The sequence below is a fragment of the Rubripirellula lacrimiformis genome (assembly GCF_007741535.1).
Lineage (GTDB): Bacteria > Planctomycetota > Planctomycetia > Pirellulales > Pirellulaceae > Rubripirellula > Rubripirellula lacrimiformis.
In genome coordinates, this window is record NZ_CP036525.1 from 288358 (window position 1) to 346028 (window position 57671).

A 57671-nucleotide genomic window follows, 5' to 3' on the forward strand; every position below is an offset into this window, starting at 1 on the left:
GGATGGTTGGGTCATCGTGCGATTGCTTCTTGGTGTGACTCGAACGCAATGCTCGGGTCTGGGGCGGCATCGATACTGTCGACGCTGTGTAGTTCAATGGTCAGTGTGGTGCCGGATCCGATTCCGTCGCTGTGCGCGGTAATCGTTCCGCCAAATTGCTTGATCGTGTTGGCACAGAAATGCAGCCCCAGTCCGGTGCCCCCTTCGCGACGGGTAAAATAGGGCTCGAACGCGCGATCCATCGTTTCGGCAGTCATCCCGCAACCGTTGTCACGAACGGAGATGCGAATTTTGTCGTTAGCGCGAATCTCAGTAGCCGTTAGTGTGATCGTGCGATCCGCTTGGTTGGACCGTTTCATCGCTGGCACGCAATTGCCGATCAGATTGATGATCGTTTGCAATAGCAGGGAATGGTCTGCGATCACCGACAGTTCTGAATCGGCGTCGATATGAACCTGAATGGATTCTTCGTGAAAGGTTGCCTGGCAGCACGAGATTGCATCCACCAACACTTTCCAGACATTGGTCGGGGTGTGTTCAATCGCGTGGTCGGCGAATCTTTGTTGGTCGCGAATGATGTCGTGGATATGCCGGACATTGTCATCGAGTGTGTGCAGCATGCGGCTGATCGCGTGCTGGTCGGACTTCCATTGGTTGGCAAGGCTGGAAAGGTAACCGGGGGTTTCCGAAAACAGTTCATCGGAATCTTCGGTTTCCTGTAGTCGTATCGCCAATCGGTGCAGTGGGTCGACATGCAGTTGTTCGACTCGGTCGCCCGCGGCATCCAGCAAACTGTTGACGTTGGTTAGGACATTGCCGACGTTGTGAATCACCGAAGCGGCGACTTCGCAACGACCCGCGGCTTGTGATGCGCTGGCCAATTCACGCTGGGTTTCGCCTAGCCGTTTGACCATGGCGTCAAACGCCAGTGCCAAGTCGCCGATCTCGTCACCGGTTTCCAGACGAAGCGGCGCGGACGGCGATCCGTTGACTCCGATCGTGTCCAAGTGTTCGCGGACCGAATCCAATGGACCAATCACGATTCGTTGCAGCAACAACAGCAGCAGCAACAGGGCCGCGATGATTCCCAAAATGAATACGTTGCGGGCCGTTCCAAAGGTCCGGTCGGCACGGTGGATGATGTTGCGAGGCGTCCGGATCAACAGGGTTCCAAGATTGGATTGGATCGGACCATAGATCGTCAATTCGGCCAGCAGTTGGTCGCCTTGTTCGCGGTATAGGATCTCGCCATCAACGGTGGCCGTTCTGGCCGGCAGGATTTCAAAGTCCACCAGAGTTTGGACACGCAGCCGCTGGATGACGGATTCGTTCACTTCGCGGCCAAGGACCAAATACTGCTGTGGCGGATCGCTGTCGACGCCGTTGTTGGGGATCGCAGACGCCGCGTAGATGCAGACCGATTCATCTGCCAAGCGAACGATGCCGCGTGGAAGATCAACGGAGTGCTGCGGATCGGTTGTCGTTCCGTCGTTTGTGATTGGAAGCGTCGCGACCAATGGGGCGAAAGCAGCGTCCTTTTGAAAGTCGGCGCCCAGCAACCACTGGGTTTGCATCGAGGCGTCAACGATAAACGCCCATCGGATGTCGTCGTTTGGTGAAACCGACTCGATTGGTTGGTCGCCGTCCGTGATCCAATGTTGGGTCAGTTCACGGAGGTGATTGATTTCGGTGTCGATCGCTTCGATCACACGAACGGCTTCGCGAGCTGCCTCGTTGCGTTCAAATGCCAGGAATTCGGGCCCAACCACGCGGCGGCCAACGGTTTCGTTGACCAACAGGACGGCCATGAACATGACAGCCAGTGACAGCACGATCTTGCTGCGTATGGAACCCCGGGGCGCAGCTTGTGGCATCGATTGCGATGGTTTGGCCGCCGATGATTCAGACGAAGCGCGCTCGACCAGCCGCGAAACACTGTTTCGGATCGTCGAGACTAGGCGGCCAGGTGAATCGAACATTCGGCATCAAACGCGGGGGAAAATCCGTGGTAATGCTGAAACCTAGGTTCTGACTTGTTGCAGTCACCGATAACGGCGCACTCATTTTGATTCGTTGGCCTGGAACCGGTCCGCCGGATTGGGTTGTTCAGGATGATCCGGTTGTGCGGTTGCCTACTGGTTCGTGGGGATGCGATTGAGTGTGTAATGGGCTTGCGAATGAAGCAGCGGTTGACCGTCGACGTTTCGAATTCCCGCCGCGTTGATCTCATGAACGAACAGCGGTCGCAGCCCATCGACGTACAGACGAACCTTCCGCCCATCGTCCGACACTACGGCCCGTTGGATGGGCAGCGAACGCTGCTGGACTTCATCACTGCCATAGGTGCTTTGATACAAATAGGTGTGGCTGGACATCTGGTAGGAACTTGGGTTGACCGCCGACGCGGGGTCGACCGGGCTGGTGAATTCCAGTTCGAAGCCATCCGGTTTGGCGCGCATCGCCAAGATTTCAAACGGAGTTTTGCCGGTCCAAACCAGTCGTTGCAGCCCATAGGATGCTGTCCCCAGACTGCTCCAGCCACGGTTGGTCATGCCAACGAACAGGCTGCCGTCGTTGCCCTGGGCCAGACGCAGTACAGCCGATGCCATGCCGCGACGGAACGGGAAACAGACGCCTTGGTATTCGCCATCGACCTTTTCAAGGAACACGCGGTTGATCGACGCTTGCGTGAATTCGCCCACAAACAGCTGCCCGGCAAACGGCCCGAACGATCCGCCGCTTTCGTCCAGGACAATATCGGTGGCCGATTGACCCATCTTCTTGTACGGAAACCAAACCGCCGGGGGCCGCATTTGAGGGAATTGCTGCAACGCCTCGGGAAGCGGTAGTCCGTCGGGGACACTCTCGATCCCCGACAACGGCGATCCCGGTTGGTTCATCGATGCCAGCGATTCGGGATGATGAAAGAACACGCCCGGACGCATGTGATGCAGCGAATTGGTGGCGACCCAGTTGCCTTGTTGATCGGTATAGAACATGTCGCCGGCTGCGTTGGCCCCGATACCGCTGGGCGACCGCATGCCCGCACAGACGGGAATCGCTTCCCCGTCGGCCCCAATCTGCAGCCCCCAACCACGCCACTTTGCTTGCCGGTAGCCCAACGCGGCGTCGGGCAGGATTCGGGTCAGCTGCTGACCTTTCAGCCCCATGCCAATGTTCAGCGTGAACCATAGATTGCCTTGACCGTCACGTTTGGGCCCGTAGGCATATTCGTGATAACAGCCCGTGACACCCCAGTCGTTGGTTAGCGTTTCGTAGTCATCGGCAACCAGATCACCGTCCAGATCACGAATTGCGGTGATCTCGGTTCGCTGTGCGGTGATCAGCGCATCGTCTTGTTTCAGCAGCCCCAATGGTTCGTGCAGCGCCGATGCAAACCGGTGGTACGTCACTTTGGAATCTGGGTCGTCATCGTAAACGCCGTCCAGAATCCAAATTTCTCCCTTGCGGATCGAGACGGCGATTCGCGTATCGTCCAGCGGGGCGATCCCGCTGACTTCCAACGCGACTCCGTCGTCCGACGGTTTCCAGTGTTGCGACCGTGAATCGGTCACCGCAGCCGGCGCGGCGATCGAAAGCAACCGGTAGGAATCCTCTTCTTTGCCACCGTCGTCACCGCGGGCGGATGAGTTTGATCCGGTCAGAGGCAAACCGATCAACGCGATCCCAAAGGCCAGGATCGCGACAGTCGTCTTCACTGGACGTTGCGTTACCATCGGTAGGTGATCTCCAAAGGTTGGTTGCCTGGAATCGGGATCTGCCATTGTCCGATCGGGCCTTCCGTCACGATGGCGGGCTCGGATCCCGAATCGCTGGTCGAGGTCCAATGAATGGTCAGGCTGTTGCCGGTCTGGCGATCGCCGGTTTGAATCGTGTGGCGATCGATTCGGCGGATCGACTTGCCTTCGTAGGCAACCAGGACCAACGCGGTGTCGGCGTGGTGATCCGTGCCAGCATCGTCGGCTTGGTTGGCGTCGGCATCGTCGTCTGCGGCAGCAAGGGCATCCGTCACGTCGCGGACAACGCGGCGAAGTCCACCGTCGATCGGTTCGATCCGGTCCTCAATCATGCGTTGGTTGACCTGGTAGCGGAACGTTGGGGTCTTTGATTCGTCGATCGTGTACCCGCGAAACCGGTACTTGGGCGGGGTGACCGGTTGGTTGGGATCCACGGCGCGGATGATCACCGACGCACCTTGTCCCAGTGGCATCGGGTGGTCGCCAAGCGGATCCACATCCGGTGCAAACCGTTCGAACCAGGTCGTCCGGGCGTCTAGGAATGGCCCCTTCCACAGCATCGCGACACGAGGATGAAGCGTGTCGAACGCGAAATGGTGTCCGTTGGGAAATCCAACGGCGATTGCATGCGTCCCCACGCCACCCATGAAGGTTCGCAGGATCTGCGGTTGGTCCGTTGGTTTCAGTTCGTAGTTTTTGCCACGACTTTCGGCAATCTTCGCGGGCAGTCCGATCCGTTCGGGCTGTTTCAAATACGCCCACATGGCCGCGATTTGATGCTGGGTGTTGCCATGCAAGATCGCTGGGTTCTGGCTTTTGCCGTCGGGAAAGAATGTCGGCATCCGAGTTCGATTCTTCAGGCTTCCCGGATCGAGGATGAACTTCGCAAACCAACTCGGGTGCATTCGTTTGTGCATGCCGGCAATGTCGATGCCAATCACGCTGTCCAGCACCTCGCCCTGAAACGCGTGGCATTGAACGCAGCCACCATCCATCAGTGACCGGCCGGCTTCGGCTAGTTCGGATGCGGTCGGCAGGGTTTGCGGGGGGCTGGTCTGTGATTTAGCCGATGGATCACGAAAGACGTCTGCTTCGTTTCTGGTGTCGACTTCGTCTGCATCCGCCAATTGCTGGGGCAGTTGGGACACCATGGCGTGCCGAAATCCTGGCATGCGAACCGTCATGTGAGGCCGCAGACGCGTGCCCTTGTCGCCTCGCAGGACCGAGCCGATCCATTCGGATTTCAGTTTGCGTCCCACCCCATGCAGCGGTGGCGGTAGACGTCCTTCGTCGCCCAAATCGACCTGACGGACGGTTTCAAAATAGGGTTTGCGGAACCTTCCGACCCCACCGATTCCATCGCGTTGATGGCACCCATAGCAGTTCATCGTCAACAGCACCCGATCGACCGACTGGTGGGACGATTCATCACGATCCTGTGTTTCGGCCGCGGCATCGGTACCGGTGTTGGCTGCGATCGCATGGATGATCGCATCGCGTTGTTGATCGTCTAATTGGTATCTTGGCGTAGAAGAATCGTTTGGATTCAGGCACGATTGGTCGGCGGCGACGTCCCAGTTGTCACCGATCGGTTTGGCGAACGGAAGTTCGGGCAGCGGAAGCTTGTCGGCGGTGCCGGATGGTTGATTGGATGTGCGTTCTGTTTTGGGGCGGTTTTGAACGGGTTGGCCTTGGTCAGCCCGGCCAGCGTCGTGGCACTCCGTACAGCGAAGCGATGCAAACCACTGGCGTCCGCGTTGGATCGCGGCCGAATCGTCGACAGAACCAGGCGCATCCACCGGCGGCCGATCACCCATCAGGTAGGTCGCGATGTCGGCTGATTCTTGTGGAGTCAGGTTCAGACTAGGCATCCGGCCGGCCGGCCGAACGGTGTCGGGTGAATGCAGGAAATGAGAAAGTGATTGGTAGGTGTATTTTTGGGGCAGCTTCGGAAGCGGGATCGATTCGACCCGCCGGGCATCGTTGGACAAACCTAGATCCGCCAATTCTTCGGGGTCCAGTTCTTCCAGCATGCGATCGATCGCGGACGTTGCGATGGATTCGACTTCGTAGTCGGCATCCGCGTCGTGACAGGCGACGCAGCCGACTTGGTGGTAAAGTTCGCGGCCCGTTGATGGATCGCCCTTGTTCCAAAATTCGTGTTCCACGGGAACCGCTCCGGTGGCTTTGATGACGGGGAAGTCCTGGCGAAGGCTGGACAAATAGGCGGCCAACGCATCGGTCGCTCGTCGCTTGGTTTCGATATCCAAGCTAGCCATCACGTCCGGCATGGTGGTGCCCGGCTTGGATTCGTGCGGTGACAACAAATATTCTTTCAGCCAATCCAGTTGGACTCGCCGACCGACGCCGGCCAAGTTCGGACCCCGTTTGGGTTGCCACGTCGGGACGGAAGATGCATGACAGGCTGTGCAGCTAAGTTCGCTGATTAGCAACGCCCCGCTGGTCACGTCATCGATTTCGCCGTGTCGGGCGAACCGATCGAACCCGGCCACCATCGGTGAATCCGCCGCAGATCCAAGCGTGCCGGTGACGATCACCACGCACAATGCGGCCCATGCCAGCACCATCGGCAATCGCACCGGATGCCTTGTGGATGTCAGGCGTTGGTCCGTGCTGCGCACCGGATCATCGTCGTCGCTGGAAGAGGCCGAACTGAGCACGTGATTCGTTCTGGTACTTGCCATCGGTTACACCAACGTTTGCAGATGTCGTCTTGCTCGATTGATTTCCGCCGAAACGGCATCCGTCGAAACCAAGATCGGGACACCGCGGGGAACCGGGTGCATGAAGATTTCGGTCCAGCCGCGATACTGGATCTGACGCAGTGCACCCACCAGCGGTCTGAAATCCAGGTCGCCACGGCCAGGCATCTGAAGCAGTTCTTGATCCTTGGGAAGCTTTTTCGTGCAGCCCATCCCGTGTTGCCATGCGTAGAACATCGCGATCGACGGTCCCAGGTCTGTGATCAGTTTGGCCAGGAAATCAGCATCCTGGTCCAGGTGATAGGGGGCAAATGCGATCGCTAGGTTGGGGGACGGCAGCAGTTCGGCTAGCCACTTCATCCCGTCGGCAGATTCAAGCATTTGGTTGCCATGGTTTTCGATCGCGATCGTGACTCCGGTTTCCTCAGCCACGGCGAGATGCGGTTTCATCTTTTCAACAAAGCCAGCCATCGCGGATTTCAGTTCCGATCCTGATAGCCCACTGGGGCCGCTGGATCCGGTCACGATCAACTTGCATCCGAGCCGTTTGGCCAGCCGCATTTCATCGGCCAGTCCAAATGGTCCCAATTTGTACTGGGTGATGCACCCGAGTGAAGTGTTGTGCTGGGCTAGCAGCGATTCAAAGGCTGGTTCACCGATTTGATCCAGCTGTTCGCGTTGGTTCCCATGGACTTTGGGCCATAGGTCGATCGCCACGCTGCCGGTGCGTTTGACTTCGGCAAGGATGGCATCCAGGTCGCTGTAGCCATACATGCAGCTGGCCAGGATGTATTTCAGCGAAAACGATTTCGATGATTCGTTCTCGTCGGCACAGGCAAGGTCGGTAAAGGCGGATGCGGCGAACAGTCCGGTCGCCGTGGCCACGAACTGGCGACGTGATGGGGATGTGGGCATGACGATCTCAGTTGGCGGCGGCGATGTGTTGTTCAATCAGTTTGATCCACGGTCCGACGTAGTGCCCGTTGTCGTGGTAGGTGCGTCCGCTGATCAGATTGCCGTCGATCACGCAGGCTTCGTCGACGTAGATGCCGCCACAGGATTCGAGGTCGAATTTGCATTTTGCCACCGTGGCCATGCGTCGACCGCGAACGCAATCGGCATAGGCCGGGATTTCGACACCATGACAAACGCTGGCGATCGGTTTGTTTTCGGCAAAGAAGTGTTTGGTGATTCGAACCAAGTCTTCGTCGTATCGGATGTACTCCGGTGCCCGACCGCCCGAGTACATGATCGCCACGTATTCGCTGGGATCGATATCGGCGAACGCGATGTCGGCGTCGATGCTGTAGCCTTCCCATTCCTTGGTGATGGTCCAGCCCGGTTTGACCTCGTGCATCACCATCTGGTACTTGCGCTTCTCAGGAGCCGCCACCACCGGTTGGATCCCCGCTTCGATCAGACGATAGAAGGGATACAGCGTGTCCACGGTCTCGGTGGCATCGCCAACGATGATCAAGGCTTTGGAGGGAAACATTTTAGGCGGGGGGGGGAGGATGGTCGGGGGGGGAAGGGTGGATGGCGGGGGCGGCCGCTTGATTGGTCGGTTTCGACGAAACCCCGATCGTCGGATGATGGATCGATCAGCCAGTTGTTCGGTTCTTCGGATCGGTCTGCGAGCGCCACCGAAACATTGTAATGACTCGGTAGCGGTGGATGGGAACGGATTCGATCAAGTCCCCCAGGTTTTCGGATTCGCACATCCCGTCTCGGTTCTGCCTGCGGTGGCTGCCGCGGATCGATCTACAGAACGGGGCCAAGAGTGGCGATGACGTTGTTCCAAATCCGCAGCATGGGTGACCAAGATTGGACGTCGTCGATGGTGACCGATTCTGAATCGGCGATGTAAATCTGTTGCCGGTTGCGTACCGCTTTTGTCAGTTCCGCATCGTGCAACAGAACATCGTTTTCGTAGTTCAAGTCGAAGCTCCGCAAATCCATATTGGATGATCCGATGAACGTGATCACGCCGTCGACCGTCAACGTTTTGGCATGCAACAGGCCGCTGCGGAATTCGTAGATGATGACGCCCGAATCCAGCAGTCGCCGGTAATAGCTGCGGCTAGCGGCCGCGACGATCCAGGAATCATTTCGCTTGGGGAAAATCATGGTCACTTGGACGCCGCGGTGAGCGGCCGCACAGATCGCATCCAGCACGGTTTGATCCGGCACGAAGTAGGGCGTCGAAATCGTCAGCTCTGTTTGTGCTTGCCCCATCAACAACGAGAACAGTTGCGGTGTGGATCCATGCCGCTCGGTCGGCCCATCGCCAAACACCTGCGCAACGATTCCGTCGGGAAACTCATCCGCCACTGGTGAAGCCGGTTCGATCCAATCGTCGGATGCGTGCAGCAACCAATCGCTAGAAAACAGCATCTGGGTTTGCGAAACGATGGGTCCCTGCAGTCGGACTAGAATATCGACCCAAGGGGCGTACTTGGCTTTGACGCGAAATTCAGGGTCCGCGCAGTTCTGGCTGCCGCAGTAACACACCGATCCGTCGATGACGGTGATCTTGCGGTGGTTGCGCAGGTCCAGTCGGCTGAACAGAATCGTTTGGATGATTTTTCGGAATGGCAAGGCGACCGCGACTCGGACACCCGCATCGCTCATTTCCTGCCAGCGTTTTGAACGGATCATGGCTCGTGAACCCAGCCCATCGGCCATTGCTCGGCACTTGACTCCCCGTCGGGCCGCGCGGATCAGTGCATCGGAAACATTGCGGCCTGTTTCATCGTTCAGCCAGATGTAATACAGCACGTCAACACGCTCGGTTGCCCGGTCGATGTCTTCGATCAATCGGGATCTTGCTGTCTTTGCATCCGCCATCAGTTCGGCGCGATTCCCCGCGGTCGTCGCAAACCCTTCGACCGACGCCGCATACCGAAACGCCGCTTGGTACTCTTTTGCCACTGTTCCGTTCAGTTTGGCCAACGCGCCCAATGCATCGCCGCCTTCCCGGCGGACTTTGGACATCACCTCGGCATGCCGCCGGTGGATGGTGCGGCCCAGACTGGCTTCGCCAAACAAACCGAATGCGATCACACCAAAATAGGGGACGGTGAAGATCACGAAAATCCACGCCAACCGCGCCGGTGATGAAAGGTCGTCACGCCACAGGATTCGCAGCGTGATGGCCACGACCAACACCATGTGAATCACTACGAAGAAGATCATGACCGTTGTTCCTAAAGCGGGCGGCAGGAGTCAGATTTGGACGAAACGCTGGCGGAATGTCTGTTGGCTGTTTTGCCAGGATTCCGATCGCCGAAGGGTCAGTTCAATGCGTTCCATGCCATCTGAACCGCTCCCGATACCGGGTGGCTGATCAGCTGAGTGTTTCGGAACACAACCGATTGCTTGGCCAGATGTGCTGTGATCTGAACCAATAAATCGGGTTGGTTCAGTAGCACACCGCCGGTGGCTGCCAGGGTTAGTTGGATGGCGGGGGTTCCTTGCTTGCGAACCACCGCAGCCACCATGGCGGCCAAGTCGGCCGCGGCGCTGGCGATGATCGACGTGGCGATCGCGTCCCCGTCGGCCGCCGCACCAAAGACGACTGACGCCAAAGACGCGATCTTGGCGCGATCGTACTGCCCCCCGTAAATCACGGGGATCATCTGCTGTGGCGCGGAGACTCCCAACGCTTCACAAAAACGTTCCAGCAGTTTGGTGGCGTTGCCGCGTCCATCGGCGGCCTGGGTGGCGGCTCGCAATCCGTTGACCGCGATCGCGTACCCACTGCCTTCGTCGCCCATCAGCGGTCCCCAACCGCCACATCGCGTTGGGCTGCCGGACGGGCATCGCCCCAGCGCCAACGAACCGGTGCCCGAAATCAATGCGATCCCATTTCCATCCGGAGCGGCCGCAAAGATCACCGGCACTGCGTCATTGGTGACCAGGACACGGTCGCTAGCGATCCGGTGTGCATGGGCCCAATCTTCCCACTGCGTCAGTTCGTGGGCTCGGTCGCAACCGGCGATTCCCAGACACAGCGACCGGACTTGGTGGCTTTCGATTTGCGCCGATGCAAGGGCTTGTTGGATCGACTGGGCAACGTTTTGTGACGCCGTTTCAAAACCCACCACGCGCGGGTTGGACGGTCCGGATTGTCCTGTGCCAACAGGTTCCGGCGACGTCGTTTGACCGCATCTGGCCAACCATGTGTTCGTGGTCGATCCGCCACCATCGACCCCCAAGACGTATCCGGCATTCGCCGCATCGCCACCACCCGCCGCATCGACACCTGCTGACTGGCCCTGCGTGTTCATGAACCGGTGCTCGTATCGTCACCCAGTGCCGCGCGCAAATGGCCGTCGTGTTCAGACAGGATGTTCCTGGCCTGGTCAGCGGTCACGTTTCGGCGTTGCATCACGATGGCGGTTTTCAGTTCACCGCCCGCTGAATCCAGCAGAGTCTGGGCTTCGTCCAGATCAAGGTCGGTGAACTGGGTCACCAGCCGCCGCGAACGGTGCTTCAGTTTTTCGTTGGTCGCGCGAAGGTCAACCATTAAGTTGCCGTAGGTTTTTCCCAGCCGGATCATGGCGCCGGTGGTCAGCATGTTCAACACCATCTTGGTCGCCGTGCCGGCCTTCATGCGAGTCGATCCGGTGACCACTTCTGGTCCGACGACGGGAGCGATCATGACGTCGCAGTGCGCCGAAAGTTCGCAAGTTTGGTTGCAGCTGAACCCGACGGTGCCCGCACCGATCTCGCGTGCGTATTGCAGGGCACCGATGACGTAGGGGGTTCGGCCGCTGGTGGCAATTCCGACCACAGTATCTTTGGCATTTAGATCGATCGATTGCAGATCTTGTTGGCCGACTTCGGGATGGTCTTCGGCACCCTCGATCGCTCGCGTCAGCGCGGTGGGGCCGCCTGCGATCAGACCGACCACCCACTCCGGTGGCGTGTTGAAGGTGGGGGGGCACTCACTGGCATCCAGGACTCCCAGACGTCCCGAGGTACCGGCCCCGATGTAGATCAGCCGACCACCGGATCGCAGCGAACCGGCGACCAATTCGATCGCGGCGGCAATCGATTGGCGTTCTTTGGCCACCGCATCGGCAATCATGGCGTCTTGCCGGTTGATCACGTCAACGATGTCGATGGCTTCCAGCGTGTCGATGTTGGCCGACGCGGGGTTGGACGACTCGGTGGTTAGATTGTCCAAACTGGTTGGTTGTTGTCGGTTCATGCATCAACCACAATTGGGGCTTCGAGCTTTGCGTTGCAATCAGCCGAGTCACCGTGACCGGCATCGAATTCAATTACCGCGAGGAATCTGTTTTGGCGATCCACCCGATCGATGCCACTATCGTTGTTGTGTACGTCGCAGCAATGATTGCTTTCGGCGTATGGCTTGGTCGCGGTCAAAAAAACTTGTCGGGTTACTTGTTGGGCAATCGAGACTTGCCTTGGTGGGCCATTTTAGGTTCGATCGTTGCCACGGAAACTAGCACAGCAACTTTCTTGAGTGTACCTGGGATCGCGTTCGCCCAAGACGGCGACATGCGGTTTTTGCAACTGGCGATCGGCTTTTTATTGGGCCGCGTCATCGTTTCGTACGTCTTCTTGCCTCGATATTTCGAGGGCAATCTGTACACGGCCTACGAAGTCTTGGATCGACGATTCGGCGGGGCCACCAAGCAAACAGCGTCGCTGTTGTTCTTGGTCACTCGGAACCTGGGCGATGGCCTGCGGCTGTTTTTGGCCGGGATCGCGCTGGAAAAGGTCCTTGGCATCGACCTGGTTCCCTGTATCGTCGTGATCGGGGTTGCCACGATCGTCTACACCTTTGTCGGCGGCATGAAGGCGGTGATCTGGAGCGACTGTATCCAGTTCGTTGTCTACATGATCGGCGGCATTTTGGCGTTTTGGATTTTGGTTGGATCGTTCGATGGTGGTTGGGATCGGTATCTGGAATTTGGCAGCCAGACGGGGCGATTCGACGTCCTGGATTTTCGGTGGCGAACCACGGATACGTTTTTCCTGCTGAATGATCCCTATACGTTTTGGGCTGGATTGGTCGGCGGGATCGTGTTGACTTTGGGGACCCATGGCACCGACCAAATGATGGTGCAGCGGTATTTGTGTGCACGCAACCAACGGGATGCTTCGCGAGCGTTGATCGCCAGCGGATTTGTCGTGCTATGCCAGTTCGCTTTGTTTTTGGCGTTGGGTGTCGCGCTTGCGTTGTTCTACACCGACGTTCAACCACAAACCTTTGAACGCGGCGACGAAGTCTTTGCTGCCTTTATCGTCGATCATCTGCCGATGGGGCTGCTGGGACTGACGCTGGCGGCTGTTTTCTCCGCTGCGATGTCGACCCTGTCCAGTTCGCTGAACTCGTCGGCAACCGCAGCGGTCAACGACTTCTATGTTCCCTGGACCCGGAAAGGTCAGGGGAATGTGGATGATTCCGATTCCAGTGGATTGTTGAAAGTCAGTCGCCGGATGACGGTGTTCTTTGGTGTGCTTCAGATTATCATCGGCATCGGTGCCAGTTACCTTTCGACCAGTGTGGTTGGGGATGCGTTGGCCATCGCCGGGTTTACCGCAGGGATCCTATTGGGCATTTTTGCGTTGGGGATCTTCACGACGCGGGCCAACCAACGCGGTGCTTTGTTTGGCATGCTGGCAGGGATTCTGGTGCTGACGTCGATCAAGTTTGGTACTTCCGTTGCGTGGCCTTGGTTTGCTGTCGCAGGATCGTTCACTACGTTCACGGTTGGCTACGCGGCGAGTTGCTTGTTGCCTGTGTCACCTATCAAGGACCCCCGATGAATTTCATTTTCTTGCGTATCGTTCCTGCCGTTTGCTTGCTGGTTCTTGGGGGATCCGTCGGACGGTCCCAAGAACAGGGCAGGGGCGTGGGCGAATCGTCATCCGCAGCGGCCGAAACCAAATTGGCCAATCGGTCCAACGTGTTGGCCGGGATCGATGTGCTGCAGCGAGATGACTTTGACGTTTTGGCGGGCCAGAAAGTTGCGTTGATCACCAACCAGACCGGCATCACTCGCACGGGCGATTCGACCGTTTCGATTTTGTTCGAATCCGATAACGTCGATCTGGTCGCGCTGTTCAGCCCCGAGCATGGGTTCGCCGGTACTCTGGATCAAGCGAACATTGATGATGGCCGTGATGCAACCACCGGGTTGAAGGTCCACAGTCTGTACGGCAAGACTCGCGTGCCGACCCCCGAGATGCTGGCAGGTGTCGACACGCTGGTGTTTGACATCCAGGACATCGGTACCCGGTTCTATACCTACATCTCGACGATGGGCAGCGCGATGAAGGCCGCCGGACAGCAGGGAGTGCGATTCGTCGTCTTGGATCGGCCCAACCCGATTGGCGGGATCGATGTTCAAGGTCCCGTGTTGGATGCTGGCAGTGAATCCTTCGTCGGGTTCCATCCGATTGCCGTGCGGCATGGGATGACCGTGGGCGAATTGGCACGCATGTTCCAAGCCGAGATGAAGATCGATGTCGACTTGGTGGTCGTGCCAGTGGAACGTTGGGATCGCGGTCAAATGCTGGACGATACCGGGCGTTTGTGGGTCAACCCGTCGCCGAATATGCGGAACCTGAACCAAGCCCTGCTGTATCCCGGTGTTGGGTTATGGGAGATGACCAACGTTTCCGTCGGACGCGGAACGGACATCCCGTTCGAGATCATCGGTGCCTCGTGGATCGATCCGATCGCGTTTGCCGATCGATTGAATTTGGCTGGATTGGCGGGCGTGCGTTTCATGCCGTTGATGTTCGTTCCCGAATCCAGTCAGTACGCAGACCAGCGATGTGGTGGCGTTCAAATTTTGATCACCAATCGATCCCAAGTCGATCCGCTGCGGCTAGGCATGACCTTGGCGACGTCGCTGCACGCGATGTATCCCGAACAGTGGGATACGTCGAAACTGAATCGTTTGCTGTCTGATCAGAAAACCGCCGACGGAATCTTGGCCGGCGCCAGCGCCGATGAATTGATTGCAGGCTATCAAGAAGAACTGGGATCGTTTCTGCAACGCCGCGCCAAATACCTGATCTATCCCGATGTGGACGCCGAATGAACCCTGTGATTGGTAGCCCTACGGAATCGAACTCGGTTCCCATCGAAATGGGAATTGATCGATGGGTTCACCAGCGGCCGGATTGTCTCCGCAAGGCTGATCTTGGATTGCTGATGAACCGCGCGTCGGTGGATCGTGAACTGCGATTCAGTTGCGATGTGGTTGCCCAGTCGATGCCGGGGCAATTGAAGGCCTTGTTCACTCCACAGCACGGGTTGTGGGGTGACGCGCAGGCGAACATGGTGGAAACGGATCATGGTTGGCACCACGGGTTGGGCGTTCCCATCTATAGCTTGTACAGCGAAACGCGGCGGCCCACGGCCGAAATGTTGGCTGGCATCGATTGTCTGATCGTCGATCTGCAGGATGTGGGGACCCGAGTCTATACCTACTTTTGGACTCTGTTGGAATGCTTGCGTGCCTGTGCCGATGCGGGGGTGTCGATCGTGGTTTTGGATCGTCCCAATCCAATCGGTGGCGTTGTCGTCGAAGGACCGCTGCTTGATGAATCGTGTTTCAGTTTTGTCGGTGGCGCGACGATCCCGATGCGTCATGGTTTGACCATTGGCGAGGCGGCTGTCTGGTTTCGATCGGAGTTTGCGATCGACGTCGAACTGCATGTGGTGACGATGGAAGGGTGGTCACCCAATGCGTTCTACCAAGACCTTGGTCGTCACTGGATTCCGCCATCGCCCAACTTGCCAACAGCAGAATCGGCGTTGGTGTATCCCGGTCAAGTCTTGTTGGAAGGCACCAACTTGTCGGAAGGTCGCGGAACCACGACGCCCTTTGAAATCATCGGGGCACCGTTCGTGGATCCGGAAGTGTTGCTTGCCGCGATTCCTACGGATGCGTTGCCCGGTGTGCGGTTTCTGCCGCTGTATTTCCGACCGACGTTCGATAAATGGGCAGGGCAAACCTGCGGTGGGGTGTCGATGCATGTCACTGACCGACAACGGTTTCGTTCGTATCGAACAAGCGTCCAGTTGATCCTAGCGATCCAGCGACTTTGGCCAGGTGACTTTCGATGGCTGCCGCCGCCCTACGAATACGAAACACGGCTGCCGCCGATCGATATCATCAGTGGTGGTGACCAACTGCGGCTTGCCACGGCATCCGCCGAATCGATCGATGCATTGTGTCAGGTGGACGAACAGGCCTGGAATGATCGCGTGCAGGGTTTTTATCTGTACAGCCGCAGCTAATTGGCGAATCAGGCCTTCGCCGATGGGCTCTGGTGGTCAGAGGCTTTGCATCACTTGTGTCGAAAAGGGACGAGGAATTCAAATGAACCGCTCCAGCAATCTAAAAACGCCGTTTCTGTACGGGTTGATCGGATCTGTCCTGCTGGGGGCCGTGCTGGGGATCATCGCGGTGCTCCGCAATACCTGGCACTGGTTCGAAGTCCAGGTGATGCTGACCACGGTTATCGTTGCGGTTTCAAGCCTGTGTGGATTGGCCTGTGATTCGTTTCGGACACCGAAGGGAATGAACCTGATGCCCAAGGCGGGACTCGCCTTCGTTGGCATGGCAGCGGCGCTGCTGTTGACCGGTGTGTGGGGCGAAGTCGATTCGGAAGAGTATTGGAAAGCAACCATTTGTGTTTGCATCATCGCCGTCGCCATCGTGCATGTTGGACTACTGTCGATCGCCAAGTTGGCGTCACGGTTTCAGTGGGTCTATCTGGTCGGCAGCCAGATTATCTTCGGGTTTGCGTTGCTGCTTTGCGCGACGGTGATCGGTCAGATTGAATCATCCGAAGTTTGGCGATTGATCGCGGCATTGTCGATCGTTGTTGCTGCAATCAGTTTGGTGATCCCCATCCTGCATCGGATCAGTCGCATGGGATCCCGTGGAGATACGCTGCAGAGTCCCGTTGTGGATCGGAACTTGGCATCGATTGACGACGAGATCGGTCGGCTGCAGATTCGGATTGCCGAGTTGCAGCGATTGAAAGAAACCATGACAAGCTGAGGCTTGCCATCCCCCGTCAGGGCCCGTTGTCGTCGATTCCACGGTCCGCTCGGATCGCTGAAACAAGCTGGTCGGACGGACTGATCGGGGCTAAAATCAATCGCCGTTTCGTGAGCTGTGATCGCGTGAGCGGCCGGGCATTTTCTGTTGCCTGTTCTTCGTTGCCTGATGGTCAGCGGCTCACGATCGCCGTAGAGGTTTCGGCTCAATCAGCAGACCGCAAACGCCAAACGGCTAAACGCCAGATGGTTAAACGTATGAACGAATCCTGGCTATCTGCTTCCTTCGATAACCCCCCTTGGATCGCTGATGAATCCTCCACTGTCCTGGATCGTTTTCGTATTGTTGTTTGCCAGCGTCGTTGGGACACGCCATGTTTCGGGGGCCGATAAACCCAACGTGGTTCTGATTCTTGCAGACGATATGGGGTTGGGAGATTTTGCAAGCCACAACGGTGGCCTCAATCGCACGCCTTCGCTGGACCGGCTAGCGGACCAAAGCGTTTGGTTCCAGCACGCTTACTCTGCTGCTCCCGTCTGTGCTCCGGCCCGGGCCAGTTTGTTGACCGGACGCTATCCTCATCGGACCGGGGTGGTGACTTTGAACCAGAGTCTGTATCCCCAATTGACTCAGATGCGAAGCGACGAGATCACGCTGGCCAATCTGTTTCAGGATAGCGGCTATGTGACGGGGCTGATCGGGAAGTGGCACTGCGGGATCGCAAAGGAATATCAGCCCCTGTCTCGCGGCTTCGATGAATTCGAGGGCTTTTTCGACTACAAGGATGTACCTAGCTATTTCGATTACAAGCTGCGAATTCAGGACCAACAACAGCCGGCAAGCGACCAGTACCTGACCCGGGATCTATCGGCGCGAGCGATTCAGTTCGTTCGCCGGCATCAACAGCATCCGTTCTTTCTGCACTTGGCTCACTACGCGCCCCATCGTCCATTGGGGGCCCCCAAGGATCGCGTTGCCCCGTACTTGGACAAAGGGTTTGATCGCGACACGGCCACGGTGTACGCCATGATCGAAATCATGGACGAAGGCATTGGCCAGTTGCTTGATGAACTGGATCGGTTGAATCTCAGCGAGAACACCATTGTCATCTTTGCCAGTGATAACGGTCCCGATCCGGTCGTGGCCCCGCGGTTCAACCACGAACTGCGAGGGACGAAGTACACGGTGTACGAAGGAGGCATTCGAGTACCGTTTTTGGTCCGATGGCCGGGCCAGTTCGCTGCGGGCAAACGCAGCGAGTTGATTCACTTTGTGGACGTGCTGCCGACGTTGGTGGATCTGTGTCGCTTAGAAAGACCGTCGGGTCTGCAGTTGGACGGCACCAGTTTGGCCGGACTGTTGAAGGGGGATGCAGACGACGGGGCGTTCCCCAAGCAACGGTTCTGGCAATGGAATCGCAAAGAACCGCTGTTCACGCACAACGCGGCCGTGCGTGAAGGTGAATGGAAATTGGTGCGTCCCTTTGTGACACGCGGAATCCCCAAGGGGCCGTCCAAACAGTCGCCCGCTCTGTACCGGATATCGACGGATCCGACCGAGTCCCAGGATGTATCCGATCAGCATCCCGATCGGACCGCGCGGATGAATGCCGCTCTGGACGCGTGGGGAACCGAAGTGGAACGAGATCGCACTCGGCCGCTGTTGAACCCCGCATCTGATTCCGCGGATTGAACGCCGATGGTGAATCGTGATCGGCTGCGGTCCCGTTGATCACGGCGCCCGTTGATCGCGGCGTCCATTGAACCAGCTTGGTCGGGATCGCATCGCCGACGTGGTAACCGACACCCCACAGGCTGCCTTGATTCACCGAGGACTTTGCGATTGCAACATCGTTTTGTCCGCCGGGACGTTGGGGGTTACAGTTGGTTGGTCGCATAGAAGTGCATCATGCTGTAATACATGACCGCGGCGGTGGTGGCGCTCAACAGGATCACGATGCCGCCCACTCGGCGTGTCCGTTTGATTTGCCACCACATCAGCAGTCCGGTCACGCCCCAGGTGACCATTGCGATCGCCATGGCATCGATGAACAGCGACCAGAATCGGCGTCCGTTCCAATGGGGAGGTTGTCCGTGAGATGTGTGCAGTCGCACAAAGAAGGCTCGCGGCGAGTACCCGTCGTCACCGGTGAACCGAGTGATGTCGACGTGTCCATCCCGCAGCACGTAGGTCACTCGCACCGGTTCGCCATCGACGCTGGCCAGAAAGTTCAGCTTGGTCCATCCCAGCGGTTCCGGCTTGCCGCTCGCCGTGATCCCCGCACGTTCCAAAACAGCGGACGCCGACTGCTGGGCAAGCTGAAATGGATCGGGAGTGATGTCGATGTTTTTGACATCACGGAGCAGCGGTTCCAGGGGTTCCGAGGTTTTGTAATGCGTGGCCACCCACGCGGACTTGTCGCCCGGATCGAAATGGACCGCGTGTTTGGCACCCGACCCGTTGAACTGCAGAACCAATTCGTTGCTGTACTGGGGCGTATGGCTGGTGTCCAGTTCGATCTTTGCGTCGGGGGATGCTTGTTGTATCGCGTCGACGACCTGCTGAGCCATTTCGGTTTGCGATGGAAGATTCGCCCAGGCCGTATCGGTCAACTGATCCGCTGGCACCGGCGCGATACCCATTTCGGGCAGCAGACCATTGTGGTTCAGCATCGCTCCGGTAATTCCGTACAAGAAGACCCAGGGCAGCAGGAACAGGCCGATATACAGGTGAATTCGGCGCAGCAGCATCAGGATCCGTCCACGGGCTTTGCGTGGGCGGCGAGTCGCGGGGGTGGGGTTCGTGTTCATTCGTGTTTCGATCGATAGCGTCGTCTGGATCGCGTGGCGGCAGACTCAAGTTGCCACTTCCGTATGTTGTATCCCGGTTGGACGTTCGGGTTTGTCACTGCGTTCGTAGTACCGGCTTTAGCCGGATTTTTTTGGCGACGCGGCGCTGCTAGGCGGGCCCGCTTCCGCTTGAAGAGAGCGTTCCGTTTAGCCGTGGAGCGGCGGCAGCTTTTTGCCGCGGGGCGTGCCCCACGGTTCACGATCACAGACGCAATCTTGACCTTCTCGGCCGGGCCGCCTGAGGGCGGCCCGGCCGAGAAGATCATTGGGGGATGCCACGTCCGGTGGCCAGAGGCCACCGTCATGATGCTTTCGCCTCTCCGAGGCTTTCATAAACTGGACGCTCTCTCCAGCCGGTGTTTCTCGGCGACGCGGTGCCGCTAGGCGGGCCCGCTTCCGCTTGAAGAGAGCGTTCCGTTTAGCCGCGGAGCGGCGGCAGCTTTTTGCCGTGGGGCGTGCCCCACGGTTCACGATGACAGACGCAATCTTGCTCTTCTCGGCCGGGCCGCTTGAGGGCGGCCCGGCCGAGAAGATCATTGGGGGACGCCATATCCGGTGGCCAGAGGCCACCGTCATGATGCTTTCGCCTCTCCGAGGCTGTCGCAAACTGGACGCTCTCTTCAGCCGGCGTTTCTCGGCGACGCGGCACTGCTAGGCGGGCCCGCTTCCGCCTGAAGAGAGCGTTCCGTTTAGCCGCGGAGCGGCGGCAGCTTTTTGCCGTGGGGCGTGCCCCGCGGTTCACGATGACAGACGCAATCTTGATCTTCTCGGCCGGGCCGCCTGAGGGCGGCCCGGCCGAGAAGAGCATTGGAGGACGCCATGTCCGGTGGCCAGAGGCCACCGTCATGATGCTTTCGCCTCTCCGAGGCTGTCGCAAACTGGACGCTCTCTTCAGCCGGCGTTTCCTTCGCTACGCGGTGCAGATATCAGGCCCCGTTTCTGCCTGAAGGCGGTACTACGAACAGAGCCAGTGCATTGCGTTGCGACTGACGACTATCTGCACAGGTGCGGCCAAATCCAACTTCGGTTCCCTGGCAAGACGCCTGGCCACCGTCTTACCCACCCAGTGTGCCGCCACCGCCCAGAGCCTGATAGGCTTTGACCGTTGCTGCCAATTGCTCCTGTTTGGTTTCAATCAGGATCATCTTGGATTCCATCATGTCACGCTGGGACAGCAGCACGTCCAGGTATTCGCCGCGAGCATTTTGGAACAGCTTGGTGGCGCTGTCGACGGAACCTTCCAATGACGCCAATTGTTGCTTCTTGATCTCGATGCTCTTGCCGTAGTTGTCCACTTTGGCCATGTAGTTGATGACTTCGGTGAACGCGTTCAGGACCGTGCGTTGGTAGTTGTAGACGACCTGAATCTGTTTGGCGTTCGCGCTGCGGTAGTCGGCCTTGATCGCTTTCTTGTTGATCAGCGGTGCCACTAGGTCACCGGCAACGTTGTAGATCAACGATTCCGGTGTCGAGAACAGATACTTGGCATCAAAGGCTCGGTAGCCGACGCCAGCGTTCAACGCCAGCGATGGATAGAAGCGGGCGCGTGCGACCTTGATGTCCAAGCCAGCGGCCCCCAGTTCACGTTCGGCTTGCCGGATATCCGATCGATTCTGAAGCAGTTGGGATGGCACGCCGATGCTAAGTGCGTGCAGGTTCAGATCGATGTACTCCACATTGGTCCGGTCCACGCGTTGAGGATAACGACCAAGCAAAAAGTTGATTCGGTTTTCGGCTTCGACGATTTGCTGTTGGATGATCAGCTTCTCGCTCTCGTTCTTGTGAACCTCGGCTTGGAAACGTTGAACGGCCAGTTCGGTTCCGCGAGCCTGTTCCTTCATCGCCTTGGCGGTTTCCAAGCTCTTCTGCTGAAGTTCGATCGTCGTATCGAGCGTTGCCAATTGGTTGTCCAGTGCCAACAGTTCGTAGTAGTTCTCGGCAACTTCGGCGACCATGCGAGTGACGACATAGTTTTGTCCGTCACGTGTGCCGAGGTAGCGCAAGCATGCAGCGTCTTTGGCGTTGCGCAGCTTTCGCCAGATGTCGAGTTCCCACCGCAGATTGGTGGCGACCAAGAAATCCGGCAGCGGTTCGGGGAAGGCCTGGCCAGGGCGAACTTCCAGTTGGTCTTCGACCGCACCTTCACGCGTGTATTGACCTGGCTTTTCGATTCCCGCGCCAGCTCCGAACGTCACGAACGGGAGGTATTCCCCGCTGCGAGCCTGAACTTCGTTGTTGGCGATCTGGATCTCTTGAGCCAAGATCCGCAGCTCTTGGTTGCCGACGATGGCTTGATCGATCAGACCCGCCAACATCGGATCTTCAAAGAATTCGTACCAGCCCATGTGAGCCGAGTTCTCTAGACTGTCGAACTCATTGGAATCCTCGGCGGTCGTCGCCTCGCCTTCCAGGTTGGTGGTCCCGTGGAAACTCTCCGGCCGCGCGGCCGCCGGTGAAGCACGACGTAGCTGGGGAATGGAGCACGCCGGCAGAATCAACAGCAAGCTCGAAACGATTGCACTCGATAGAAGGCGATGGAGTCGCGCTCCGTTTGGGCGATTCACTAATGGGGACATGCGTCTATTCCTTGACGTCCTGGTCCAGGATCTACAGCTCCTGGTGCCGACCACTTCCGTGTGGGTCAAACCTGTCACTACCGGTCGTTCGTAACCAGGCTGCCCATGATCCGACAAGTCATCCTGACTGGTCGTGTGGAGTGATCGACGGTGGTTGCACTGGTCTCGTATCGCTGGCGGTCGGTGAACCGGTGAAATGAACTTCACCACGCCACTTTCGTCACGCAAACGATCGATTCTGTTCCTCCCATCGTCGGTTCAGCTGGCTAGCCTTTATCCCTAGCGGCAATAAATATCGCAAAATGCGCATCGCCCGCAGACTGTGCATTTTGACTATTGCGCATGCGGAAACTTGGCGGAAAACTCCGTCAAATGTAGCCGTGGAGGCGAGGACGACCGGGGAATGCTAGCATTGCTGGTCGATTGGGCGCCGCAGGTTCAGGCTTCGTGCGGGGGCTGGGATCCGTGTGGGAGTGGGGATCCGTGTGGGAGTGGGGATTCGTGGGGAAGTTGGGCGTGGTGTTCGAGTCGCTCGCTGAGCGGTTGGTCGGTGTGGTCTTTCAGCAGTTTCTTGCCGTCGGCTAGCTTCGCGAACATGTAATAGAGTCCCGGAATCACCAGGACGCCGATCAGGGTACCGACCAGCATCCCGCCGGCTGCGGTCGTGCCGATCGTGCGGTTGCCGATCGCGCCGGCGCCGGTAGCACGGACCAGGGGAATCATTCCCACGATGAACGCGAACGAGGTCATCAGAATCGGACGGAATCGCAATCGTCCGCCCTCGATGGCCGCATCCATGATCGATAGCCCGTCATGGTGTCGCTGGACGGCAAACTCGATGATCAAAATCGCGTTCTTGCCGAGCAGACCGACCAGCATGACCAGCCCGATTTGGCAATAAACATCGTTCGACAATCCCATCAACTTCAGCATCCCAAAGGCGCCAAAGATCCCAACCGGCAAGGACGTGATCACAGCCAGTGGCAACAGGAAACTTTCGTACTGGCCCACCAAAACCATGTACACAAAGATCACCACGATCAAAAAGATATAGACCGCCGTATTCCCCGCGTTGGCTTCGTCATAAGCCAGTCCTCGCCAATCGATGTCGAACCCGTTGGGCAACGTTTCGGCAGCAACTTCTTTGATCGCCGCAATGGCTTCGCCGCTGCTGTAACCTTTGGCCGGTGCGCCTTGGATGGGTGCGGTCGGGTAAAGGTTGTAGCGACTGATTTCGTTCAGCCCCTGCTTCTTGACGATCTTCATGAACGCCGAGTACGGAACCATTTCGCCGTCTTCGTTCTTGACGAACATATTGTCCAAGTCCTCGGGATACCTCCGGAACTCGGGTGCCGCTTGAACATAGACTTTATAGAACTGGCCAAACCGAACGAATCCTTGTTCCCAGGTGCTGCCGACAACGATGGAAAGGTTGTCCATCGCATCGCGAATCGAGACACCTTTCTGCATGGCAACATCGTTGTCGATAACGATTTCGTATTGCGGATAGTTGGCGGCAAAAAACGTAAACAGACCTTTCAGTTCTTTGCGTTTCCCCAAGGCTGCCATGAACTTGTCGGTTTCTTCGCCCAGCGCGACGTAGTCGCCACTGTTGGTCTTGTCCAACAAGTTCACCGAGAATCCGCCGGCCGCACCGAACCCCGGAACCGCGGGTGGTTCAAAAAATTCCAGCTTCACGTTGGCGATGTCGGTTCCGCGCTGCTCCAGTTCTTCGATGATCTGTTTCGACGTCAGATCACGATCCGCCCAACTCTTCAGGTTGATGATGCAGGTTCCGGCATTGGATCCCCGGCCTTCGGTCAACACTTCGTAGCCAGCGATCGATGACACCGACGTGATCTCGTCCATCTCTTCGCAGATCGCCTGCAGTTCGTGACACTTGGCGTTGGTGTATTCCAGGGTCGATCCCGGAGGCGTCTGTACGATCCCATAGATCATGCCCTGGTCCTCCAGCGGAATGAATCCAGTGGGAAGCACTTTCGTGACGGCCAGGATGCCATAGACAAATCCGCCGATGACCAACATGGTCAGCAGGCGCCGCGGGACGATCCGCTTTAGCATCGCTGCGTAACCGCCTGTTACTTTTTCAACCCCGATGTCGAACTGGTGCAGAAACATTCTCAGTGGCCCGCGTTTCTTAGGACCGCCATCGCTACCCGAGAAGGTTGCTCGCAGTGTCAGAATCGCCATCAACGTGACAGAGCCGACCATTGCCCACATTCTGTTTTTCGTCAGTTCAAATTGCTCGGACACCAATTCGTCAACGAATTCATTGTGCAGCAGATAGTAGGCACCGGCGCCGACGCAAAGACCTAGGACCACCGTCAACAGCCCATGCAGGATGAATGCGGACTTGCCGGCGTACTTGTCCAGAAATCGATTGACGAATCCGACCAACCCACGCTGTGGGGCATGGTCGTCGTGCGGCTTTAGAATCATCGCGCACAACACGGGTGTCAGCGTCAGTGCGACCACGCCCGAGATGACGATGGACATCGCCATGGTCAACGCAAACTGGCGATAGAACACGCCGACCGGACCGGTCATGAACGTCACCGGGATGAACACGGCTGTCATCACCAAGGTGATCGCAATGATCGCCCCGCTGATTTCGTGCATGACCTCTTGGGTCGCCTTGTACGGGCTTCGATGTTTGGTGTGCATCTTTTCGTGGACCGCTTCGACCACCACGATCGCGTCGTCGACCACCACCCCGATCGCCAACACCAATGCGAACAGAGTGATCAGGTTGATCGACATGCCGAACATCAGCATGAAAAAGAATGTCCCGATCAGCGACACCGGAACCGCTAGTGTGGGGATCAAAGTACTGCGGACGTCACCGAGGAACAGAAAGACGACCAAGGAAACCAGGATGAAGGCTTCGAACAATGTATGCAGCACTTTCTCGATCGACGCGTCCAGGAAGTTCGAAACGTCGTAGGTGACGGCGTAGTCCATCCCCGGTGGGAAGGACTCTTCTTTGATGTCTTGGATCTTTTCTTTGACCCGTTCGATCACGTCCGCGGCGTTGGATCCGGGGGTCTGTTTCAGCACGATCGCAGCCGATGGCAATCCGTCGATGTCCGAGTACAGGTCATAAAAAGATGAACCGAGTGAAACGTTCGCGACATCGCCGAGACGCAGGATCTGGCCTTCGGAATTGGCCCGCAAGATGATCTTGCTGTATTCTTCCGGCGTCTTGTAGCGTCCCACCCAAGTCAGCACGTATTCCAGCGTTTGGGAAGTGGTGCCGGTTGCCTGGCCCAAGCGTCCGGGCGATCCGATCATGCTCTGGTCGTTCAAGGCTTCCATGACGTCTTCTGCGTCCAGTTCGTAGGCACGCATGCGGTCCAGTTTCAGTTCGACTCGCATGGCGTACGAACGGTTGCCCAAAATGCTGGCTCGACCGACGCCGGGAATCCGTTTGATCTCGTTCAGCACGTTGACGGTGGCGTAGTTGTATAAAAAGTTTTGATCCATCTCGGGATCGTTGCTGAAGATGTTCACGTACATCAGCATGCTGGTCATGTTCTGCATCACGATGATGCCCTCCCGCTCGACGATCGGCGGCAGGTTGTTCTTGACCATCTGGACTCGGTTGTTGACGTTCATCACGGCAACGTTGGGGTCCGTGCCGGGTTCGAAAACGATTTGGATCGTTCCTTCACCTGCACTGGTCGCGTCGCCCATCATGTATCGCATGTTGGGGACACCGTTGATGGCTTGTTCCAGAATCACCATCGTCGAATCGATCAAGATTTTGGCACTGGCTCCCGGATACGAAACCGAGACACGCACGCTGGGCGGTGCGACGGTGGGGAACTGTGAAATGGGCAGCGTGCTGATCGCCAATCCGCCCATGAACAGGATCAGCAGCGACAGAACGATGGCCAGTGCTGGCCGGTGCAGGATTTTCGCGAACATGGATCAGATCGACGCTTGGGCGGGTACGGATTTTGATGGGTCGAACGACACCTGGATGATGTGGTTCGCGTATGCCAGCGGTGCTGGCCGCAGGTTTTGCTGCGGAATCGCGGTCGCTTCGATCAGCGTTATTCCGCGTGGTACTTCAGGTGGGCAAGCACGTCCTGGGGCGCTTCGTATTCGTATTCCACTTTCTCGCCGTCACGTACCTGACGAATACCTTCGAGCACGATTTTGTCGCTCGGATGAAGACCTTCTTTGATCAGGAAAATGTCGTCCTGTTCGCTCTGGATGACGATCTCGCGTTGATGCACGATGTTGTCATCGTCGACGACGTAAGCGTATTTCTTGGCCAGGATTTCGAAGGTCGCTCGCTGCGGAATCACCACGGCGCCTTTCGCGACGCGGCTAAGCAGCACGGTGCCGGTCTGGCCATGTCGCAGCAGACGCTGCGGGTTTGGGAAGTCGCCGCGAAATGCGATGTTCCCGGTTTCGTTATTGAAATCTGCTTCGACCGCACCGATCTTGCCGGCATAGGGAAACTTGTTCCCGTCGGCCAGCATCAGTTCGACTTTGACATCGTCCTTGTTCGGGTCCGCTTCGTAGGCCAGGTATCGGGCTTCGGGGACATTGAAATAGACCCACATCGTGCTGTTGTCCGACAACGTCGTCAGCACGTCACCTTCGGCGATCAGGCTTCCCAGTTGTTCGTGTTGTTTGTCGACAATGCCACCGAACGGTGCTTTGATGGTGGCAAAGTCCAGTTCGGCCTGGGTCAGTTTGACTTGGGCTAGAACCTTCGCAAGTTTCGCGTTGGCTAGGGCGACTTCGGGTTGCGAAACGATGTTCTGCTGAAACAGTTTTTGAGTGTTTTGAAGTTCGATTTGTGCCAACTGCGCCTCGGCCAACTCCGCATCCAGCCTGGCTTGATAGAGCGTGGGTAGGATCTGGAAGATCACATCGCCCTTGTTGACCGTTTGTCCTTCCTGGACCGCGATTTTTTCGAGGTATCCGCCCTCCAACGCACGAACTTCGATGTGTCGCCATGAATGGATTTGGCTGACGTAGGGTTGGGTGGTGACAACATCCTTGGCCAACGGGTTGGTGACGACAATCTTGTGCAACGCGTGTTCGCCACTCTCGTGCGCTGCGCCTTCATGTTGGCTACCGGCATGCTCACCACCGTCATGACCGTGGTCGCCGTGCGCCTCGGCACTGTGTTCGCCATCGCCATGCTTTGGATCGCCGTGTTGTGCAATCTCATGTGCTTCGGCGGTGCTGCTGAAATACTGTTCTTTCAGCACGGACGCCTGATCACATGCGGGCAACAGAACGGAACCGATCAGAACGATGACCAGCGTTGGTAGCGGTAGGGGTTTCATGATGTGACTGCTTCTCTATTGGGACTGTGGCAACCGTGGCGTGGCCGCAGTGATGGTTGACTCGAAAGTGCTTGCTGATTTCCGTGGCACCGTTTACCGCCGCGGAAGATGGAGTGGATGCTAGGCCTGCAAGGAATTGCGTGGTCGGCAAAAATTTGCGTGCTCCGGTTTCCGTTGTTTCTGAAACGAAGACGCCCTGGGAATCGCTGCTGGGCCGGGGAATCAAAAGGAAAACTCGCTGATTTCGCTTGGCGGATCGTGGATACGCCAAGCGAAATCTCCATTGCGTTGGGTGCAAACGCAAAACGCGGGCCAAGCACGTTTGCACAGCCGCGATAGGACGCGACACAACGACGTCACAACGACGTCGGGCAGCAGTTGGTTGGGCACGCGTAAACCCAGTTCAGGGCTATGGTTGGCGGCGCTGTCCGGCCGCCATCCAGCGGCGGCAATAGAGGCCTACAAAGAATTTTTAGCCGCAGCGTTTCTGTTCGCGGCGGGCCCGACCGAAGTCTGCAGACTTTGGCCGCCCCCCCCCCCCGGCCCCCGACCCCCGGCCCCGGTCACCGGACCCCGGCCCCGGTCACCGACCATCGGTATGGATTGATGGAACCTGACTCTGGCCCCTCGGCTCCGATCGCTGCCCAATGGCACCGGTCGGCCAAGGCTACCGTCAGTAGGCCATCGACGCTTTGCGGCTAGAAAACGGGAAGTTGATCGACCGATCGACCGATCGACCGATCGGCTGATCGGCTGATCGTGGCGATGACCTGTTAGAGCTACCCCGTCGATGGCATCAGTATTCCGGCACCCGGTACCTGCCGTCGCCCGGCACGAATCGTTTCCGAGGGAACGTTAGGGCGATGGATCGACTTCGGTGGTGCCGTAAAACTTTCTTGCCGCGGGGTGGAAGGCTAGGCCTTGCCATTCGGCGGCGCGTCGTCGGGGGATCAGACCCAAGCACGGTTCGGGCGGAAGGTACAACGCATGCAGAACCTCGGTCACCAATTCGGACGGCGTGTCGTGCCGGGCGGCAAGGAATGCGGTGGTGCCCAATGTCGGGACGCCGGTCGGGGGGAGTTGGATCCCGGGATGGTCGCTGGTTTCGATCGTCATGGGCCGCAGCGTCGGGTGCTGCAACGCGATTTGAATCCCCTGCGGGACCGGGATCAAACGCCATCGTCCACTGTCAAGCAACTGTGTCACGATGGGGCTGCCACGGCCGATGCAGATCATTGCCACATCGGGTGCTTGCGGGTCGTCCAATTTTTCCCACGCCATCACAACCCGACGAACCGTTTCGTTGTTTAGGTTCAGTGAATCGAACACCAGTTCTGCGGTCGCGCGCGAACCACTGCCTTGCGCACCCACCGCGACGGGGTGCCCCGCGATGTCGTCTAGCGAGACGATGACGGATTCGGTTTTTGCTAGGACGTATAGGACTTCATAGAACAGCGGAGCGACAACACACAGCTGGTCTCCGTTGATGGCAGTGGCTTGCAGCGGAGCCAGGTCGACCTGGTAATTCAAGAGTTGCGTCCGATTGTCCAGCGAGCCGTTGCTGGACACGATCTCGGTCTGGACCGCGTGTTTGGCCATGATCCGCTGGGCCAATTCGGTGGAAAGATTCGAATAGATGCCATTGGTCAATCCGCCGGCGATGCGAATCGATGGTGGCATCGCTTGTTTGTGCTGATTCCAAAGGGTGGCCAGTCCGGCGGCGAAGATAGGCGAGATCAGCAACAGCAACAGCATCCCGGCTTGGAACCGCCGATGTTGATCCGAGGAATGAAGCATGCGACGTCCGCTAAGCGCAGCGACCAGGGGCACGCCTTCGAGCCAATGCCAAGCCTTGATCGCGATCGATCTTGGACGGGCCATGATCGGGCGTCCGTCCAGGAACGCATCCAGTTCATCCGCTAGGGCCGCTGCCGACTCGTATCGTTTGCTGGGTTGCTTTTCCAAGCACTTCGCAATGATCGTTTGCAGGTCGTACGGAGCATCGGGACGTAGCGAGCGGACGGGCGGTGCAGGTTCATGAATGACTTTGACCAAAGTTTGCATGATCGTGTCGGCCACGATCGGCGGTCGTCCGGTCAGTGCTGCGAACAGGATCGCACCGAGCGCGTACACATCGCTTTGTTGATCCGCATGCTCGCTTTCGCCCTGGGCCTGTTCGGGGGCCATGTAGTGCGGCGTACCAATCGCATCGCCGCTGCCGGTAACACTGCTGTCGTTGTCCATGTGTTTGGCCAGGCCAAAGTCGGTCACTAGGACTTGGTCCGATTCGTTGATCAACACGTTGGCCGGTTTCAGGTCGCGGTGCAGGACTCCTTTTTCGTGCGCATGGTGAATCGCGCGAGCGACATCTCGCACGTATCGGGCCGCGTCGCGAATCGACAGTGTTTCGCCGTTGATCTTCTTTTGTAGGTCGGTTCCGCGAACGAACTCCATCGAAAAAAAGTGGTGTCCCGCTCGTTGTCCGAACTGGTGAACCGAAACGATGCCGGGGTGGTGAAGTCGGGCGGCGGCTTGGGCTTCGGTGTAGAACCGTTTGACCTCGCCTTCACCGGCAAGGATCCCACTGCGGATCATTTTGACCGCGACCAATCGATCGAGTTCACGTTGTTTGGCTCGGTAGACGATCCCCATCCCGCCGCGACCGATGACTTCCAGCAACAGGTAATCGCCCAGGTCAAAGGGCAGGGTGGGGCCGGGGTCGCCTTTTTGCCGGTTGGACATCGGCAGAGTGACGGCCGGGTCGTCGCCCGATTCGCCGGGGCCGGGGGTGTGCAACGCGACCGTTTCGTCGTCGCCCGCGAATCCTTGCGGCGGCAGATCCAGGGTGGGCCGGGTCTGAGTCGGCTGGCGATGGGGCGTGGCCGTGCCGACAGAAAAATCGTACGACGGGTCGTGGACCGACTTGGGGGATTGGATATTGCCCATCGTCATCTGGCCGATCAGGTCGGCCGCATCGATCAGTTCTTTCAGCTGTGCCGAAATCTCGGGGTATTGGGCCAAGAAGTCTTCGCGGCTGTCCAGTTGGCCTTCGTCACATCCACGCAGGTACGCGGCAAAGGCCGTGTCGACGGGATCGGCAGCCACGGCGTCCGCGCCCTGGGAATCGGGCACCGCGGCGTTGGACGCAGCATCGGGATTCGGCGGTTTGTCGGATTTCGGCTGATCAGCCATCGGTTTGGGCTTTGCGGCAATCGGGGTGGTTCAAAGCAATAGGCCAAAGACGGGGGCGGACGAGGCGCGGGCCGTGGTGAATCGGTCGTTGGGTTTCCTGGAAACCTAAAACCATGGGCAGTCATCAGCGGTCAAAAGGGTCCGCAGTTTCTGGAGTCCTCGTTTCAGCAGACCCGCGACAGCCGTGTCGGATTTGCCCATGCGTTCGACGATTTCCGCTAGCGGCAGTCCTTCCATGTACCGCAGCCGGATCGCTTCGGCCTGCGTTTCGGGCAGCTGGTGCAGGGCTTCGACCAGGGCCAAGACAGCTTCGCTGCGGATGGCGACGCCGCTGGGGCTGGTCGTGCTGCCGGGTAGTTGTCCTAGCCAACCGGCGCCCGAGTCCTGGTTGGGCGAAGCGGGAGCAACATGCACCTCTCGTTTCAGCGACCGTTTCTGAGTCGTCACGTGCCGGGTCACGGCGGTGGCGACGTTGTTCTTCAACATTCCTCGTAACCAGCCCGCGAACTCGGCTGGCGTTTCGCCGCGAAATCCAGGCAGGTCCCGTTTCGCTTCCAGAAAAGTCAGCTGCACGATGTCGGACGGATCGACACGCCGGCGAAGTCGCTCGGACAGGTATCGATGCGCAAGCATGATCAGATACCCGCGGTACTGTTCCAGCAGCCGACCGAGGGCTTCGTTGTCACCTCGTTTGGAGGCGATGACCAATTGTGTCGTTGACAGATTGCCGTCCACGATCGCGATTCTTACCAGAGAGAAAACGGGGCAGGCTGACGGTGACACGCTTTCCGTTGGCCGCCGAGGCCGGTCCATGCCTACAATGATCGATGTTTCGAATCATTGCCGGTGATTCAAGCCTGCGCAAACGCAGGGACAGCCTACAATCTAGTCGATCACGCTGGCCGGTGACGGCCCGGAACATCGATCGGGCAGGAATACAGGACAGTCCGGCATGGATTCCCGGCGGCCGCTATATTCATTCCTCGATGCGAGTCAATGGAAATGTCTCCAAGCTGCTTCAAAGGAAAACGGATGCTCACGCACTCAAACACACGGAATTTTCACACTTTGGTACTCAGGATTCAGATGGGGGGCGCCAAATCGGTCGCCCTGGCAGTCACCGTGCTTGCATTGAGCGTCTGCGCCGGCTGCGGCGGCAGCAGCAGTTCGGGCAGCGGTTCCGATGCTCCACCCCCAGCGGGCGATTTGGCAGGATCCACGACCCCAGCTCCCGCCGCCGATCCCGGTGACGGTGCCGAGGTGGCGGAGATTGTCGAAGCGCCCGGTGGAATTGAATTTCCAGCGGACGTCAGCCCGGCCGGCCAACCGGAATCGTCCAATTCAGCACCCGCCCCGGGCGGCTTCGAAATGCCCGCCGACGTCAGCCCCAATAGCCAATCATCGACCGGCCCTGCGTCACCGGCAGGTGGATCGCCCGAAGTGCAATATGCGACTTGGGACGAAGTCCGATCGCGAGTATCGACCAGCGGCAAGATCACCGTGGTCGATCTGTGGTCGCTGTCTTGTGAACCTTGCTTGAAAGAGTTCCCTGAACTGGTGCGACTGCATCAGGAGACCGGCGGGAAAATTCAGTGTGTTGCTGTCAATCTGGATTTCGATGGCCGCAAGAGCCGGCCTCCCGAACATTACTTGGACCAAGTGACGACCTTCTTGGCCAGCGTCGGTGGCGGCGGTTTTCCCGCCTACATCTGCAGCACCCCCAGTGACGATGTGTATGCGGCGGCCGATATCGATTCGATCCCTTCCGTGCTGATCTTTGATGCCGACGGCAAACAGATCCAAAAGTTTGTCGACGCTGGCGATACGCTGGGGTTCACCTACCAGAAAGACATCCTGCCGCTATTGGAAAAGATTTCCGGCTAAACGCCTCGAAACTGTCGGGATCCTGCTTTCGATGCGCTGCATTCATCGGAAACGCCGGAAAACATTTCGTAGCGAAAGTTGCCAAAACTTTCGGTGATCCCAGATCCATCGGCCGAAACCGTTGGCGGTCTGTTGATTTAGTCGAGCTTGCAACGGCAATGGTAAGCCGCTGGCCGTGAGGCCATGGGCATTGGGCATTGGGCATTGGGGGGACTCCCGGCCGCTCACGCGATCACGGCCGACGGAATCGGCAAACCGTTGGCCAGGTCCGCTGCGGAGACCAGCCCAAGAAACGCTTGCGGAATCGGGAGACGGGGAGTGGCTCCGGTGCATTGCCGAGTACCAGCGGAATTTATCGGCTAGCTGTATGGATCGACGCCGCGTCCACCAAGATCGATTCGATTCGGCGGATGGTGGTGCTGACATCGTGGCATCGATCGATCAAACGATGAGCCGCGGCGACCCGTTCGGCGGCCGCCGCCGGATCGGCGATGAAGGTTGCGATGGCCTGGGCGAGCGAAGCGGGAGATTTGGCTTCTGCCCATTGGATCGTCGGTTCGTCCTGTTCCAATTCGATCGTGCCGCCGCTGCGAGTGGCGATGACGGGCGTTCCCAGGGCCATCGATTCCAGCACCACGTTGGGCATGCCTTCGAAGTGCGACGGCAGTACCAATCCGTCGGCCGCCGCGATCCAAGGTGCTGGATTGGGAACCCGCCCGATGAATTCGATTTGGTGCCGCCGCGGTGCAGCCGACCACAGGGATTCCAGTTGTGAACGAAGCGGGCCATCGCCGATCAACTGCAATCGGATCGTCGGAAGTTGATCGGGCGTCCGGGATTCCAGATCGATCATCGCATCCAACAGATCGCGATGTCCCTTTTCGGTGGTCATTCGTCCTACGCAAACCAGCGAAATGACTGACGACGCCGCGTCGCCCGATCCCGAATCGACCGATGGTGCGTTGGATGACGCGGTTGGTGCGGGGGTCGATGCGGCCCGAACAGCGCTGCAATCGACCGGGTTGGGGATGACTTCGATGGTTTGGTTTCGGATTCTGTAATATCGCTGTGCCGATTGGCCGGCTTGGCGGCTGACGGCGATGATCCGAAAAGCGTTTCGATAGGCGGTGGCCAGTCGCCGCCGTTTGGCGGCGACGAAGCGGGTTTCGACCAGTGGCAGCGCGTGGTCCGGTGGGCTGACAATCGTCGAGACTCGCGGGATTCCGATCGACCGTGCAGCCGGGCCGGCGATCATCGACATATGGAACGTGCGATCATAGATCACGTCGATCGATTGATCGCGCAGCACAGATTTTAGATGACGAACCTGCCGGCGAAACTCTCGGCCGGGAAAATACATTCCCCGGTTCGGCTTGGCATCGTCAAGCGAATGGATGACCACGTCGCCCGGGACTTGGTCCAGCAGGTCGCCGGTTCGTTCTAGCAGGTACAGGTGCGGTGTGAATCGCGCGCGGTCGAGGTGCCGCAGCATCAGCAGGGTTTGTTGTTCGCTTCCGCCGCCTCGCATGGAACTGATCATCAGCATCACGCGAATGGGTTGGCGGGGGACGTCGCCCGGTTTTGCTTCGCCGGCGCCGCGCGTGTTGTCATGGGGTTGGTCGTTCACTGGGGACGCTCGACTTCGACCCACACCATGCGGTGGTCGCTGGCGGTGACCCAAGCATGACGGGGATCGGTCGGGGGCGGCCAAAAGACCGCGGCGTGACGAACCACAAAATCGCGACTGGGCAACAGATAATCGATTCGCATGTTTCCGCTGCGTCCAAAACTGGCCGTGTCCAGATCGGGAACTCCCCGCGCCGGACTTCGCAGCCGAGATCCTCCCGCAGCTTGGCGGCCACCTTCGCTTGGTGGTTGAGGATCCATCAATCGTGGGTTGTCCAGCAGTGCAACGATGGCGTCACTGCGGCTGTCACCATCGACCGGGTCACTGTTCAAATCGCCTGCGATGAAAAACGTTTCCGACTTGGGCAATCCGCCACGGCGACCCTGGTCGTCGACCAGAAAGTCGGCGGTGGGGTTCTGGGTGTATTCATTCCAGAACTGGATTTCATCATGATTGCGGCATCCATTGCGGTCCTCTGGTCCATCAAACACCGGCGGCGTTGGATGGCAAGCCAGCACATGGATAACGCGATCGCCAACACGCACGGGGACGTCGATATGGTTCTTGCTAGACAATCGCAATTGGTTCCAAATGGCGTCGTCGTGGAACGGTGCTCGGGTGCTGGGGACGATCGGTCGAAGGGCGCCGGGCAGGTCTCGCCAAAGCAGATTCCCAAAGGTTCGGATCTTGTCGAATTCGATCGGGAATCGGCTGAACACCGCCATCGAATACTGGCCTGGGTAAACACCAAATCCCCACGCGTCCCCAGGGCCGGTGGTCTTTCCGTCGCCATCCAAATCCAATCGAGAGGGAATCCCCGTGTTGCTAGGCGCCGAATAAACGTAGGGATAGAGGATCGGTTTCCGGTCGTCCTGGCCTACCGCAAAGAAACGCTGTGCCAAAAGTTTTGCGGTTGCTGAATCGGAATCGTGATCGATTTCGTTGATCAGCAGGATGTCGGGGCGGACAGTTTGCACGATCGCCGCGATCTTGGACGCTTGCGAATCGATTCCATCGGCAAGCCGTTGATGGATCTGACCTGATTCTTTCCCGTATAGCGAAGCATTGTAGGTCGCCAACCGAATCGGGCTATCATTCGTCTCGCCATCGGTGCTTCGTTCGTCACCGGATGCGAACGTTTCGTCGGCCATCGCTAGGTTGGCCATTGACCCCGCGAACAAAAACGCAACCGACAGGATCAGGCGAACAATGCGACTGGTTTTCGTGGTGGTCATATCGGATCGAAGGCGAATGGAACGCGTTGGACAAGAAAGCTTCAACCGGGGTTGTCGGCTGCATCGACGTGGATGAAGTTAGCAGCACAGTTTAACCATTTTTTCCGGCAACGGATTTGCACCCATGATCGACGTAGCTTCTCTTTCGCCGACCCGACTGCATCCAATTTTGGGGGGCCGGTTGATTGCCAGTGATCGAGCACGTTTTTGTGTTTGGTCACCCACCTGTGATACGGTCGCAGTGTACCTGCCCGATTCCGATCGTCAGGTCCCGATGCAGCGGACGAGCGGCGGTTACCATGTCGCAGAGATTGCCGATGTGAAAGCCGGACAACGCTACTTCTATCGTTTCGACGGTGGTCCCGACCGTCCCGACCCTGCATCACGTTACCAGCCCGACGGAGTTCACGGTCCCAGTGCGCTGGTCGATGATGCATTGGATTGGTCCGACCAACGGTGGGCCATGCCGGCCCGTGAAGATTGGGTGATTTATGAGTTGCACGTCGGCGCATTCACAAGCCAGGGCACGTTTGCCGCAGCCATCGACCGGCTTGATGAACTGGTCGAACTTGGCATCAATGTGATCGAGTTGATGCCGGTGGCTGATGCCGCAGGCCGATGGAATTGGGGCTACGACGGCGTCAACCTGTTTGCCCCCAATCGCAACTATGGTCCACCCCACGACCTGCGCCGCTTGGTCGATGCTGCCCACCAACGGGGAATCGGGGTCATCTTGGATGTTGTCTACAACCACCTTGGACCCGAAGGCAACTACTTGGGCCAATCAGGGCCGTACCTTTCGGATCGGCACCAAACGGTGTGGGGATCGGCGCCGAACTTTGACGACGCAGTGCATGCCACCGAACTGAGACGGTTCTTTGTTGCCAATGCGATCTATTGGTTGGACGAGTTTCATATCGATGGATTGCGAGTCGATGCGATCCACTGCATGGAAGACGATAGCGACCAGCACGTTGTGATCGAGATCAGCAATGCCATTCGTCGTTGGTCTGCTGAAAACGTTCGGCATTCGTTCTTGATCGCCGAATCCAACGTCTATGACGAAACCATGTTGGTGCCGACTGACCAAGGTGGCTGCGGATTTGATGCGCAGTGGAGCGATGATTTTCTGCACAGTTTCTTTGCCGTTGTCCGACCGGGCGAAAAACTGTGTCATCGCAGCTATCAACCCAAGACGGACCTGGACCAAGTTCTGCGGATGGGATACGTCTACGCGGGGACATTGGTGGATCAACGGGGGCGTTGCCAGATTGGCCCGCGTGTCGATACCAGCGGGTTGATCTACAACATTCAGAACCACGACTTCGTCGGCAATCATCCGTTGGGCAAGCGACTGCATCAGTTGACTTCGCTGGAAACGCAGGCCGCCGCGGCAACGCTGTTGATCCTGTCGCCCGGGATTCCCATGTTGTTCATGGGGGAAGAATTTGCCTGCGAACAACCCTTTGGGTTCTTTGTCGATTTTGGTGACGCGGAACTTCGAGAATCTGTCATCGCGGGGCGTCGCCGTGAATATCCACAACACGATTGGTCGGGCGGTGCGTCGCCGGTCGACGAGGCAGCCTTTCATCAGGCCAAGATCGGCCCGGCCAGTGCTGGCAATTCAGTGATGCGAAATTGGTATCGATCGTTGATCGCCGAAAGACGTGCGTGGATCAGCCGCGGATTGATCGGCAGCGATCGCGTTTCGATCGAATCCGACCTGGACCAGGGGCTGTTCGTGTTGCGTTACCAAAACGATCTGGAATCCGCGATGGTGGCGGTGCGATTGTGCGATGATCCGACGGCAACCGACGCGATCGTATTCCAATCCGATGGCCAGTTGGTTTTGGATTCACGTGGCCTGCCGGACGACGGACAATTGTTGCCCAATCACGCGAAGGTGTTCGTGAAGTCCGAAACCGCCTAGCGGGCTTGCGGCGATCGGTTCGCGGTGGATGCCAGCGCCGGTTGCGACTTCGATTCGCGGGCAGATGGTCGATTGCCCGGTTGTTCGCTGGCACGCTTCCAAAGAGCGATGATCTCGCTGGTCAAACTGGTCGCGATGGTTTGGTGATAAATCGAATCCGGGGGCAGGCCTTCGACTAGCCGAGCGTGCGCTTTGCCCAGGTTGTGGTAGGGCAGCCGAGGAAACAAATGGTGCAACGCGTGGTAGCGTGTGCCAACCGGTCCCCACAACTCGCTGACCCACGGCGAATAGGGATAGTTGACCGTGTCTAGCAACTGTTCTTCGAAGGTCATCTCGCCTTCTTCGTTCGTCCACCGATGAGCACCCAACGTGCGGACTTCGTTCATGACCAGCAGGCCTTGGGCGACGCCGTAAGCGACGATCCAGAACGGGTTGAACCACTGGCCGGTCAGAAACCAGTGTCCGGACAACAAGACGACGCACCAAACGAAACAACACGCCTCTTGCAAGACGACCGTTCGCATCAGCTTGGGCGACGCATCGGTGCGTTCGTAGCTGGGGTCCACCAACATCGTTGACGCATGCCGGTGGACCCATTGGCGGGCGCCGGGGATCAACCAGCACACCGGGCTGATCAAAAGGAACCTCGCGATGCCTAGGAACGGAATCACCAACGCCTGAGCAACGAAGCCGACGATCAGCCAACGACTTTGGTGGCTCAGCGCCAAATACTCTCCGTCGTGCTCGGTCCCATAGTGTTTGCGTCGATGGTGATCCACGTGCGGATAATACAGAAACGACGGCACCAAAAAAGGAATGCCGCACAACAGATTCCAGACCACTCGAAAACCGGTGTATCCGTGCTTGGGCAGGTGGACCAGTTCGTGGATGAACATCAACGCCCGCATGTACATCACGATTGTGATGACGTAACACAGCCCCGACGCCAGCCAAGCCCACCACGCATCTGGGAACCGCTGGGGAATCGCCAGAATCAATTGAATCGCGACGTGACCGATCAGGACCGAGACCAGAAAATCAGTCCAGTAGATCCACGGATTGGGTTGGTTCAAATCGCCAATCAGCGAACGAGCCTGAGAGAACGAAAAGTTTGATCGCGGTAGACCTTTGGAAGTCATGGCATCATGAAAGCAATAGAAAGGGGCGGGCAAACGTCCTGGGGTGACGCAGTTGAGGGGCTTGGGATCAACGGTCCAGCATCGGCTAGATTCGGTGCCGGTCAACGTCGTCTGCGTTGATGGCGACCCGGTTCAACCAGCATGCCGCACCTTGCGGGCACAGGCCCACTATGGGGGTTATCGGAATCACGGTCCAGTTTCTGGAATCGACTTGGTTGCTGATCACAGTAATTGCGAGTCCAATTTTAAAGGCTCTGTCAAAATGGCGAGCCGAAATTTTGTCGATCGCGGCAAGTCTTGGATCCCTGTTCGAACCACTAACCGTACAAAAGTTCATGCGAATCGTCGTGATTGGCGCCGGTGCGGCCGGTTTGATTGCCGCCGCCGAAGCGTGCCGCCGCGGCGCCGACGTCGTGTTGTTAGAGAAAAATACGAAAACAGGCGTCAAAATTTTGATGTCGGGCGGCACCCGCTGCAACATCACTCACGACACCGACGCACGAGGAATCTGCCAGGCGTTCGGGCACGCCAAGCGATTTTTGCAGCCCAGTGTTGGTGCGTTCCCGCCCCCCGACGTGGTCGCGATGTTCAACCAGGCTGGCGTCGCCACTAAGGTCGAATCGACGGGGAAGGTCTTTCCGGAAAGCAATCGTGCGATTCAGGTCCGCGACGCACTGCACCAGATGGCGATCGACGCGGGAGTGAAGTTGCGATTGCAGGCGGCCGTCACCAATGTCACCCGATCGGCAACCGATGCCGACGGGCAAAACGAGTGGACCGTTCACACGGAAACCGATTCCATCGAAGCGGACCGAGTGATCGTTACGGCGGGCGGAAAAAGCTGGCCCGGTTGCGGTACCACCGGGGATGCCTATCAGTGGTTGTCGGCGCTGGGGCATTCGATCGTTTCTCCGCGACCGGCGTTGGTGCCCTTGGTCGGTGGCACGCCGTGGATGCATCAATTGTCCGGGATCACCCTAGACGACTGCATCGCCACCGTTCGGCCGGCCGGGGGAAAGCGAAAACAGGTCGCGATCGCCCGACGATCATCCTGGTTGTTCACTCACTTTGGATTCTCGGGACCTGCGGCGATGGACGTCAGCGGCGTGATGACCGCGGCCGGATCGATGAAGCAATCCAGTTTAGAATTGGATCTGTTGCCCGAGGTCGATGATGACACTTTGGAGTCGACGTTTTCGGACCGCCAATCCGATGGCGGACGGCGACGGGTGGCGGCCGTGTTGTCACAGTGGTTGCCCAACCGTTTGGCCGATGCCTTGGTCCTGCATGCCGGGGCCGATCGCAGCGTCGCCGAGCTGCCCGCTGCGACACGTCGCCAACTGATCGACAGTATCAAGCGATTGCCGTTGCCCGTGTCGGGGACTCGTGGCTTCGCGAAGGCGGAAGTGACGGCCGGCGGCGTTTCGCTGAAAGAAGTGAATCCCAAGACGATGGAAAGTCGGATCTGTCCGGGTCTGTTCATTGCCGGCGAAGTTTTAGATGTTGACGGTTGGATCGGCGGCTACAACTTTCAAGCCGCGTTCGCGACCGGAAGAGCAGCCGCGATCGCCGCCGCTGGGGATGGGTAGTCAGCCTGTTCCGCCACGAATCTTCAATCGCACCTTCATCCACCTGTTGTGCCAATGCCTGATCTGATTGCCCAAGGCCCGACCAGCGACCAGCGATGGCGACACGAACTGCCCAGCCCAACGGCCGGTGGCGAAACGGTGATCGGCCGATCCGGTGCCGATTGGGATGTTCCGTGGGATTCACAGATTTCTCGCAGCCATGTCCGCATCCGATCGCTTTCCGACGATCGGATCGAAGTGCAAGTGATCACCGGTGCGCAGAATCCGGTTTTCCATCAGGGACGACAGACGGATCGATTCACGTTGGTGGCGGGCGACCATTTTGTGATCGGTCAGACGACGTTCACGTTAGCCAATCGGCCGGGGACGTCCGGGGCACCAGTGGCCGTTTCGCCAACCGACGCCGGTGACGTCACCGAACACTCGTTCGATCACATGCTGTTGCGGCGACGACACTTTCGTGACGCGGCATCCCGAATTGAGATGCTAAGCCGCTTGCCGGATCTGATCACCGGCAGCCATGGCGACGACGAATTGCTGGTCCGGGTGACGGGCGTCCTGTTGCAGTCCACACCGTCGGCATCGGCGGTCGCCATCGTCGCGGCTCACCAGCCGGTGGGGGACGAGAGTCCCGAAATCGATATTTTGCACTACGACACGCGAACATTCGCGCGTGGTGAAACGCCGGTCAGTACGCGTTTGGTCCATTCAGCGATCTCGCGGCGAGAAAGCGTGCTGCACCTCTGGTCGTCGCACCAAAGCGGGGCGGTCGCGTTCACGGCTAGCGACGAAGTTGACTGGGCGTTCTGTGTTCCGCTGCGCAGCGAGGCCTGTCCCGGATGGGCGTTGTATGTCAGCGGTCAGTTGATCGCTGACGGTCCGGCCAATTTGAACGAATCGATGCGTGCGGCCCCAGATGACCTGGAAGACGATGTCAAGTTTGCCGAGTTGGTGGGGACCACGATCGCAAACCTAAGACAAAGTCGTCGCCTGCAACGTCGCCAAGCCGAACTAAGACACTTCTTTGCACCGGTGGTGATGGAAGCCATGGCTGGTCGCGATCCCGACGAAGTGCTGAAGCCTCGCGAAGCGGACCTTTCGGTCATGTTCTGTGACCTGCGCGGGTTCTCGCGGCGGAGCGAACAGGATTCGCATGACCTGTTGGAACTGTTGGCCCGTGTAAGTGATGCGTTGGGCGTGATGACGCGGCACATCCTGGACACCGACGGCGTGATCGGCGATTTCCATGGTGACGCCGCGATGGGATTCTGGGGCTGGCCACTGAAACAAGAGGACAGCGCCATTCGAGCGGCGACCGCGGCGGCTCAGATCCGCAGCGATTATCGACGTGATTCCGATTCCGGCGGATTCCGTTGTGGGATTGGGATCGCTAGCGGTCGTGCGGTGGCCGGTCGAATCGGTACCGTCGATCAAGTGAAGGTGACGGCGTTCGGACCGGTGGTCAATTTGTCGGCGCGATTGGAGGGCATCACGAAAGCCTTTGGCGCCGAAATCGTGATCGATTCGGCAACCGCCCAGGCGATCCGCCAAGCATCCCCGGTCGATCTTCGGACACGTCGCTTGGCACGCGTTCGGCCGGCCGGGTTCCAGACTCCCGTGGATATCTACGAACTGCTGGATCCCTACGACGATTCGCAGCCCTCGTTGAGCGAAGAACATATCCAGATCTATGAAGACAGTTTGGACCGTCTGAACGAAGGACTGTGGGACGAGGCCTACGAAATGCTGCATTCGTTGCCAGCCTGGGATCGACCCAAGGACGCATTGTTGGCAACGATTCTGAGGCACAATCGTATTCCGCCCGATGGATGGGAGGGTATCATCGACATGCCCAAGCTGTAGTGCGGATCGAAGCCCTTTCGTTCCCGCTCGGTTTCCTTCCTTTTCGCTTTGTTTTGACTGCTCCACCGATTCGTGTCGCGACCCTCACGTACTCCGCCGCCTGTTTCTTCATTGCCGGAACCGCTGCGCCCAGTGGATAACGAATCGGATCAACAACCCGACACTTCGCGGATCAGTGAACCGCCCGATCCCCAGTCTTTTTCCGGCACGCCTCGGCGTTTGGTCCGGCTGAAGCTGACTCCGGTCATTTGGGTCATGATCGCTGGCGTGGCGATGTTGGGCGTTCGGGAAAGGCTGCGAGATCGACCCTCGGCAACCGTGCTGAACTACATCGGGGATGGTCGCTGGGTTCCGATTCGCCATCGCGAACCGATCCAGCAGTTCGAATTGTTGGGTGTGCAGGTGCGGCTGCCCGACGGATGGGAACTGTTGTCCAGAACGTCCAACGACCGTGAACTGCGGCCCACGTTTGTCCACCAATCCAGCGGTTCGATCGTTCAACTGTTTCCGGCTGTCGGCCCGGATCCAATGGCCAGGGACCAAGCCTCGGATTCTGAATCACCACAGGGGCCGGACTCTGCCAAAGATTCGTCGCCGCCGGACCAGCCGAAGTCGCCTGTCTTGGCATCCGATTCAGCGGTCACCGTTGCGTCGTCGCCGAAGGTGCGTTGGACCGCGTTTAGCCAGCGGATGCATGTCGAGATCGCTGATACCGTCGGTGGCACGCTGCCGTTGACTTGGAATCAAGTGGATCCGCGCCGAATCGGGCGCTGGACCGACGGGCGGGTTCAGGTCGGGATGATCGCAATCTCGCCCCCTACCAAGTCGTCGATCAAGTCCGAAATCGACCAATTCTGTGACAGCATCACCAGCTTGCCCTGACGGTCGCGCCCGACCGGTGACCGTGTGGGGCGCATCGCATTGTCCCATTCCCGTCAGCGTTGAATCCGGGGCCCGTGAACGTTAAATCCGGGTTCAGCAGTGCATCCGGGATAAAAGGGCATCCGGCATCAAGCGGCATAAGCCTCCAAATTCGCGGTGTTCGCATGCGATGGTGATTTTCCGCTCTCTGCCCACTCTGCGAACCGGCGGATAAGACTAGAATGTCCGCTAGGTTGCCCAACGTGTGCAATCCGATTCTCTTGACTGATCCACGCATTCCTGGTTTTCAATGCATCGCGTCGGCCCACTTCTTGCACCTACATTCTTTGCGTTGGCAGCTACTTTCGTCGGGGCACCGAGCGTCTTGCAGGCTCAGTGGTCCGCGTCGGAACGTGACCAACTTGCGCAGCAAATGGACGATGCCGCCGCCAATGTCGATCCGGACAAGTTTCCGGGATTGGACGAGGCCAGTCAAAACGTGTCGGCCAGCATGGCCAAGGCCGAGGAATTTTTGGTCCGTCAAACCGATGCGGAAAACGCGGCCGCGTGGCTGCAGTACCTCGATTTTGGCCCGCTGCGTGACATCCTTGGTACCGAGGATTCCGCCGTTGCCGCCGCTCGCGAGGCAATCGACATGCGTTACCGTCTGGTGGGGACGACGCCCGGTTTGGAACTGACCGTGCTAAGGAATCTTAGATCCGACCTTGAGCAATTGATCGAAGCGGTGCGGCTGCGTGATCCGGATCGCGCGAAGGACCTGGTCGCCAAGCAGATGACAGCGATCGCTGAAAAGATTCGCGAAATGGACGACAGCCCGTCGGCCGATGATGTATCGACTTTGGGGGCCGTGATCGGCCTGCTGAAGTCGTCGGGGCAAGCGGATGATGTGGTCCAGTCGGTTCGCAACCGATTCGGCCGACCCAACATGGCGGTGCTGGTGGGCGAATCGACCGTCCAGTCGTTGGTCAACCGAGCCGTCGATCAAACTCGACCAGTCCGCGATTGCATCCTTGGCACCCGCATCGTCGGGAACGCCTCGTTGAACGGTTTTGTAACCGCAGACCTGGTCCCAGCACTGGGGGAATTCCAGATTCAAGTTGCGTTGACCGGGTGCGTGTCCAGCATCAACACCGGCTACAACGGTCCGGTTGTGCTGCGAACCTCGGGTGTCGGAAGCGTTTATGTCAGTCGTGTGTTGCACATCCGCGAATCGGGTGTGGCTGCCGATCCGGCGATGGTGCAGGCATCACTTCGCACCAACATCGATGCAATCGAGCACCGGATGCGTCTGGTACGCCGAATCGCTCGCAAAAAGGCCGCCGAACAGAAGCCGGGGGCCGACCGCATTGCCGTCGAAAAACTTCGCACGCAAGTCGGTGCCCAGTTTGTGAAAGAAACTGACCAAGCGTCCGCGATAACCGCGCCCGACGTATTGGCAAAGGTCCGGCCAATCCTGAAACGGTTGTCCTTGGACGAACCGACCCGCACATTGGGATCCACCGATCAGGAACTGTTCATTGATTCCACGCTGCGAAGAAGCGATCAGTTGGCATCCGTGGTTTCGCGGCCGTTCATCAGCAACGCCTTTGACGCGGCGGTTCAAATTCACGAATCGGCGATCGACAATGCGGTGATGCCCATGTTGGCCGGTCGAACGCTTCGCGAGGGAGAGTTGGCCGGATTCGTCGAAAACACTGGTTTGAAAATCGACCCCAAGCCGGTTGCCGCGACCGAGGACGAAAGTGCCGAAGATGACGATGAAGAACCCTTCGAGATCACCTTTGCACGTCTTCGCCCGGTCATCTTCGAAGCCCGAGACCAGACCCTGCGAGTCGGAGTCCGGGGGACACGTTTCGCCCAAGGAAGTCGTGAACTGAAGCGAACGATGGAGATCACCGCCGTCTACGAACCGGCTCGTACCGAAGATGGCACGATGTTGCTGCTACGCAAAGACGATGTCGAGGTTACCTTCCCCGGTTCGGGAAACCGATTGTCGGTTAGTCAGGCCGGTTTGAAGCGGACGATCCAGAACAAGTTCGCAAAAGTGTTTCCCGAAGTCCTGCTGGACCGCACGCTGACCGTCCCTGCGACTGTCGAAATGGAAGCACTTCGTGGGCGTTCCTATCGGCCCGAAGTCATCGATGCCAAAGACGGTTGGTTGTCCATCGGCGTCGCCGCGATCAACTAATCGCACATCGTCGCTTTGCACCATTCGCCCCTACCACGTAGCCCAGGATTCCAGCCTGGTCGTCACGTCTCCCCGTCGGGACCGTCTGGCCGAGTTGGGCATGGCCCAGGACGAGATCAGGTGGCCGGTGCATCCGGTAGATGGTCCAGGGCCTGATCCCAGGTCGCGAAATCTTTCAAGCACATCGGAGCCTGCAAGTTCTTTTGCAAGCCGCAGCACCGCAGGATCATGGAAATTGACCACGTCGCATGCTCTTAGAAAGTCATTGGGATCAGCAAGCATCGCGGCCGGCTGATTGTGTGAGCCGCGACGCGTGAGCGGCCGGGAATTTCCCATTGCCTCATCACTGCGTTGAACGTTCGACAAATCAGCGGCCCGACAGCCACGGTTGCTAGGTTCAACCGAGGTGCTGCCCAATCCTTCCTGTCGTCCTGCTTCGCAGCAGCTTAGGAAAGATGGTGGATCACCGCCACGAAGCAATAGGTTGGTTCTACATTCAGTGGAATTGTACCCATGCCCGTCTCCAAAGTGCACCGGAAATCACGCTGCAACTAGCGTCATGGATCATTAGGCAACGGTTGTCGCGTTAAAGTTGGCCAAGCGGAAGCAAGAAGTTCGCGAGCATCAGCAAGCATGCCGCCACCATGAAAATCCAGGCGATCGTATAGATGCGAAGGCGGTAGAGAACAGGCATCAGGATGATGGTGGCACTCAAAACGCAGAGCCAGAAAATCGCGTAGGTTCTGGCGGTCGCAATGGCAGCCGACGGCCAATCGGATCGCAATGCATCAACGTTGCGGAAGACGCCAGCCAAGAAACAGCAAAGGAATGTGGTCGCCGCTATGAAAGCACGCAGACCAAACTGCGGCTTCGCGTTCATTTGGTTACGGTCGACTGTTCGCGTCACCATCCCATTGCCACAAAATAGACGTGTCCATCGTGGAATGCCGCCATCGCATAGTAGTCGCCGTCGTGTTCAAACCGGGCGCCGACAAGTGACCTAGGTGGCGTCCACCAAGTTGCGTCACATGCGGTCCACGAAATCGGAAGACTTTCGTCGTCAGCGCCGTAGGTGCGAGTGAGGTCAAGGCGTTTGGCGAACGCGTCAAAGTCCGATTCGTTGATGCGTGCCCGCAGACAGCGCTGAAAGTCGGAACCGAATCGGGAATCCTGGTAGTGCTCCTGGACGCCCGTCGCGGTCCATGGCAAGGCGCGTCGCGCCCGCGACAGCATGATGAAACGCCCGCTGCATACCAACAGCATGATGAAGAGGCAAACCAAACATCCGATTGTTATGCGTTTCAATTTTGTCCGCACAACCGAGAGGGTTTACGTCCCGTCTGAAACATCAGCAAACGGTTTGAACGGTTGGTCAGTTTACCGAGCCGACGAGGCCAGATCAAACAGCGAAGGTATTCCTGTCGACTTGTTCTGCAAAATCTAGGTGGTCCACAGGGAAGCAATCGATGGATACTGCATCGTCGATCCAACCAAGCTGTGTTCGATACCGCCCAAACGGCGAGCATCAAGAGCGGCCCAGGGAGAGCTGCCCAGACGGGTTTGGAGCCCAGCGACCATCAACGATCGACATCTTTCGAATCCAAAAGGCGGGTCCAGCACTGGGATGTGACCTTCTGGAACGGCACTCGACGTTTCGCTTTTTACAGTGCGACGGATTTCGCCGTCTGTTTCAAGTAGAATTCGACCTGGAAGAACGGACTCAGGCTGCGGTGGCGTGGATCACGCAGATCCTACCGCTCGGCACCGGTTGATTCAGGCCACGCCATCGACGCAGCCGTTTCGTGCCTTTCAGAAATCCACCTCGCTAGCTTGCCGAAGGGCCACGCCGGGGTGATTGGATGTGCCATCCCATTCGCGGAAGAACCTTGATGATCCTGCTGCTGTTGCTCGCTTGTTCGTTTGCTACCGAATCGACGCCTACCGTTTCCGAACTGAATGGTCTGTTGGAATCGGTGCGCCAAACGCATGCACCGGATACTCGCATCGAATTGTGGGATGTTCATGTCCATGAAGCACAAGGGACTTGGCAGGTGCGAGGAAACCTGTCCAGCCAGGAAGCGATGGATGCTGTTCAGCGGGCGCTTCAGAAGCGGTATCCAGATGTCGACAATCAGCTGGTCCTGCTTCCCGAAGACCAGACCGGATCGTTGGTCAATGCGTTGGTCAACAATTCGGTGATCCATTTGCGCCGAGAACCCAGCAGCACCAAAGAACTTGTGACTCAGGCTTTGCTGGGCACGCCTGTCCGGATTCTGAAAACAGAGAGCGGCAAGAGTCTGATCCAAGTTCCCGACGGATACCTCGGCTGGGTGAACGCTGCGGAGCTGCATCGTGTTGATCAGGCGGAACTGGACGCCTATAGGGATGCAGAGAAAGTCATTTATACGGTCCAGTCGGGACGGTCCTACAGTGACCCGGATGTGAACTCGATTCCGATGTCCGACCTGGTCATCGGGAACATGGTTTGCAAGGTTTCAGAGGAGTCTGGGTTCACCCAGATCCGTTACCCCGATGGGCGTCTGGGGTGGGTGGATAGCGGCGATCTTCTTCCGGCAGTTGCGGTCTTTCATCAACAGACGATGAAGGAACGTCTTGTTCAAACAGCCCTGAAGTTTCATGGAATTCCTTATCTGTGGGGCGGAACCTCGTCCAAAAACATCGATTGCAGCGGACTGATATGCAACGTCTATTTCATGAACGGGATCCAGTTGCCAAGGGACGCAAACATGCAGGCCCAAGTCGGCCGGGAACTGACGACCGACTTTGTCGCGGACGCGTTGCAGCCAGGTGATCTGCTATTCTTTGGCAGGAAGGCAGCGGGGAAAGTGAAACAGAAGGTAAGCCATGTGGCGATGTACATCGGTGATGGGCAATACATTCATTCAGCCGGTTATCGGGAACGCGTCAGCATCAATAGCATGGACAGCACCCAAGCCAATTTCATCGAGAGCTACCCCGCGATATTCGTGAAAGCTGTCCGGATCGTTGGCGAACCGCATGATGGTTTTCGGCCCATCCCAGAGAATGCCTTTTACAAAGAAATCATCGGGAGCACAGAATGAAGAATCAACGACGAGTCTTTCTGAAAGGCTTAGCAACGGCTTCCTTGGCGACCGCACTTCCGTGGACCAAGTGCGCTGCAAAAGAAAAGGACGCGTCCCCCGCGATGGTGCCGGCGGTGATCGGTAGCGGGAAAATGAAGCTCAGCTTCCGGCCCTATGAACTGCAGCTAGAACACACCTTTACCGTCGCTGGAAACTCCCGGGACACCACTCCCGTGGTGCTTGTGGAGATTCAGTACGAGGGACACACCGGCTATGGCGAAGCATCGATGCCTCCCTACTTGGGCGAGTCCCAGGAGTCGGTGATCCGATTTCTTCGCAAGGTGAAGTTGGACCAGTTCAAGGACCCCTTTCTGTTGGATGACATTCTGGCGTACGTCGATTCGCTGGACGAAGGCAACCGAGCGGCGAAGGCCTGTGTCGACATTGCCCTGCATGATCTGATTGGCAAGTTGGTCGACAAGCCGCTTCACAAATTGTGGGGAATCAATCCGGCGAACACACCAATGACCTCCTTTACCATCGGGATCGACACCCCGGAAATGGTCAAGAAAAAGACAGCAGAGGCTGCCCGATTCAAGGTGTTGAAGGTCAAGTTGGGCGGAGGGAATGACCGGGAAATGATCCAGTCCGTGCGTTCGGTGACGGACGTGCCCATCTATGTGGATGTGAACCAGGGCTGGAGCGATAAGCATCAGGCATTGGACATGGTGCACTGGTTGGCAGAACAGGGCACTGAGTTTGTGGAGCAGCCGCTCCCCAAAACTGCGGTCGCCGATTTGACTTGGTTGACAGCCAACAGCCCCCTACCCATCATCGCCGACGAAGCCTTTCAGCGGCTAGGCGACATCGCTGCTTTCCAGGGCGTCTACTCCGGCATCAATATCAAACTGATGAAGAGCACAGGGCTGCGCGAGGCTCAGAAGATGATCACCGTCGCCCGAGCACTGGACATGAAGGTGATGATTGGATGCATGACAGAGACCTCCTGCGCCGTATCGGCAGCCGCACAATTGTCGCCGCTGGTGGACTGGGCCGACCTGGATGGGAACCTGCTGATCACCAATGATCTCTACGAAGGAGTGGAGGTGATCGAGGGTAAGTTGACGCTGAACGATTTGCCCGGCATTGGAATCCGAAAACGCGACGTCTGATTCAAGCCGCTTCGATGCTAGTCGCCAACAAACAGCCAAGCATTGGGATCTTCACCAGATGATCCGTTTTGGCGATAGCCACAGTTCCCACATCGATATTCAAAAACTTAAACTCGAACTCGAACTTAAACTCGAACTTCCTCCCCGTTTCAAAAACCACGCACCCACCATCCCGCGTGTTTTGGGTGTGGAGGAAAAGTTCGAGTTCGAGTTTGAGTTCGAGTTTAAGTTCGGTGCAGGAACAAGCAGACAGCCCGGATTCTTCCACTTGATGAGCCGCTTGGCGATAGCCACAGTTCCTACATCGATATTCAAAAACTTAAACTTAAACTCGAACTCGAACTCGAACTTTCCCCTCCCGTCCCAACAGCCACGCACCCACCATCCCGCGTGTTTTGGGTGTGGAGGAAAAGTTCGAGTTCGAGTTTGAGTTCGAGTTTAAGTTGGGTGCAGGAACAAGCAGACAGCCCGGATTCTTCCACTTGATGAGCCGCTTGGCGATAGCCACAGTTCCTACATCGATATTCAAAAACTTAAACTCGAACTCGAACTTCCTCCCCGTTTCAACAACCACGCACCCACCATCCCGCGTGTTTTGGGTGTGGAGGAAAAGTTCGAGTTCGAGTTTAAGTTCGAGTTTAAGTTCGGTGCAGGAACAAGCAGACAGCCCGGATTCTTCCACTTGATGAGCCGCTTGGCGATAGCCACGGTTCCTACATCGATATTCAAAAACTTAAACTCGAACTCGAACTTAAACTCGAACTTTCCCCTCCCGTCGCAACAACCACGCACCCACCATCCCGCGTGTTTTTGGTGTGGAGGAAAAGTTCGAGTTCGAGTTTAAGTTCGAGTTTAAGTTCGGTGCAGGAACAAGCAGACAGCCCGGATTCTTTCACCAGATGAGCCGCTTGGCGATAGCCACGGTTCCTGCTTCGATATTCAAAAACTTAAACTCGAACTCGAACTCGAACTCGAACTCAAACTCGAACTTCCTCCCCGTCGCAACAACCACGCACCCAAAATCCCGCGTGTTTTGGGTGTGGAGAAAGAGTTCGAGTTCGAGTTTGAGTTCGAGTTTAAGTTCGGTGCAGGAACAAGCAGACAGCCCGGATTCTTCCACTTGGCGATAGCCACAGTTCCTACATCGATATTCAAAAACTTAAACTCGAACTCGAACTCGAGCTCGAACTTTCCCCTCCCGTCGCAACAACCACGCACCCACCATCCCGCGTGTTTTGGGTGTGGAGGAAAAGTTCGAGTTCGAGTTTGAGTTCGAGTTTAAGTTCGGTGCAGGAACAAGCAGACAGCCCGGATTCTTTCACCAGATGAGCCGCTTGGCGATAGCCACGGTTCCTGCTTCGATATTCAAAAACTTAAACTCGAACTCGAACTTAAACTCGAACTTCCTCCCCGTCGCAACAACCACGCGCCCACCATCCCGCGTGTTTTGGGTGTGGAGGAAAAGTTCGAGTTCGAGTTTAAGTTCGGTGCAGGAACAAGCAGACAGCCCGGATTCTTCCACTTGATGAGCCGCTTGGCGATAGCCACGGTTCCTACATCGATATTCAAAAACTTAAACTCGAACTCGAACTTAAACTCGAACTTCCTCTCCGTTTCAAAAACCACGCACCCACCATCCCGCGTGTTTTGGGTGTGGAGGAAAAGTTCGAGTTCGAGTTTAAGTTCGAGTTTAAGTTCGGTGCAGGAACAAGCAGACAGCCCTGATTCTTTCACCAGATGAGCCGCTTGGCGATAGCCACGGTTCCTACACTCAACCGGGGCTATCGCCCCGCCGGCTCATGGCGCTATCGCCAAATCATTCCTGCCTGATGGACGACAATCTTTCGGAATTCAAATCGCAATCCATCCCTTATCCAATGCACTTTGCGCTCCTGACGGATTTCTATTCGTCATCGAATTGAAACGAATACAGATCAGCGTCCTTGATGACGAATCGCAGCCGAATCGGTTTTCCGCACAGCGGTGTGACGTCGCTACCGTGCTTCCAGGTGACCACGCGGTCGATTTCGTTTCCGATCTGTTCCACCGTTTCGGATAGAGCGAAGCCGGGAATCGGTTCTCCGGAAGCGTCTTGAATCTCCACACGGACACTGCCGGCAGCCGACGTTCCAAAGTTAATCGATAGTTCATGACCGGAAAACGTCAGCGGTTTCGTCAATAGTTCGCCGCCGCTATACGGGGCCTGAGCCGACGCGAACCCGTCCAGTCGCATTGAGTATCGGTGCAGGTGTGAGGTGGGTTGTGCATAGTCCTGGTTCAGATAGACCGACATCTCCGTCGAACCTGTCTGCACGATGTTGAGCGCCGGATAATTGGTTCTCGAAACCCAGTTTTGTGCACCGATTCCTGGGCGAACGAATCCACCTAGGAATGTTCGATCATAGAACGGCCCGCCGCGCGAGGTCATCAAGACGGCATCGGAAGTGTCTTTGAAGTACTGCGGTGAAACGTTGATCGCGTCGGCCTGTGCGTCGGACAGCACTTGCCGCCCCGGCATGAAGCGAGCGGCAACCGAGACGTACAAATGCGGAGCACGGAAATAGGGATGCGTTTGATTGGTATAGAGATGTTCGATGGGAGCCTCGCCGCCATCGTGCCGGTATTCCATCAACGTGGGTTCGGACCAGTTCAAGAAGTCATCGCTGGTCGATCGGCAGATGCGGCGAATCCCGCCTTCGAAGACGCGGAAGTAACACAGGTACTTGTGTTCAGACGCGGACCAAAACGCAACGTTCTGAGAATCGAACATGTAGTTGTACGGAACACTCTCTGTGGCGATCACCGGTTCCTCCTGCAACTTTTTCCAGTGAATGCCATCGGGTGAAACCATCGCGATCAGACCGCTGGTCATCGTCCCGCCGATCGCTTTGAACCGTTCCTGGGCAGGTACTTCGGGACGTGAATCGAGCATGGGGCTGAAGTTGTGGGTCACCGGCGCAGCGTCGGCCAAGACGATGTTGTTTTTTGTACTGCCCTGGAACTCATAGAGATTCAATTCGGGTTTCGTCCACTGGATGCCGTCTTTGGATTCGGCATAGCAGTACGTTTCGCCGGGATTGCCATCGACGCCAACTTTCGGGCTGCCGCGGTAATACAGTCGATACAGATCACCGTCCTTGATCACGGTGGCGTATCCGCAGAACAACCCTTCCCACGGCTGATCGAACTGCAAGGCCACGCCTTCATCACGCGGGCGATTGAGCACCAGGCGAATGTTTTGGAGGTTGTCGATCAGCAGACGATCGACGATCAGTTCACGACGACTGCTAATATCGATCACGTCATCGCTGGCACGCAACGGTGAAATGGAGCTGAACGTCAAGGAAGGCAGTAACAGGCAGACCGCAACAGCGAAGACACGCATTTTGTAAGGAACCTCGTTTGGGATTTTTACCCACAGCATAGCTCTTCCTCCCGACGCGTATCGTGCTGTGACGCAACGATCCTCGTCGTCTTTGGGGGCCTTGGCTTCACCGCGACATCCTGGCTTCAAAAAATGCGAGTCAGCGGTCTGATACTGACCTAGGTTTTAGATAAGCGGACGGTCCGGCGGTCCGATTTGCCTTTCCCCCATTTGTTTGTGTCGGTCATCCGGATTGCAACGGCGTTTGATGAAAATGTCTCCTACACTTCCTCGCTACCTGATGCGTTGGAATCACCGCGAAGAACTGCCTCGGGCGGGCGACGTCGTCACGACGGATCACCGTTTGGGCGAACTATCGGTATTCACAGATCTGGGGTTGGCGTCGATCATTGATCGCTATCCCAGATCGGCGATCGAGATCACCATGACGGGAACCGATCCGTCGCACCCTAGCGAACTGCAATACTGCGATCCAGGGACACGAAGCGGACTGGATTTGATTCAGATACTGCGCGGCGGGCAACTGGTGTTGACCCTGAAAGACGCGCACCGACACGTCCCGTTTTTGGGGTCGATGACGGACCGTTTGATCGATGAATACAGCGAGTGTCGACATCTGGGTGCGACCAAGTCACATCAATGTGATGTGCAAATTCGGTCCCCTGATACACAAGCGTACCTGTCGATCGGTTCGCGTCCGAGCATCCGTTGGCAGGTCCGCGGTAGCCAGCAAATACGAAAATATCCGTTCCTTGGGACGGCCATCGATCCCAACGCGATCGGACGAAAACTGTACCGATCCGGTGACCGATCGGTGTCGTGCTACTTTGAACCGGCCATGGATGACTGCTGTGACCTGATTGATTTGGACGCGGGACAGATGTTTGCGGTGTCACCGCATCAGCCCAGTCGATCGATTGTCGGCGATTCGCTGAGCGTTTCGATCACGACTCGCTACGTCGACGAAACTTGGCTGCGGAATCGATCGATGGTTGCCGGACACGACATCCTGCGGCAGTTCATGGACACAAAATTGTCGATCGCTGAAGACGGCACGATCGATCAACACGGGGTTGGCGCTTGGTGCAAACGAGGGATGGGGCGATTGGCAAGTGCTTGTCGTTGTCTGACCGACGAACGCCATGACCAAGCCCAAGCCGTTGATCCGACGTTCCGTTTGGATCCCGTTTCGTCTCGCTGCATCACACCAACGGATGCAACGCGGCCGATCCATTCCCAGGACGGCAGCACGCCCGTTCCCTACGTTCCCTTTATGCCTTGTCCGACCACGCTTTATGCGACGGAGACCTAAAATGTTGAAACCGTATTTCTGTACCTTGGCGACGTTTGTCATTGTTCTTGCAATGGCATCGGATGTAGTCGCAAAGACGTTTTCGGCTTCGGCGGACTCGTCGCCTGCGATTGCCGCACCGCCTGATCCCGCATCCGTGTTGGGGAATGAATCTTGCGTGAAGTGTCACGCATCCGAAATTCAAGTCTGGAAAAACACTCCGCACGCAAAAACCTTCGACGAACTGCATCGCCGTCCCGAAGCCAAGCAGATCGCATCCAAGCTGGGACTCCAATCGATCAAGAACGAAGGGCGATGTGTGGCGTGCCACTACACGCAACAGGCCCAGCCCGGTGGCAGTCCGCATGTGATGGCAGGCGTGTCATGCGAATCGTGTCACGGCGCGGCGAAGCATTGGGTTGATGTGCATCAAGACTATGGTGGCGAAGGAATCACGCGGCTTAGCGAAACGCCGGAACATCGGATGGCGCGAATCGCCAAATCTGTCTCTGCCGGAATGCGCAATCCCGCCAACGTGTACGCCGTTGCCCAAAGCTGCCTGCGTTGTCACACCACCGCCGATGAACAGTTGGTGAACGTTGGTGGTCACTCGCCGGGTAGTCTGGATTTTGAATTTGTATCTTGGAGCCAGGGAACCATTCGGCACAACTTTGTCCGCTCCGATGGCAAGTCGAATGACGTCAGCGATCCCAAACGGATTCGCGTGATGTTTGTGGCCGGGATGATCGCGGAACTAGAATCCAGCCTTCGGGCGACGGCCGTCGCGACCGAAAAAGCGACTTACGGGGTCACCGTTGCCAAGCGAGGTGCTCGTGCAGGCGCCCGATTGAAAAGCGTGGCCGCGAAGATCAATTCGCCGACATTGGACCAGGTCGTCGCGGTATTCGCGGGAGTCACTTTGAAGCTGAACAATAAGGCCGAATTGATCCAGGCAGCCGATCGCGTCGCCGAACTGGGGTACCGATTCGCCGAGATCACCGACGGGGCGACCCTGGAATCTCTGGACACCTTCATTCCGTCGGCGAAGCGATACAAGTAGGTCGCTGGGTTGGGGCCCCGCATGCTGACACCGGCGGATTCCCCCGGTGGGTGCCGTGGGGTTGCGATCTGGGGGGCTTTTTGCGGGGTTCTAGGAAGATTTGTATTCCAGGCTGCGGCAATTCATACTGAATGTCTGATTTGTCGCGTCTTGTCTCTCGCCTTCCGGTGCGTCCTTGCTTTCCATGCCCAACTGCGCCCGCCGTCCAGGCCTCTGTGCGCCTTTGATTTTCGCGTTCTTGGTCGGGATTCCGGCCGTGACGTCGATGAATGTGGCGGCCGATGATGTCGTCGTCACCACTGCCGACGGCAAGACCGTCCGCATGCAGCGTCCAAGCGGCGCACCCGGGAAACCGCCGGCCAAACCACCGGGGGGCGATGCCGCCACGCCCGAAGGCAAAGATGGCAAGCCGGCCGATGCCGAGGGCAAAAAGAAAGACGGTGACGCGGGATCGGCGCCAAAGGTCATTCGCCGCGATTCAACCTTGGACGACAAATCCGATCCCGACGAATTCAACACGATGGTCGGCGAAGACGGCAAAGTCGCCTTTGAATTTCGCAATCAGCCATGGGTCGGGTTGGTCCAGTGGTTGGCCGATATTTCCGAAGTGCCATTAGATTGGTTGGAACTGCCGGGCGACCGAGTCAACATGCGATCGCCGGGACGTTACACCGTCGCCGAGACGCGTGATCTGTTCAATCGCTATTTGTTGGCACGCGGCTACACGCTGCTGGAGATCGACGGTGGGCTAACCGTCGCCAAAACCGAGAGCATCAACCCGGCCATCGTGCCGCGGGTTTCGCCTAAGAACCTGCCTGATCTTCCGATGCATTCGTTTGTGCGTACGTCGCTGGATGTCGGGTGGTTGTCGGCCGAAAAACTATCCGAAGAATTGAAGCCGATGATCAGCAGCAACGGTCGATTGACCGCGCTGACGACCACCAATCGGATCGAAGCGATGGATGCCGCGGTCAATCTGCAGCAGGTCTACGAACTGCTGACGCGGGAGTTGGACAATGTGTCGCGTGAGTCGCTGGCGCCCGAGTTCAAACTGCGGTACTTGCCGGCCGAAGAAGCCAAATTGATGCTGGAACAGTTCTTGGGCGTCGAGAAAAAGAAAGCGGTGCCGTTAACGCCCCAGCAGATCCAGATGATGGCTCAGCAGCGGGGCAACAACCAAGGTGCACCGCCGGCGGAGAAGAAGGACGACGTTTCGATCGTTGCCAACGTGCGACAGAACTCCGTCATCATCCGCGCGCCCGCCGATCGAATCGCAATTGCCACCGAGTTCATCCGACGCGTCGATGTCCCCCGCGATGACATGATGTCCCTTGCAGACGTCAAGTCACGAGTTCAAGTGTTCCGGACGGAGTCGCTGGATCCTGAGAAACTGGTCGAGATCGTCAGCGAGATGAACGTTCTAGAACCGACGACGCGGATCCGTGTCGACAAAGACAACGATGCGCTGATCGTGTCCGGTTCGGCGGCCGACCGATTCATCATCACGTCATTGTTGGAACGGCTAGACGGTACTGGCCGCAAGTTCGAAGTGATGCCGCTGCGCCGTTTGGACCCGGCCGAAGTGGCAGAATCGATCGCGTTCTTGATGGGCCAAAAAGATGACGAAGACGATCAACAAAGCAATCGTCGGTCTTCGTATTACTACGGCTACTTTGGCGGCGGCAATGACGACGCCAAGAAAGAGAAAGACGAATTTCGTGTTTCCGCCAACGCTAGGAATCGCCAGATCCTGTTGTGGGCGAATGAGCGTGAAATGGCCGAGGTCCGATCGCTGTTGGTGAAGCTGGGGGAACTTCCACCAGCGGGCGGGAATCCTCAGACGGTTCGCCTGATGGATGCGTCGGCGACGCCGGAAACGTTCGAGTACCTGCAGCGACTTCGTCAGCAGTGGAGTCGTTTGTCGCCGAATCCTTTGGAAATCCCTGGCGAAGACCAGTTTGCCGATCCGAACGAAAGGCCCGAGGACGACGCGGATGCAGATGCAGGTGATGACACCGATGATGACGAACCGGGGCAAGATGATGACGACCCATCGTCGACTGAACCATCGTCATCGGAACCATCGTCACCAGAACCATCGACCCGGCCTGTTGCCGAAGACGGTTCGGTGGCCAGCGCCCAGCCAACGTCGCCGAATCAGATGACGATGGTTCAGGTGTTGGATGATGCCGATCCTTCGGACCAAAATGTTCCGCCGATTCGGTCGTCAAAAGATTTCGATCGCCGATTTCCTCAGCCGGGGGTTGCTAGCACCGGCACCGAATCCAAGACTGCGAAGCCAACGCCCGGGACACCAGCGCCGATTCGAATCGAACTGGATGCGCAGGGCAATCTGGTCTTGGTCAGCCCCGATACCGAGGCACTCGATCGGCTGGAAAACTTGATGCTTCAGATCGCACCTCCCAAGCGGCCCTACCGTGTTTTCCATATTCATCATGCATCGGCATCTTGGATGCGTTTGAATTTAGAGGAATACTTCGAGGACTTGGAGGAAGACGACGATTCCGAATCGGACCGGTTCTATCGATACTTTTGGGGCAGCGGTGATGAGGACAAAGACGACGGTCCGTCCGGTCTAGGGAAGGGCAACAAGCTGCGATTCGTCGACGATATCGATACCAATACGTTGGTTGTCACCGGAGCCAGTGGCGAGCAGTTGCGGACGATCACTGAACTGATTGAACTTTGGGATGTGATGGAACCTGTCAACAAACGCAAAGCTCGGTTCACTCGATTGGTCGCTGTGAAGTATGGAAAGGCCGACAAGTTTGCGGAAACCGTCAAAGAGGCGTATCGTGATTTGCTAAGCAGCAATGACAAGACGTTTGTCGGTGGCAAAGGTGGCGGCCAA

The 57671-nt window shown here is 57.6% G+C and carries 38 protein-coding genes (2 of these 38 only partly in view); 16 read left to right on the top strand and 22 right to left on the bottom strand.

What is annotated here, in order from left to right:
* The 9 genes from K227x_RS01040 to murQ form a co-directional block, all read right to left on the bottom strand.
* Nucleotides 1–15, bottom strand: the start of a protein-coding gene (locus K227x_RS01040; protein WP_145167676.1) for an EAL domain-containing protein. Its footprint begins 2025 nt before the window's first position; the window shows 15 of its 2040 coding nt (coding positions 1–15); the start codon lies at nucleotides 13–15; its stop codon lies beyond the left edge, outside the window.
* The gene (locus K227x_RS01045; RefSeq protein WP_218933673.1) at nucleotides 12–1832 is read right to left on the bottom strand and encodes a sensor histidine kinase; all 1821 of its coding nucleotides are present in this window, start codon (nucleotides 1830–1832) and stop codon (nucleotides 12–14) included. Before K227x_RS01045 ends, K227x_RS01040 begins: the two co-directional genes overlap by 4 nt.
* A 300-nt stretch (nucleotides 1833–2132) precedes the next feature.
* Nucleotides 2133–3737, bottom strand: a complete 1605-nt coding sequence (locus K227x_RS01050) for a hypothetical protein (protein ID WP_246146416.1) — start codon at nucleotides 3735–3737, stop codon at nucleotides 2133–2135.
* Entirely contained in the window at nucleotides 3731–6463 is a 2733-nt protein-coding gene (locus K227x_RS01055; RefSeq protein ID WP_246146417.1) for a c-type cytochrome, read from the bottom strand. The genes K227x_RS01050 and K227x_RS01055 overlap by 7 nt, the downstream gene beginning before the upstream one ends.
* A 3-nt stretch (nucleotides 6464–6466) precedes the next feature.
* Nucleotides 6467–7396, bottom strand: coding sequence for a sugar phosphate isomerase/epimerase family protein (locus K227x_RS01060; protein ID WP_145167678.1), 930 nt, complete (start codon nucleotides 7394–7396; stop codon nucleotides 6467–6469).
* A 7-nt stretch (nucleotides 7397–7403) separates the two neighbouring features.
* Nucleotides 7404–7976 carry a DJ-1/PfpI family protein gene (locus K227x_RS01065; RefSeq protein ID WP_145167679.1) on the bottom strand — a complete coding sequence of 191 codons (573 nt, stop codon included), beginning with the start codon at nucleotides 7974–7976 and terminating at the stop codon, nucleotides 7404–7406.
* Nucleotides 7977–8242: 266 nt separating this feature from the next.
* Nucleotides 8243–9676, bottom strand: a complete 1434-nt coding sequence (gene cls, locus K227x_RS01070; RefSeq protein ID WP_145167680.1) for a cardiolipin synthase — start codon at nucleotides 9674–9676, stop codon at nucleotides 8243–8245.
* A 98-nt stretch (nucleotides 9677–9774) separates the two neighbouring features.
* Nucleotides 9775–10770, bottom strand: coding sequence for an N-acetylglucosamine kinase (locus K227x_RS01075; RefSeq protein ID WP_145167681.1), 996 nt, complete (start codon nucleotides 10768–10770; stop codon nucleotides 9775–9777).
* Nucleotides 10767–11696 (bottom strand): N-acetylmuramic acid 6-phosphate etherase, encoded by a 930-nt coding sequence (gene murQ, locus K227x_RS01080; RefSeq protein ID WP_145167682.1) that lies wholly within the window; start codon nucleotides 11694–11696, stop codon nucleotides 10767–10769. The genes K227x_RS01075 and murQ overlap by 4 nt, the downstream gene beginning before the upstream one ends.
* 53 nt (nucleotides 11697–11749) lie before the next feature.
* Between murQ and K227x_RS01085 the strand changes: the two genes are divergently transcribed.
* From K227x_RS01085 to K227x_RS01105, 5 genes are all read left to right on the top strand, one after another.
* Complete coding sequence (locus tag K227x_RS01085; RefSeq protein ID WP_246146418.1) at nucleotides 11750–13285, top strand: sodium:solute symporter; 1536 nt, start codon at nucleotides 11750–11752, stop codon at nucleotides 13283–13285.
* The gene (locus K227x_RS01090) at nucleotides 13282–14568 is read left to right on the top strand and encodes an exo-beta-N-acetylmuramidase NamZ family protein (RefSeq protein ID WP_145167683.1); all 1287 of its coding nucleotides are present in this window, start codon (nucleotides 13282–13284) and stop codon (nucleotides 14566–14568) included. Before K227x_RS01085 ends, K227x_RS01090 begins: the two co-directional genes overlap by 4 nt.
* On the top strand, nucleotides 14565–15773 hold the full coding sequence (locus tag K227x_RS01095) for an exo-beta-N-acetylmuramidase NamZ family protein (RefSeq protein WP_145167684.1): 1209 nt from the start codon (nucleotides 14565–14567) through the stop codon (nucleotides 15771–15773). The genes K227x_RS01090 and K227x_RS01095 overlap by 4 nt, the downstream gene beginning before the upstream one ends.
* An 82-nt stretch (nucleotides 15774–15855) precedes the next feature.
* On the top strand, nucleotides 15856–16542 hold the full coding sequence (locus K227x_RS01100; RefSeq protein WP_145167685.1) for a hypothetical protein: 687 nt from the start codon (nucleotides 15856–15858) through the stop codon (nucleotides 16540–16542).
* A 309-nt stretch (nucleotides 16543–16851) separates the two neighbouring features.
* Nucleotides 16852–18234, top strand: a complete 1383-nt coding sequence (locus K227x_RS01105) for an arylsulfatase (RefSeq protein WP_145167686.1) — start codon at nucleotides 16852–16854, stop codon at nucleotides 18232–18234.
* 185 nt (nucleotides 18235–18419) lie between these two features.
* Here K227x_RS01105 and K227x_RS01110 read toward each other — a convergent pair whose 3' ends face one another.
* The 6 genes from K227x_RS01110 to K227x_RS01135 form a co-directional block, all read right to left on the bottom strand.
* Nucleotides 18420–19352, bottom strand: a complete 933-nt coding sequence (locus tag K227x_RS01110) for a PepSY domain-containing protein (RefSeq protein ID WP_145167687.1) — start codon at nucleotides 19350–19352, stop codon at nucleotides 18420–18422.
* Between the two features lie 1094 nt (nucleotides 19353–20446).
* Complete coding sequence (locus K227x_RS01115; RefSeq protein ID WP_246146419.1) at nucleotides 20447–21895, bottom strand: TolC family protein; 1449 nt, start codon at nucleotides 21893–21895, stop codon at nucleotides 20447–20449.
* Between the two features lie 510 nt (nucleotides 21896–22405).
* Nucleotides 22406–25915, bottom strand: a complete 3510-nt coding sequence (locus tag K227x_RS01120) for an efflux RND transporter permease subunit (protein WP_145167689.1) — start codon at nucleotides 25913–25915, stop codon at nucleotides 22406–22408.
* A 128-nt stretch (nucleotides 25916–26043) separates the two neighbouring features.
* Nucleotides 26044–27297 (bottom strand): efflux RND transporter periplasmic adaptor subunit, encoded by a 1254-nt coding sequence (locus tag K227x_RS01125; protein WP_145167690.1) that lies wholly within the window; start codon nucleotides 27295–27297, stop codon nucleotides 26044–26046.
* 855 nt (nucleotides 27298–28152) lie between these two features.
* Entirely contained in the window at nucleotides 28153–30489 is a 2337-nt protein-coding gene (locus K227x_RS01130; protein ID WP_145167691.1) for a serine/threonine-protein kinase, read from the bottom strand.
* Nucleotides 30490–30594: 105 nt separating this feature from the next.
* Entirely contained in the window at nucleotides 30595–31224 is a 630-nt protein-coding gene (locus tag K227x_RS01135) for a sigma-70 family RNA polymerase sigma factor (RefSeq protein ID WP_246146420.1), read from the bottom strand.
* A 351-nt stretch (nucleotides 31225–31575) separates the two neighbouring features.
* Here K227x_RS01135 and K227x_RS01140 point away from each other — a divergent pair, with 351 nt between their 5' ends.
* Nucleotides 31576–32373 carry a TlpA family protein disulfide reductase gene (locus tag K227x_RS01140; protein WP_145167693.1) on the top strand — a complete coding sequence of 266 codons (798 nt, stop codon included), beginning with the start codon at nucleotides 31576–31578 and terminating at the stop codon, nucleotides 32371–32373.
* A gap of 352 nt (nucleotides 32374–32725) precedes the next feature.
* Here the strand turns inward: K227x_RS01140 and K227x_RS01145 are convergent, their stop codons facing one another.
* Nucleotides 32726–34000, bottom strand: a complete 1275-nt coding sequence (locus K227x_RS01145) for a glycosyltransferase (protein ID WP_246146421.1) — start codon at nucleotides 33998–34000, stop codon at nucleotides 32726–32728.
* Nucleotides 33997–35235 carry an endonuclease/exonuclease/phosphatase family protein gene (locus tag K227x_RS01150; RefSeq protein ID WP_218933674.1) on the bottom strand — a complete coding sequence of 413 codons (1239 nt, stop codon included), beginning with the start codon at nucleotides 35233–35235 and terminating at the stop codon, nucleotides 33997–33999. Before K227x_RS01150 ends, K227x_RS01145 begins: the two co-directional genes overlap by 4 nt.
* A gap of 124 nt (nucleotides 35236–35359) precedes the next feature.
* Between K227x_RS01150 and treZ the strand changes: the two genes are divergently transcribed.
* Nucleotides 35360–37165 (top strand): malto-oligosyltrehalose trehalohydrolase, encoded by a 1806-nt coding sequence (treZ, locus tag K227x_RS01155; protein ID WP_145167694.1) that lies wholly within the window; start codon nucleotides 35360–35362, stop codon nucleotides 37163–37165.
* Here treZ and K227x_RS01160 read toward each other — a convergent pair.
* On the bottom strand, nucleotides 37162–38304 hold the full coding sequence (locus K227x_RS01160) for a fatty acid desaturase family protein (protein WP_145167695.1): 1143 nt from the start codon (nucleotides 38302–38304) through the stop codon (nucleotides 37162–37164). The genes treZ and K227x_RS01160 overlap by 4 nt on opposite strands.
* A gap of 335 nt (nucleotides 38305–38639) precedes the next feature.
* On the opposite strand from K227x_RS01160, the gene K227x_RS01165 reads away from it, so the two are divergent.
* The 4 genes from K227x_RS01165 (at nucleotide 38640) to K227x_RS01180 (ending at nucleotide 44826) form a co-directional block, all read left to right on the top strand.
* Nucleotides 38640–39893 carry a BaiN/RdsA family NAD(P)/FAD-dependent oxidoreductase gene (locus K227x_RS01165; protein ID WP_145177051.1) on the top strand — a complete coding sequence of 418 codons (1254 nt, stop codon included), beginning with the start codon at nucleotides 38640–38642 and terminating at the stop codon, nucleotides 39891–39893.
* Between the two features lie 54 nt (nucleotides 39894–39947).
* Nucleotides 39948–41756, top strand: coding sequence for an adenylate/guanylate cyclase domain-containing protein (locus tag K227x_RS01170; protein ID WP_145167696.1), 1809 nt, complete (start codon nucleotides 39948–39950; stop codon nucleotides 41754–41756).
* Nucleotides 41757–41888: 132 nt separating this feature from the next.
* Entirely contained in the window at nucleotides 41889–42638 is a 750-nt protein-coding gene (locus K227x_RS01175) for a hypothetical protein (RefSeq protein ID WP_145167697.1), read from the top strand.
* A 331-nt stretch (nucleotides 42639–42969) separates the two neighbouring features.
* A complete protein-coding gene (locus tag K227x_RS01180; protein ID WP_145167698.1) occupies nucleotides 42970–44826 on the top strand; it encodes a hypothetical protein in 1857 nt (618 codons plus the stop codon).
* A gap of 586 nt (nucleotides 44827–45412) precedes the next feature.
* Here the strand turns inward: K227x_RS01180 and K227x_RS01185 are convergent.
* Together K227x_RS01185 and K227x_RS01190 are read right to left on the bottom strand one after the other, a co-directional pair.
* Complete coding sequence (locus tag K227x_RS01185) at nucleotides 45413–45706, bottom strand: hypothetical protein (protein ID WP_145167699.1); 294 nt, start codon at nucleotides 45704–45706, stop codon at nucleotides 45413–45415.
* A 23-nt stretch (nucleotides 45707–45729) separates the two neighbouring features.
* Nucleotides 45730–46131 (bottom strand): hypothetical protein, encoded by a 402-nt coding sequence (locus tag K227x_RS01190; RefSeq protein WP_145167700.1) that lies wholly within the window; start codon nucleotides 46129–46131, stop codon nucleotides 45730–45732.
* Between the two features lie 584 nt (nucleotides 46132–46715).
* Here K227x_RS01190 and K227x_RS01195 point away from each other — a divergent pair.
* Both K227x_RS01195 and K227x_RS01200 read left to right on the top strand, forming a co-directional pair.
* On the top strand, nucleotides 46716–47909 hold the full coding sequence (locus tag K227x_RS01195; protein WP_246146422.1) for a C40 family peptidase: 1194 nt from the start codon (nucleotides 46716–46718) through the stop codon (nucleotides 47907–47909).
* Entirely contained in the window at nucleotides 47906–49063 is a 1158-nt protein-coding gene (locus K227x_RS01200; RefSeq protein ID WP_145167702.1) for a dipeptide epimerase, read from the top strand. The genes K227x_RS01195 and K227x_RS01200 overlap by 4 nt, the downstream gene beginning before the upstream one ends.
* An 892-nt stretch (nucleotides 49064–49955) precedes the next feature.
* On the opposite strand, the gene K227x_RS30135 is transcribed toward K227x_RS01200, so the two are convergent.
* On the bottom strand, nucleotides 49956–50183 hold the full coding sequence (locus K227x_RS30135) for a hypothetical protein (RefSeq protein WP_218933675.1): 228 nt from the start codon (nucleotides 50181–50183) through the stop codon (nucleotides 49956–49958).
* A 783-nt stretch (nucleotides 50184–50966) separates the two neighbouring features.
* Entirely contained in the window at nucleotides 50967–52487 is a 1521-nt protein-coding gene (locus K227x_RS01205) for a glycoside hydrolase family protein (RefSeq protein ID WP_246146423.1), read from the bottom strand.
* 208 nt (nucleotides 52488–52695) lie between these two features.
* Here K227x_RS01205 and K227x_RS01210 point away from each other — a divergent pair, with 208 nt between their 5' ends.
* The 3 genes from K227x_RS01210 to K227x_RS01220 all read left to right on the top strand — a co-directional run.
* Nucleotides 52696–53760, top strand: coding sequence for a hypothetical protein (locus tag K227x_RS01210; RefSeq protein ID WP_218933676.1), 1065 nt, complete (start codon nucleotides 52696–52698; stop codon nucleotides 53758–53760).
* Nucleotide 53761: 1 nt separating this feature from the next.
* Entirely contained in the window at nucleotides 53762–54799 is a 1038-nt protein-coding gene (locus tag K227x_RS01215; protein WP_246146424.1) for a cytochrome c family protein, read from the top strand.
* 265 nt (nucleotides 54800–55064) lie between these two features.
* Nucleotides 55065–57671, top strand: the 5' portion of a protein-coding gene (locus tag K227x_RS01220; RefSeq protein WP_145177056.1) for a secretin N-terminal domain-containing protein. The gene runs 432 nt beyond the window's last position; 2607 of the gene's 3039 nt are visible here — the first part of the coding sequence; the start codon lies at nucleotides 55065–55067; its stop codon lies off the right edge, out of view.

Bases quoted from the DNA above. Each gene is read 5' to 3' on its own strand.
- K227x_RS01050 (WP_246146416.1), bottom strand. From the start codon at position 3,737: ATGGTAACGCAACGTCCAGTGAAGACGACTGTCGCGATCCTGGCCTTT.
- K227x_RS01055 (WP_246146417.1), bottom strand. From the start codon at position 6,463: ATGGCAAGTACCAGAACGAATCACGTGCTCAGTTCGGCCTCTTCCAGC.
- K227x_RS01060 (WP_145167678.1), bottom strand. From the start codon at position 7,396: ATGCCCACATCCCCATCACGTCGCCAGTTCGTGGCCACGGCGACCGGA.
- K227x_RS01065 (WP_145167679.1), bottom strand. From the start codon at position 7,976: ATGTTTCCCTCCAAAGCCTTGATCATCGTTGGCGATGCCACCGAGACC.
- cls (WP_145167680.1), bottom strand. From the start codon at position 9,676: ATGATCTTCTTCGTAGTGATTCACATGGTGTTGGTCGTGGCCATCACG.
- K227x_RS01075 (WP_145167681.1), bottom strand. From the start codon at position 10,770: ATGAACACGCAGGGCCAGTCAGCAGGTGTCGATGCGGCGGGTGGTGGC.
- murQ (WP_145167682.1), bottom strand. From the start codon at position 11,696: ATGAACCGACAACAACCAACCAGTTTGGACAATCTAACCACCGAGTCG.
- K227x_RS01090 (WP_145167683.1), top strand. From the start codon at position 13,282: ATGAATTTCATTTTCTTGCGTATCGTTCCTGCCGTTTGCTTGCTGGTT.
- K227x_RS01095 (WP_145167684.1), top strand. From the start codon at position 14,565: ATGAACCCTGTGATTGGTAGCCCTACGGAATCGAACTCGGTTCCCATC.
- K227x_RS01100 (WP_145167685.1), top strand. From the start codon at position 15,856: ATGAACCGCTCCAGCAATCTAAAAACGCCGTTTCTGTACGGGTTGATC.
- K227x_RS01105 (WP_145167686.1), top strand. From the start codon at position 16,852: ATGAATCCTCCACTGTCCTGGATCGTTTTCGTATTGTTGTTTGCCAGC.
- K227x_RS01110 (WP_145167687.1), bottom strand. From the start codon at position 19,352: ATGAACACGAACCCCACCCCCGCGACTCGCCGCCCACGCAAAGCCCGT.
- K227x_RS01120 (WP_145167689.1), bottom strand. From the start codon at position 25,915: ATGTTCGCGAAAATCCTGCACCGGCCAGCACTGGCCATCGTTCTGTCG.
- K227x_RS01125 (WP_145167690.1), bottom strand. From the start codon at position 27,297: ATGAAACCCCTACCGCTACCAACGCTGGTCATCGTTCTGATCGGTTCC.
- K227x_RS01130 (WP_145167691.1), bottom strand. From the start codon at position 30,489: ATGGCTGATCAGCCGAAATCCGACAAACCGCCGAATCCCGATGCTGCG.
- K227x_RS01140 (WP_145167693.1), top strand. From the start codon at position 31,576: ATGGGGGGCGCCAAATCGGTCGCCCTGGCAGTCACCGTGCTTGCATTG.
- K227x_RS01150 (WP_218933674.1), bottom strand. From the start codon at position 35,235: ATGACCACCACGAAAACCAGTCGCATTGTTCGCCTGATCCTGTCGGTT.
- treZ (WP_145167694.1), top strand. From the start codon at position 35,360: ATGATCGACGTAGCTTCTCTTTCGCCGACCCGACTGCATCCAATTTTG.
- K227x_RS01160 (WP_145167695.1), bottom strand. From the start codon at position 38,304: ATGACTTCCAAAGGTCTACCGCGATCAAACTTTTCGTTCTCTCAGGCT.
- K227x_RS01165 (WP_145177051.1), top strand. From the start codon at position 38,640: ATGCGAATCGTCGTGATTGGCGCCGGTGCGGCCGGTTTGATTGCCGCC.
- K227x_RS01170 (WP_145167696.1), top strand. From the start codon at position 39,948: ATGCCTGATCTGATTGCCCAAGGCCCGACCAGCGACCAGCGATGGCGA.
- K227x_RS01185 (WP_145167699.1), bottom strand. From the start codon at position 45,706: ATGAACGCGAAGCCGCAGTTTGGTCTGCGTGCTTTCATAGCGGCGACC.
- K227x_RS01195 (WP_246146422.1), top strand. From the start codon at position 46,716: ATGATCCTGCTGCTGTTGCTCGCTTGTTCGTTTGCTACCGAATCGACG.
- K227x_RS01200 (WP_145167702.1), top strand. From the start codon at position 47,906: ATGAAGAATCAACGACGAGTCTTTCTGAAAGGCTTAGCAACGGCTTCC.
- K227x_RS01205 (WP_246146423.1), bottom strand. From the start codon at position 52,487: ATGCTGTGGGTAAAAATCCCAAACGAGGTTCCTTACAAAATGCGTGTC.
- K227x_RS01210 (WP_218933676.1), top strand. From the start codon at position 52,696: ATGAAAATGTCTCCTACACTTCCTCGCTACCTGATGCGTTGGAATCAC.
- K227x_RS01215 (WP_246146424.1), top strand. From the start codon at position 53,762: ATGTTGAAACCGTATTTCTGTACCTTGGCGACGTTTGTCATTGTTCTT.